The organism is Nostoc sp. FACHB-892, assembly GCF_014698795.1.
Lineage (GTDB): Bacteria > Cyanobacteriota > Cyanobacteriia > Cyanobacteriales > Nostocaceae > Nostoc.
In genome coordinates this window covers 1-57,671 of sequence record NZ_JACJTR010000011.1, presented here as the reverse complement: position 1 = coordinate 57,671, position 57,671 = coordinate 1, and the positions used below count along the sequence as shown (strand labels likewise).

At 40.3% G+C, this 57,671-nt stretch carries 42 protein-coding genes, 1 rRNA gene and 1 pseudogene (1 of these 44 running past the window's edge); 25 read left to right on the top strand and 19 right to left on the bottom strand.

The window, feature by feature from the left end; translation table 11 throughout:
* On the bottom strand, window positions 1-296 hold the start of the coding sequence (locus tag H6G96_RS16500) for a serine/threonine-protein kinase (protein WP_190912468.1). Its footprint begins 2,065 nt before the window's first position; 296 of the gene's 2,361 nt are visible here — the first part of the coding sequence; its start codon is at window positions 294-296; the stop codon falls past the left edge of the window.
* Window positions 297-526: 230 nt separating this feature from the next.
* Entirely contained in the window at window positions 527-673 is a 147-nt protein-coding gene (locus H6G96_RS16495) for a hypothetical protein (RefSeq protein ID WP_190912467.1), read from the bottom strand.
* Between the two features lie 363 nt (window positions 674-1,036).
* Here H6G96_RS16495 and H6G96_RS16490 point away from each other — a divergent pair, with 363 nt between their 5' ends.
* From H6G96_RS16490 to H6G96_RS16465, 6 genes are all read left to right on the top strand, one after another.
* Entirely contained in the window at window positions 1,037-1,558 is a 522-nt protein-coding gene (locus H6G96_RS16490; RefSeq protein WP_041565194.1) for an NYN domain-containing protein, read from the top strand.
* Between the two features lie 96 nt (window positions 1,559-1,654).
* Window positions 1,655-3,256, top strand: a complete 1,602-nt coding sequence (locus H6G96_RS16485) for a 2-isopropylmalate synthase (protein WP_190912466.1) — start codon at window positions 1,655-1,657, stop codon at window positions 3,254-3,256.
* 123 nt (window positions 3,257-3,379) lie between these two features.
* Window positions 3,380-3,859, top strand: coding sequence for a GNAT family N-acetyltransferase (locus tag H6G96_RS16480; protein ID WP_190912465.1), 480 nt, complete (start codon window positions 3,380-3,382; stop codon window positions 3,857-3,859).
* A gap of 48 nt (window positions 3,860-3,907) precedes the next feature.
* Entirely contained in the window at window positions 3,908-4,747 is an 840-nt protein-coding gene (gene dapF, locus H6G96_RS16475; protein ID WP_190912464.1) for a diaminopimelate epimerase, read from the top strand.
* 128 nt (window positions 4,748-4,875) lie between these two features.
* Window positions 4,876-5,517 carry an FMN-binding negative transcriptional regulator gene (locus H6G96_RS16470; RefSeq protein WP_190912463.1) on the top strand — a complete coding sequence of 214 codons (642 nt, stop codon included), beginning with the start codon at window positions 4,876-4,878 and terminating at the stop codon, window positions 5,515-5,517.
* A gap of 101 nt (window positions 5,518-5,618) precedes the next feature.
* Window positions 5,619-7,082 (top strand): serine hydrolase, encoded by a 1,464-nt coding sequence (locus tag H6G96_RS16465; RefSeq protein WP_190912462.1) that lies wholly within the window; start codon window positions 5,619-5,621, stop codon window positions 7,080-7,082.
* A gap of 95 nt (window positions 7,083-7,177) precedes the next feature.
* On the opposite strand, the gene H6G96_RS16460 is transcribed toward H6G96_RS16465, so the two are convergent.
* The 4 genes from H6G96_RS16460 to H6G96_RS16445 all read right to left on the bottom strand — a co-directional run bounded on the left by H6G96_RS16460 (window position 7,178) and on the right by H6G96_RS16445 (window position 14,151).
* Window positions 7,178-8,971 carry a hypothetical protein gene (locus tag H6G96_RS16460; RefSeq protein ID WP_190912461.1) on the bottom strand — a complete coding sequence of 598 codons (1,794 nt, stop codon included), beginning with the start codon at window positions 8,969-8,971 and terminating at the stop codon, window positions 7,178-7,180.
* A gap of 367 nt (window positions 8,972-9,338) precedes the next feature.
* A complete protein-coding gene (locus tag H6G96_RS16455; RefSeq protein WP_190912460.1) occupies window positions 9,339-10,208 on the bottom strand; it encodes a hypothetical protein in 870 nt (289 codons plus the stop codon).
* 652 nt (window positions 10,209-10,860) lie between these two features.
* A complete protein-coding gene (locus H6G96_RS16450) occupies window positions 10,861-13,059 on the bottom strand; it encodes a pentapeptide repeat-containing protein (RefSeq protein ID WP_190912459.1) in 2,199 nt (732 codons plus the stop codon).
* Window positions 13,060-13,143: 84 nt separating this feature from the next.
* Window positions 13,144-14,151 carry a zinc-binding dehydrogenase gene (locus H6G96_RS16445; RefSeq protein ID WP_190912458.1) on the bottom strand — a complete coding sequence of 336 codons (1,008 nt, stop codon included), beginning with the start codon at window positions 14,149-14,151 and terminating at the stop codon, window positions 13,144-13,146.
* An 867-nt stretch (window positions 14,152-15,018) separates the two neighbouring features.
* On the opposite strand from H6G96_RS16445, the gene H6G96_RS16440 reads away from it, so the two are divergent.
* On the top strand, window positions 15,019-15,246 hold the full coding sequence (locus H6G96_RS16440) for a hypothetical protein (RefSeq protein ID WP_190912457.1): 228 nt from the start codon (window positions 15,019-15,021) through the stop codon (window positions 15,244-15,246).
* Between the two features lie 256 nt (window positions 15,247-15,502).
* Entirely contained in the window at window positions 15,503-16,204 is a 702-nt protein-coding gene (locus H6G96_RS16435; protein ID WP_190912456.1) for a hypothetical protein, read from the top strand.
* Between the two features lie 170 nt (window positions 16,205-16,374).
* On the opposite strand, the gene H6G96_RS16430 is transcribed toward H6G96_RS16435, so the two are convergent.
* From H6G96_RS16430 to rplU, 4 genes are all read right to left on the bottom strand, one after another.
* Window positions 16,375-17,568 carry an NADH:flavin oxidoreductase/NADH oxidase gene (locus tag H6G96_RS16430; RefSeq protein ID WP_190912455.1) on the bottom strand — a complete coding sequence of 398 codons (1,194 nt, stop codon included), beginning with the start codon at window positions 17,566-17,568 and terminating at the stop codon, window positions 16,375-16,377.
* Window positions 17,569-17,808: 240 nt separating this feature from the next.
* Entirely contained in the window at window positions 17,809-18,525 is a 717-nt protein-coding gene (locus tag H6G96_RS16425) for a molybdopterin-dependent oxidoreductase (RefSeq protein WP_190912454.1), read from the bottom strand.
* A 230-nt stretch (window positions 18,526-18,755) separates the two neighbouring features.
* Window positions 18,756-19,052, bottom strand: a complete 297-nt coding sequence (rpmA, locus tag H6G96_RS16420; RefSeq protein ID WP_190912453.1) for a 50S ribosomal protein L27 — start codon at window positions 19,050-19,052, stop codon at window positions 18,756-18,758.
* Window positions 19,053-19,086: 34 nt separating this feature from the next.
* Complete coding sequence (rplU, locus tag H6G96_RS16415) at window positions 19,087-19,494, bottom strand: 50S ribosomal protein L21 (RefSeq protein ID WP_190912452.1); 408 nt, start codon at window positions 19,492-19,494, stop codon at window positions 19,087-19,089.
* A gap of 452 nt (window positions 19,495-19,946) precedes the next feature.
* On the opposite strand from rplU, the gene H6G96_RS16410 reads away from it, so the two are divergent.
* Together H6G96_RS16410 and H6G96_RS16405 are read left to right on the top strand one after the other, a co-directional pair.
* A complete protein-coding gene (locus tag H6G96_RS16410) occupies window positions 19,947-20,180 on the top strand; it encodes a Nif11-like leader peptide family natural product precursor (protein ID WP_190912451.1) in 234 nt (77 codons plus the stop codon).
* A 233-nt stretch (window positions 20,181-20,413) separates the two neighbouring features.
* Entirely contained in the window at window positions 20,414-21,508 is a 1,095-nt protein-coding gene (locus tag H6G96_RS16405; RefSeq protein ID WP_190912450.1) for a nucleotidyltransferase domain-containing protein, read from the top strand.
* Between the two features lie 25 nt (window positions 21,509-21,533).
* Here H6G96_RS16405 and H6G96_RS16400 read toward each other — a convergent pair whose 3' ends face one another.
* A complete protein-coding gene (locus H6G96_RS16400; RefSeq protein ID WP_190912449.1) occupies window positions 21,534-21,833 on the bottom strand; it encodes a hypothetical protein in 300 nt (99 codons plus the stop codon).
* A 183-nt stretch (window positions 21,834-22,016) separates the two neighbouring features.
* Window positions 22,017-23,141: a magnesium chelatase ATPase subunit I gene (gene bchI / locus H6G96_RS16395; protein WP_190912448.1), complete on the bottom strand. Its 1,125-nt coding sequence runs from the start codon at window positions 23,139-23,141 to the stop codon at window positions 22,017-22,019.
* A 220-nt stretch (window positions 23,142-23,361) separates the two neighbouring features.
* Here bchI and H6G96_RS16390 point away from each other — a divergent pair.
* The 4 genes and pseudogenes from H6G96_RS16390 (at window position 23,362) to H6G96_RS16375 (ending at window position 28,825) form a co-directional block, all read left to right on the top strand.
* Window positions 23,362-24,462: pseudogene (locus H6G96_RS16390) on the top strand (HindVP family restriction endonuclease).
* Between the two features lie 4 nt (window positions 24,463-24,466).
* A complete protein-coding gene (locus tag H6G96_RS16385; protein WP_190912447.1) occupies window positions 24,467-25,453 on the top strand; it encodes a DNA cytosine methyltransferase in 987 nt (328 codons plus the stop codon).
* Between the two features lie 942 nt (window positions 25,454-26,395).
* Complete coding sequence (locus H6G96_RS16380) at window positions 26,396-27,661, top strand: glycoside hydrolase family 10 protein (protein WP_190912446.1); 1,266 nt, start codon at window positions 26,396-26,398, stop codon at window positions 27,659-27,661.
* A 408-nt stretch (window positions 27,662-28,069) separates the two neighbouring features.
* Complete coding sequence (locus H6G96_RS16375; RefSeq protein WP_190912445.1) at window positions 28,070-28,825, top strand: TIGR04283 family arsenosugar biosynthesis glycosyltransferase; 756 nt, start codon at window positions 28,070-28,072, stop codon at window positions 28,823-28,825.
* Here the strand turns inward: H6G96_RS16375 and H6G96_RS16370 are convergent.
* Complete coding sequence (locus H6G96_RS16370) at window positions 28,810-29,511, bottom strand: DUF547 domain-containing protein (protein WP_190912444.1); 702 nt, start codon at window positions 29,509-29,511, stop codon at window positions 28,810-28,812. The genes H6G96_RS16375 and H6G96_RS16370 overlap by 16 nt on opposite strands.
* A 645-nt stretch (window positions 29,512-30,156) precedes the next feature.
* Here H6G96_RS16370 and H6G96_RS16365 point away from each other — a divergent pair.
* From H6G96_RS16365 to H6G96_RS16340, 6 genes are all read left to right on the top strand, one after another.
* Window positions 30,157-30,636: a DUF4383 domain-containing protein gene (locus tag H6G96_RS16365; RefSeq protein ID WP_190912443.1), complete on the top strand. Its 480-nt coding sequence runs from the start codon at window positions 30,157-30,159 to the stop codon at window positions 30,634-30,636.
* Window positions 30,637-30,851: 215 nt separating this feature from the next.
* Window positions 30,852-31,310, top strand: coding sequence for a vitamin K epoxide reductase family protein (locus tag H6G96_RS16360; RefSeq protein ID WP_347242244.1), 459 nt, complete (start codon window positions 30,852-30,854; stop codon window positions 31,308-31,310).
* A gap of 141 nt (window positions 31,311-31,451) precedes the next feature.
* A complete protein-coding gene (locus H6G96_RS41390; protein ID WP_242063296.1) occupies window positions 31,452-32,018 on the top strand; it encodes a hypothetical protein in 567 nt (188 codons plus the stop codon).
* A 267-nt stretch (window positions 32,019-32,285) separates the two neighbouring features.
* Window positions 32,286-32,525 (top strand): hypothetical protein, encoded by a 240-nt coding sequence (locus H6G96_RS16350; protein ID WP_190912442.1) that lies wholly within the window; start codon window positions 32,286-32,288, stop codon window positions 32,523-32,525.
* 134 nt (window positions 32,526-32,659) lie between these two features.
* A complete protein-coding gene (locus tag H6G96_RS16345) occupies window positions 32,660-33,517 on the top strand; it encodes an SDR family oxidoreductase (protein WP_190912441.1) in 858 nt (285 codons plus the stop codon).
* A gap of 224 nt (window positions 33,518-33,741) precedes the next feature.
* The gene (locus H6G96_RS16340) at window positions 33,742-34,428 is read left to right on the top strand and encodes an HAD family hydrolase (RefSeq protein WP_190912440.1); all 687 of its coding nucleotides are present in this window, start codon (window positions 33,742-33,744) and stop codon (window positions 34,426-34,428) included.
* Between the two features lie 4 nt (window positions 34,429-34,432).
* Here H6G96_RS16340 and H6G96_RS16335 read toward each other — a convergent pair whose 3' ends face one another.
* Both H6G96_RS16335 and glgX read right to left on the bottom strand, forming a co-directional pair.
* Complete coding sequence (locus H6G96_RS16335; protein ID WP_190912439.1) at window positions 34,433-35,392, bottom strand: M48 family peptidase; 960 nt, start codon at window positions 35,390-35,392, stop codon at window positions 34,433-34,435.
* Window positions 35,393-35,819: 427 nt separating this feature from the next.
* Window positions 35,820-37,946, bottom strand: coding sequence for a glycogen debranching protein GlgX (gene glgX, locus H6G96_RS16330; protein ID WP_190912438.1), 2,127 nt, complete (start codon window positions 37,944-37,946; stop codon window positions 35,820-35,822).
* Between the two features lie 524 nt (window positions 37,947-38,470).
* On the opposite strand from glgX, the gene H6G96_RS16325 reads away from it, so the two are divergent.
* Both H6G96_RS16325 and H6G96_RS16320 read left to right on the top strand, forming a co-directional pair.
* On the top strand, window positions 38,471-42,589 hold the full coding sequence (locus H6G96_RS16325) for a non-ribosomal peptide synthetase (RefSeq protein ID WP_190912437.1): 4,119 nt from the start codon (window positions 38,471-38,473) through the stop codon (window positions 42,587-42,589).
* 8 nt (window positions 42,590-42,597) lie between these two features.
* Entirely contained in the window at window positions 42,598-45,858 is a 3,261-nt protein-coding gene (locus tag H6G96_RS16320; protein WP_190912436.1) for a non-ribosomal peptide synthetase, read from the top strand.
* Between the two features lie 21 nt (window positions 45,859-45,879).
* Here the strand turns inward: H6G96_RS16320 and H6G96_RS16315 are convergent, their stop codons facing one another.
* Window positions 45,880-46,293: a GFA family protein gene (locus tag H6G96_RS16315; protein WP_190912435.1), complete on the bottom strand. Its 414-nt coding sequence runs from the start codon at window positions 46,291-46,293 to the stop codon at window positions 45,880-45,882.
* A 183-nt stretch (window positions 46,294-46,476) separates the two neighbouring features.
* Entirely contained in the window at window positions 46,477-47,376 is a 900-nt protein-coding gene (locus H6G96_RS16310; RefSeq protein ID WP_190912434.1) for an AraC family transcriptional regulator, read from the bottom strand.
* Window positions 47,377-47,875: 499 nt separating this feature from the next.
* On the opposite strand from H6G96_RS16310, the gene H6G96_RS16305 reads away from it, so the two are divergent.
* Window positions 47,876-49,405, top strand: coding sequence for a glycosyltransferase (locus tag H6G96_RS16305; protein WP_190912433.1), 1,530 nt, complete (start codon window positions 47,876-47,878; stop codon window positions 49,403-49,405).
* 345 nt (window positions 49,406-49,750) lie between these two features.
* Here the strand turns inward: H6G96_RS16305 and H6G96_RS16300 are convergent, their stop codons facing one another.
* Window positions 49,751-50,851: an alpha/beta hydrolase gene (locus H6G96_RS16300; protein ID WP_242063295.1), complete on the bottom strand. Its 1,101-nt coding sequence runs from the start codon at window positions 50,849-50,851 to the stop codon at window positions 49,751-49,753.
* Window positions 50,852-51,079: 228 nt separating this feature from the next.
* Here H6G96_RS16300 and H6G96_RS16295 point away from each other — a divergent pair, with 228 nt between their 5' ends.
* A complete protein-coding gene (locus H6G96_RS16295) occupies window positions 51,080-55,798 on the top strand; it encodes an amino acid adenylation domain-containing protein (RefSeq protein WP_347242243.1) in 4,719 nt (1,572 codons plus the stop codon).
* Between the two features lie 739 nt (window positions 55,799-56,537).
* Here H6G96_RS16295 and H6G96_RS16290 read toward each other — a convergent pair.
* Window positions 56,538-56,786: a hypothetical protein gene (locus H6G96_RS16290; protein ID WP_190912430.1), complete on the bottom strand. Its 249-nt coding sequence runs from the start codon at window positions 56,784-56,786 to the stop codon at window positions 56,538-56,540.
* Between the two features lie 518 nt (window positions 56,787-57,304).
* Between H6G96_RS16290 and H6G96_RS16285 the strand changes: the two genes are divergently transcribed.
* Window positions 57,305-57,671 (top strand): 16S ribosomal RNA (locus tag H6G96_RS16285); the annotation flags it as partial.

Below are 57,671 nucleotides of genomic sequence, written 5' to 3'. Positions count from 1 at the left end.
ATTGACTGATCGTCTATTGCTAAAATTACGATGTCTTCTGGAGGCAAAATCGGTCCACGCACTTGAAAAAAGCCAGAAAGCGCCTTATTTTCCATCAATTGAACCAATTCCCCACCAGAAGCACTCAGTACTCCTGCACCTATTGCCCAAGCACCAGCGAGGAGATGGCCTAAGCGAAGCATCCACCTAGACTGGCGAGCCGATGCTGTTGACGTTACTTTTGTCGGTTTACTTGACACTCTATTGGCAGTAGAGACATAGTTTTTAGTTAAGGTAGATGTAGGTTTTTCTGCCATATCGTGTTACTGATTGATTTAAGTCCAACACTTTTATTTATTCAGACCACGTTTTAGTACAAGCACATTGAAATAAGACTTAAATGACAATCTTATACATTTGTAAAGTATCTTCTATTCATCAACAAACTTTTATTGGCAAAGATAGTCTCCAAGAGATTCCTACTCAGGTACTGTCTAACTTATTATTTTTCTGTTGAGTGAGTTACAACTAGTGATCGTCTCACAGATTATAGCTGGATCTGCTTCGTCTCTGTACTTGGTTGCGGCGATATTTTAGCTTCATTTAACCAACAAGTACTCTCTTGACTAGGTGTATTACCGGAAGCTGTTCCAAGTCCGTCTTCTGTCTTTGGCGCAATATTGGTACTCTCCATAAAGCATATCCTTATAATGAAAGCTTTACCTATAGATAGGCATCAACTTATATCCTACCCTAAGCCTATGCCATACCTCTTTAGGAGTAAACTTTAGTGTTATCCAGCTATGAATCCTGTTACTGCTTCAATTTTATTGGTAGATTTTGATCACAGGGTGGCTGTTGCAGTGCCGGAGGTGAATAAGGTTTAGCACCCAGGATCTCAACTCCAATGTTGCAGGCGTTTTTATGCCTTGAAAGAGGTAGGATAAAAGCTACAGATGAAGAGTTAGTTTATAGATATTAGCAAACAAGGCATTTGAAAATTGCTATAATCTATTGTTCCATCTAAATTCATATATATTATTAGGTGTAAATTTGTATGGGTTCTCCAATGAATCGTCTGTCTATTTTTGTAGATGGAAACAATATGTTCTATGCTCAACAAAAAAATGGTTGGTTTTTTGACCCGCGGCGAGTTTTAGAATACTTCAAACATGAGCAATCAGAAACAACATTAATTAATGCATTCTGGTACACTGGCTTAAAAGACCCACAAGATCAGCGAGGTTTTAGAGATGCTCTAATTAGTCTAGGATATACAGTCAGAACTAAAATTCTTAAAGAATATTATGATGATACTTCTGGTCGTTACTCGCAAAAAGCGAATTTAGATATTGAAATTGTTGTAGATATGTTTAATACAGTAGACCAGTATGACCGAGTAGTATTATTCAGTGGTGATGGAGATTTTGAAAGAGCAATCGAACTATTACGATCAAAAAATACACATATTACAGTAGTATCGACAGAAGGAATGATAGCTAGAGAGCTACGCAATGCTACTGACAGATATATAGATTTAAATGATATCAGAGATCAAATAGAAAAAACAGAAGGTTAGTATTCTTAACAATTATTTACAAAGGCAAGAGTATAAAGAAAAACTAAGTTTGAAGATATTTTGATCCACAAGTAAAAACTAAACAAAAAACCGCAAATGACAAACAAAACAGATCGAATCATCATTTTTGATACTACACTGCGAGATGGAGAGCAGTGTCCAGGAGCGACTCTAAATATAGATGAAAAGCTAGTTATTGCCAAGCAACTGGCGCGTTTGGGTGTGGATATAATTGAGGCAGGCTTTGCCTTTGCCAGTCCCGGAGATTTTGAAGCAGTCAGCAAGATTGCCAAAATTGTAGGGACAGAAAATGGCCCGGTAATTTGCAGTTTGGCAAGAGCAATTAAAGCAGATATTGAAGCAGCCGCAGAAGCATTAAAACCCGCAGTTAACGCCAGAATTCACACGTTTATTTCGACTTCTGACATACATTTAGAGTATCAATTGCGGAAGTCACGGGCAGAAGTGCTAGCGATCGCCGAAGAAATGGTAGCTTATGCCAAGTCCTTCGTGACAGATGTGGAATTTTCGCCGATGGATGCGGCTCGTTCCGATCCAGAATTTCTTTACCAAGTGTTAGAGCGAACGATCGCAGCTGGTGCAACAACAGTTAACATTCCCGATACAGTTGGTTACACCACCCCTAGCGAGTTTGGGGCAATCATTAAGGGGATTATCGAAAATGTCCCCAACATCGACCAAGCGATTATTTCCGTTCACGGTCATAATGATTTAGGCTTGGCAGTTGCTAACTTCTTAGAAGCGGTCAAAAATGGCGCACGGCAACTAGAATGTACCATCAATGGCATTGGCGAACGTGCCGGAAATGCATCACTAGAAGAATTGGTGATGGCGCTGCATGTGCGACGGCAATATTTTAATCCCTATTTGGGAAGACCAGAAGAATCTCAAGAAGCCCTGACAAATATCGACACCCGACAAATTTACAAAACCTCACGCTTAGTTTCCAATTTGACGGGAATGTTAGTACAACCAAATAAAGCGATCGTCGGGGCGAATGCCTTTGCTCATGAGTCTGGAATTCATCAAGATGGTGTGCTAAAAAATAAGCTCACCTACGAAATTATGGATGCTCAATTGATTGGGTTAACAGACAATCAAATAGTTTTGGGCAAACATTCAGGGAGAAATGCTTTCCGCACCCGGTTGAAAGAATTGGGCTTTGAACTGTCAGATACTGAGTTAAATAAAGCATTTGTCAGATTCAAAGAGGTAGCAGATAAAAAGAAAGATATTTCTGATTGGGATTTGGAAGCGATCGTTAACGATGAAATCCAACAAGCACCCGATTTGTTCCGGGTAGAGTTGGTGCAAGTTTCCTGTGGTAGCAACGCCCGCCCCACTGCTACAGTCACCCTCCGCACCCCAGAAGGTGAAGAATTAACCGATGCTGCGATCGGCACTGGACCAGTAGATGCAGTTTACAAAGCCATCAACCGTGTGGTGAATGTGCCCAACGAGTTGATTGAGTTTTCTGTGCAGTCAGTAACAGCAGGTATTGATGCCATTGGAGAAGTGACAATTCGTTTACGTTATGAATCTAAAGTGTTTTCTGGTCATGCAGCGAACACAGATATCATCGTGGCATCTGCACAAGCTTATGTAAATGCGTTAAATAGGTTGTATGCATCTTTGCGAACTCAAGAAAAGCAAGAAGTATCTACACAGAAAGTCTGAGAATCTATCTGTTAAACTGCTCATAATAAAAGCACGGCACCTTATTTTTAGCATCAGCTAAAAAACTCCTCCCCTAATTAGGGGAGGAGTTAAGTGTGAGTTCCGAAAATTCGTTGGAAAATCATGCTAACAGAACAACATATCAATATTAGAGAAGCCACAACCACAGAAGACTTACTGATTGCAAAACACTTTTATCAAATGTGGCTAGATATTGGTGTGCATGAGAGTAATATCCATTTGGAGTGGCAGAATACTACTCTCAAATTCATAAAAGAGGCGCGTCGAGATTTGTTTTATAATGCTTTTGTTGCAGAGGTTGATAATACAGTTGTGGGTTCTGCAAGCTGTCAACTGTTTGCAGGTTTGTACCCGAATGTTTTCAAAGATGAATACCGCAAATTTGGATATATTTGGGGGGTTTACGTTGAACAATCTTACCGCAGACAAGGCATTGCTAAATGCCTAACTAATAGAGCAATTGAATATTTAAAAGTCATCGGTTGCACGCGAGTGCTTCTTAACGCTTCGCCATCGGGTAAACCAGTTTACTCCAGCATCGGTTTCTCTGAAGGGAATATAATGCAATTAGGTTTAATTTAAGTACAGCATTTTTTTTGCCTTGTAGTGGTGTGTGATCAACCTAAATTGATGAAGTTCTACAAATATCATGCTCTTGGCAACGATTATCTAGTTATTAATCCCCAGGATTTATTATTTCCACTTACTTCGGAAAAAATTAAAATAATTTGCCATCGAAATTTTGGAATTGGCTCAGATGGTATATTGTTGGGCCCATTAACATCTGAAACAGCCCAGTTTGCATTACGCATCTTCAATCCAGACGGAAGTGAGGCAGAAAAGAGTGGTAATGGACTGCGGATTTTTTCTCGCTATCTCTGGGATAGAGGCCTTGTAAGCGAAGAGTCATTCTCAATTGAAACTGTAGGCGGATTGGTTCAATCGGTTATCCAAAATGCAGGGAAAACGGTTCGGGTAGAGATGGGAAAAGTTAGCTTTTGGAGTAATGATATCCCAGTAGTTGGCGATCGCAGAGAAGTAATTGAAGAAAGAATCAATCTTAGCGATGAAACTTTTACCTTTTGTGCCGCGACTATTGGCAATCCTCACTGTGTAATTCCTTTAGCTGAAGTCAAGCCCGCCATTGCCAAACAGTATGGGCCAATATTAGAAGTTCATCCCCTTTTTCCAAATCGTACTAATGTTCAATTCATGAAAGTCTTGAACCGAAATACCATCCAAATTGAAATTTGGGAAAGGGGCGCTGGCTACACTTTAGCTTCAGGTAGTAGCAGCAGTGCAGCCGCGGCTGTTGCACATAAACTTGGTTTGTGCGATTCCTCTATTACTGTGCAAATGCCTGGTGGAGAAATTTTGATCCAAATCAACAATGATTTTACGATTTCTATGACAGGTTCTGTAACAAAGGTTGCTGAAGGTGAATTATCAGCAGAATTGTTTGTAGATTAGCGATCGCACCATAAGACTATGATTTTCTCTAAGGGCGTTTGAGCGATAAAAGTATACCTATACCTTAAAAAACTACAACATCTCTCGTTATTATGTGTCCAAAGGAATGAGAGTAAGGTTAAAGCATCATGTACATCCCAAGCGCTTTTCGAGAAGATGACATTGAAAAACTTGTCACTTTCATGCATGCTAATAGTTTTGCCACATTGGTGTCTATTTTAAATGATGTCCCTATTGCCTCACATATTCCGCTAGTTGTCACAGTGCAAAATAATGTGGTTAAGCTATCGGGTCATCTTGCTAAACCAAATCCTCAATGGCAGGTCTTTGGGGTAGGCGAGACACTGGCTGTCTTCACTGGCCCTCATGCTTATATTTCGCCATCTTTGTATGAGAAACAAGAGAGTGTACCAACGTGGAACTACATCGCTGTACACGCTTATGGTGTGCCCCAAGTTATTACCCTCAGTGATTCGCCAGAATTGATGGATAAGATGATTGAGGAGATGATTGACACCTATGGTTCTGAGTATAAATCTCAATGGCATAGTTTATCCGATAACTTTCGCGAAGGAATGATGAACGGCATCATTGGTTTTGAGATGACCGTGACACGGTTGGAAGGCAAATACAAACTTAGCCAAAATCGCAGTCATTTTGACCAGAATAATGTTGCACATTCGTTGTTACAAAGTACAGAATCAACTGTTCATGGCATAGGTGCTGCAATGAAACAGAATCTTGAAACTGGTGAAAATTTGTCGGGATAATTGCCTAGGCGGTCGATGTATTAACTTAACTTTGTAGTGCGATCGCAGAGTTAAAATTAGATAGCACTGATAAATTTAGAACGCAAAAGTGGCGTATACCAATGCTGCAATCCATTGAGCAACGCATTGAGGGTGTCATCAATAATCTTCTGCCAGCAACGGCGTTAGAAGGAAAATTTGGTCTACCGAAAACATTGAGTGAGCAATTAGCACATCACCACACCCCAGGTATCAGTATTGCAGTTATTAATGATTTTAAAATCGAATGGGCGCGTGGATTTGGGGTGTGTGAGGCCAAAACAACTCGTGAAGTTACACCAAACACATTGTTTCAAGCAGCCTCAATCAGCAAACCTGTTTTTGCTTTAGCAGTTATGCATCTTGCACAGCAAGGTCGTCTCAATCTGGATGAGGATGTCAATACCTATCTCACCTCATGGCGTGTACCTGCGATCGCAGATTGGCAACCTCGAATAACGTTACGCCAATTATTAAGCCACACTGCTGGCTTTACGGTGCATGGTTTTCCAGGCTATTCCAACTCAGATCCATTGCCAACCACACTTCAAGTTCTCAATGGCGAACCTCCAGCCAATACCGATAAAGTGGAGGTCAATATCATCCCTGGTTTGCATCATCGCTATTCGGGTGGCGGCATAACAGTTGCTCAACAGGTATTGGTTGATTTGCTCAAGCAACCTTTTTCAGAAATTATGCGCGAATTGGTACTCGATCCGTTGGGTATGACAAATAGCACTTACCAGCAGCCGCTTCCCAATGATTGGTCAGAAAAAGCAGCAACGGCTCATCCGTTTTCTGGTGTTCCACTTGAAGGCAAGTACCACATTTATCCTGAGATGGCAGCAGCCGGTTTGTGGACAACGGCATCAGATTTAGCCAAAGTTGGCGTTGAACTGTTGCGAGTATTGCATGGGTTCTCTCCTAGTGTGTGGAGTAAAGAGACGGTAGAAGAAATGTTGCGTCCCCAGCAGATCGAGCAAACCCAAGGAGCAAATGAATCATTTGTAGGTTTAGGGAATGGATTATTTGTGGGATTAGGATTCTTTGCGGGTGGTGGAATTGGTGATGGTTTCTACTTTTTTCATAGTGGTAAAAATAAAGGATTTGTAGCATTGATGCGTGTTTACGCGCATATTGGAAAAGGTGCTGTTGTCATGCTCAACTCGAATGAAGTTGAACTGATACAAGAAGTAATGCGAGCGATCGCGCTTGAGTATGACTGGCCTGACGTGTTTGAGAAAGAAAAACCAATCATCACCCTGTCGCAAACTGAGAAGTACTCAGGGTTATACTCAACAAAGTCTGGATTGCAGTTCAAAGTAGTGACCCAGAATGAAAATTTGTTTATACAATTTGACCAGCAACCACCGTTACAGTTTTTTCCTACATCAGAGTTAGAATTCTTTGCTAAAACAGTAAATACAAGTATTTGCTTTGAAAGGGATGACACAGGCAATATCACTGCAATGACTTTAAGCCAAGCAGGTGTCACCAGTTTAAGACAACAAGCGGATAAGCAGATTAGGGCAGAGAGACGGGAGTGAAAAAAGCAAGCGCAGCCCAACCTACAAATCTTCTGAAGCGAGTAGTATTAAGACTGCGTTGCGATCGCAATAAGTTTAGAAAGAGTGAATTTACGTTAACAGTGTTGTTGTTTTTTCAACAGTGACAACAGCAAACACATAAGTCCCATTACTACCAATGACACTGAAGAAGCAGGTTCTGAGACAGGCTGAGGGTTTTGCACAGGCTGATAATTGATGAAATTTTCTTGAATTGGGCTGAGTGATGCCAAAAGTTGCTCAATATCGCTAGATATATCAGTGTCATTGCCAACATTTTTAGAAGAGATGAGGCGGTTAAAGGTTTGGCTACTCGATTCATCAAAATTTCCTGTGAACCCAAGAAAATTTTGACCTATTTTACCTATAAGAGAGTCAATTAGATTGTTAACATCAGTTTTTATCCCTAGTGGGGATAACTGTAAACTGCTGATATTATTAACGTTTCCAATTTTTGTGTTATCAGTATTCGCTAACCAATTGCCATTACCAATAATTTCATTTCCACTAGTAAAAACCCAGTTACCATTACCAATAATTGTGTTATTTGTACCAAAGTCCCAATTGCCGTTTCCAATGGTTGCGTTGTCACTGCCAAAGTGCCAATTACCATTACCTAATGTTGCATTATTACTTCCGTCGTCCCAATACCAGTTGCCGTTACCAAGGGTTGTGTTACCCTTTCCAAATAGCCAGTTGCCATTACCGATGGTTGTGTTGTCATTATTAAAGTTCCAGTTACCATTCCCAATGGTTGCACTGTTACTGCCATAATCCGAGTTAAAATTACCAATAGTTGCGTTATTACTACCAAAGTTCCTGTTACCATTACCAACCGGTGCGTTGCCCTCATTAAAGCGTTGGCTACCAGGATTAGATGTATTCCCACCGTTACTAGAGGGTATATTATTACCATTACCAAGGACTTCTTTTAACGGATCGAAAGGTGATTGTTGAAGCAAACTTCCAGCACCTGCGATCGGATTAGCACCTCCTGCAAATGGATTAGCACCACCTGCGATCGGGTTACTACCTCCTGCAAATGGATTAGCGCCACCTGCAAACGGGTTACTACCATTAGCACCGCCTGCAAGGGGATTAGCGCCACCTGCGATCGGGTTACCACCTCCTGCAAACGGATTAGCGCCACCTGCAAACGGGTTACTACCATTAGCACCGCCTGCAAAGGGATTAGCCCCACCTGCGATCGGGTTACCACCTCCTGCAAACGGATTAGAGCCACCTGCAAACGGGTTACTACCATTAGCACCGCCTGCAAAGGGATTAGCCCCACCTGCGATCGGGTTACCACCTCCTGCAAACGGATTAGAGCCACCTGCAAACGGATTACCAGCGCCAGCAAAGGGGTTTCCACCACCTGCGATCGGATTACCAGCGCCAGCAAAGGGGTTAGCACCGCCTGCAACCGGGTTACCACCTCCTGCAAATGGGTTAGCACCGCCTGCAAAGGGATTAGCACCAGCTGCAACCGAATTAGAACCGCCTGCAAGCGGGTTACTACCTCCTGCAAACGGATTAGCACCGCCTGCAAACGGGTTACTACCTCCCGCCAATGTGTTGTCAATATCCTTGAAAAAGTTATCACCCAAAACTGACTTTAATCGATCAAAGATCAACTTCTGAAGTCCACTGCCACCATCGCCTGCAAACGGGTTAATAGCGCCACCTGCAATGGGATTGTTACCGTTACCTAATAACAGATTGCTACCACCCGTCAACGGCCTACCTTCAGGAGACAAACTGCCATTGGTAGCAAAGGAACTACCGCTATACGGGTTACTAGCGCCACCTGCACTTGAGGTATTAACTCCACCATTAAGGGGATTGACAGCAGACTCTTCCATTGGCATTAATTTTCCTATTTTTAGTTAAAAAATTATGGGGTCTTCAGTACTTCTTATACCAATTATGAATTTGTTAAACCCAAAATCTCTCTAAAATAAAGGCTTTAATCATTTTACTGTCAAACTAACAGAAAATATTTCTTAAATACTTACCTATAAAGAGTTCCAGAGCGTAAAATAGCAAACTAGTACAATAAGGCAGAAGGCACATCACCGATAATACACGTTTTTCAGCTTTATCGAATGCTATGTTTATTTGCGCCAAGCTGTACTAGCATACTATGTACTAAAGAACTCGTTATTGTTCTCCTCTTATCTGCTGATTTTTGCAATAATTCTATTAAGCGAACGGAATTTATCGAACACCAAATCCTTATCTGCCGCTAAATCCGCTATTAAATGGGCTACTGGCACCGCCACCGGCACTTCCAGGCAATGGGCTACTTTCATCGGCACCGCCAGCGTCACCTCCAGGAAATGGGCTACCGCCACCGCCACCGGCACCAACACCAAATGGGCTACCGCCACCGGCACTTCCAGCAAATGGGTTACCGCCACCAGCACCGCCACCCAGTTCCTTGTCAAGCCTTGAATCAATTAGCTTGTCAATAGTAAGCCTCAAATCCAACGGGTTTGGTATTTCAGTTGTGCTAATACCATAGACAGCACCACGGTCGGTGCCACTACCTTGGTTATCACCACCACTAGCGCCACCAGCGCCGCCACCAAAGCCACCAGCGCCGCCACCAAAGCCACCAGCGCCGCCACCAAAGCCACCAGCACCGCCACCAAAGCCACCAGCACCGCCACCAAAGCCACCAGCACCGCCACCACCTGCGGCTGCGGATGGGCTACCACCACCAGTCAAAAGGTCTCTGCCGCCAGCACCGCCACCAAAGCCACCAGGGCTGCCAGCACCGCTACCGTCTGCGGATGAGTTACCACCACCGCCGCCTGCGGATTGGTCTGTTGGGTTGACACCGCCTGCAAAGATATTCCAGAAGTTGTCGCCAGCGAAAGGATTATTATTATAGGGTAAATCAGGCTTCTTGCTACCAGCACCACCGGCATCGCCACCAGCACTACCACCTTCTCTATTACCAACACCACTGAATATATTTTTCTGCTCTTCCTCACTGAGAACTTCTCCCAAGCGACTGAAGCGTGATTGTCCAAGCGGATTGTTCCCACTATTAGAGGATTTACCGCTATTATTATTACTCTTACTCGTATCTTCTGCCATTAGGATTAATCCTTTTATTGTTTGGATAAAAATCTTGCTAGCATTGCAACATAAAATAGACAGAAATTTAAGTTTAGTTCATGACTTTTTTGCTGTTTTTATTGTTAGCAATACTAGTTGGTAGCTATTGAATTATTTGGTTATCTTTATTAGGTGTATGATAATCAATTTTTAATCAATGCTACTTCACACTTATAATGTATATGATTTAATTTTGAAGGACAATGAAAAATATTTTGATATATTTATCAAACTTGTAGATACTTGGAGACAATAAGTTAAAAAGTTAACCGAGATGTTTGTATAATAAAATTTAATTCGGTTTAAATACTATATTGCAATGAAGAATTTTTTGATAAGTTTGCCAATTATTTAGATATTTAATTAATCTGCATTTATCCGGAATTCTATCACTTTTATCTGGCATTAAGTAAGTCGGTGAGAATAACCTAAACTATATCAACTAATGTTAAATACATTGAAATTACTTCGTAGTAAAGGCTTCAGCCCTCACCACAAACCTTTAATTATTTACGCCACTCACTTCTACCGCGAGACTGATAATAAATAATACCCTTACTGTTACCCTGCGATAGATTGCATCATATTAGCACCACTAAGAAGTGCAATGAAAAAAGGTTAAGTGCAAGGATTACTTCAGATAAATCAGCAAATTCAATCCCGGAATTGTGCGGGAAAGTGTCCACAAAACGAGAGTGATGTAAATTGAACCCAAACTCCATTGATACCAAGCAAGTGCAGAGATGATGCCAGGTAGGTGTTCGTCTCTGAGGCGAATGTCGTTAAATCCTAATTTAACTAGGTTGTTGAGACTAAAATCATAGTAATTGAGCCAGTTCCAACGGCGATCGCACAACAGAGGCATATATCGTTCCCGAAATGTCTCATTCCTTGGTATCACCGGCAAACGTCCAATTAACAATCGTAACTGGCGAAATGTGCCGTCTTCTGTGAAGTAAGAAATGTCCATTAAGTTGTGATAACGGCCTTGTTGGTAAAGTCGAATCAATAAAGCCATTGGTATGGGGACGATAATTATTAAAAGACACCCCAATGTCAACCAAGGTTGTGGAGCATTGCGAAAGATGGCTAGTAAGCTGAAGAATTCTAAAACGCTAAAACTGACTAATATCGAAATGGTTTCGTAGGATGTGGGAATAATTGGTACAGGATGCAGCCGACGATAGCGATCTACTAGCCAAAATAGTAAGCCGAAATAAGCGATCGCAACTCCTCCCACACCAAACACTAACCAAAAATTCGTACCATAGCCACTCAATAACAACAGTACACTCAACCCCAACCAACTCCAAGATTGCAGTAACCACCCAACGATGGAAAGGGGTTCACCAACAATTAAGCGCTTACTCAGTTGTGTGTATTTTTCTAAATCAATGTCTGCTAAGGTTAGTAACTCACTGCTGCTGCGAAACAATTTTATCAGACGACGCTGGGCGATCGCTTCGGCTTGAGTTGCAGAAAAACCCAGTTTAATCAAACTTGCAACGGAGGCACTATTAATATTTGTAGCCGTCAAACGACGACTCATTTCTACTAATCGCAGTTGTTGTTTTGTATATTCCAATTCATTAGCATCGGCAACTTGTTGTTGCTGACGGAAATTTTGCCCTAAATTCCGTAAAATGTTTTGATTACCTTGCAGTGTAGGGATACAAAACATCTTACCAATTTGACCAGGATTACCTAAAATTTTTGCTTGGTTAGAGTTAAAAGTTAAACCAGGTACGCTTAGACAAGCATCTGGAGAAAATCTCGCATCGCTAAAATCTGCTTGGTTGAGAATACTTGCACCTTGCAAATTTACCGATTGATTAAACTCCACCTCTCGAAAAATGACAGCTTGCTCAAAAGTCGCTTCTGCCAAAAGGAGCAACTGATTAAAATTTGCTTTAGTAAACTGCGCTTGATTCGCAAAGCGGACATCAGAAAAATCAGCGTTCTCTTGCCACTGTACACTATTGAATTTAGCCAACTCTTTAAAACTTACTTGGTTGAAGTTGGCAGTCTTTTCAAATATACTGCCTTGAAAATCAGCGAGTTCTTGAAATTGGGTTTGTTTAAAATTAGCTTTTTCAAAAAAAATGCTGCCTTGGAAATTGCTTGGTTGCTTGAATTTAGCACCGCTAAAGCTAACGGGACGACCAAATCGGGTTTCAGTCCAATTAGTGGATTGGAGAAAAGTTGCACCTTGGGCATCCACAGACTGAAGAAAGAATGTATTAGAGAACTTCATTTCGCCATTGAAACGAGTTTGCACCAGTGTCAAGACACCACGAAAGACAGCAATTTCACTCGATGGAGTTGACTGTGTTCCCAAAAGCGATCGACAATCTTTGGAGTTCGTGAGTGACTCCAGACAAACGAAGCGCAAACGCTCTAGTTCTTTTTGTTCGGTAACGGTGAAAATCGGAGCAATGGCTTGGGCATATAAGGGTGTTCTTAAACCCAAATCGCTGCCCACAAAATCCCCTAAAATTAAGGTATAACTGAGGTCTAAACCCAGAGGTTTTGCACCTAGGTCTTTTCGTAACAGTTGGTAAAAAGCATCACGAAAGCTAGTATTTTCTGGGCGCAAATCAATTACCATCTTTTGCAAATCCACCGTTAAATTGCCTTCGCGCAGTGTGGGTGTGCGTAGACGTTCTTGTAATAATTCCAGAGTTAAAAGTGTGCGTTCTGGTTGCGTTTGTGCTGCTGAACTGGGGAGGGGGAGTAAGAGGAGAATTGATAAAACGCAAAGGAGCGCAAATGTTAAACGCAAAGGAACGCAAAGGCGTTTCTCTGCATACCTCTGCGCTTTCTTTTGCATTCCTACCCTGCGGGAAAGCGTTCGCGTAGCGTCTCGTAGAGAAGCGCCTATGCGTTTAAAAAATAAGTTATGCAAATTGTTCGATCATTCGTCGCTAATGAGTAGAACAATTTTACCTGTCACAGAACCGCTTTCAATTAGTTGGTGCGCCTTAGCCGCTTCTTTCAAAGGAAACTGGTGACTAACATGGATTTTTAACTTGCCTTCATCGATCCAGGTGGCACATTGTTCGAGAATTTCTGCATGGTGCTGGAGGCTTTCTTCTAATCCTAGCAACGCTGGTGTGAGCATTAATTCTAAACCAATGCGGAGATTGCGTTGTCTAGCAGTTTTCCAAACAGTATTAGCATCAGGTTCGAGAATCGTCACAATATCACCATATACTCGCACTGCGGGGAAGGTTTTGTGAAAGATTTCACCACCTACAGTATCAAAAGCCAAGTCTACACCTTCGCCGCCAGTCCAATCTAATGCTGCTTGCACAAAGTTTGTTTGTTTGTAAAAAATTACATGATCAGCACCTAGTTGTCTGACGAAATTAGCTTTTTCTTCAGAACTCACTGTGGTAGAAACAGTAGCGCTTTTGAGTTTCGCCAATTGAATTGCTACATGCCCGACACCACCAGCACCCGCATGAATTAAAGTCCGTTCCCCAGGTTCCAATCTTCCCCGTTCGTATAAAGCTTCCCAGGCAGTGATTAATACCAAAGGTGCTGCTGCTGCTTCGGCAAAGGAGATAGACGCGGGTTTACGTGCCACAAACCGCTCATCCACAACGGTATATTCGGCATAATTACCTTGGTGTGCGCCTAATCCGCCGTAGCAAAAATATACTTTGTCACCTGGGCGAAAACGCTGAACACTAGTACCCACTGCTTCTACTACACCTGCACCATCACATCCTAAAATTGTCGGTGTGCGATCAGGGTAGAAACTGCCTCGGCTACGAAGTTTAGTGTCAATGGGGTTAACGCCAGCCGCCAGCAAACGCACTAAAAGTTCAGTATTTCCTACGGGAACAGCAGGGTTTGGCACTTCCTGTACTTGCAGAACTTCGGGACTGCCAACTGCTGTCATCAAGACTGCTTTCACTACTCTTTTCTCCTGGCTTTAGATGCACGTTCATTTGCAACTTTAGCGCAACGGGTGAACACAAAGTTATGGACATAATAATGCTTAAGAAAGGATTGTCCCTACCTCATTCTTAAAAAGGGAAAAAGCCGCGAAACATTATGTTTCACGGCTTTCAGTGTGGTGTGAGGAGTTTAACTATATATCATTATAAATTAACTACCCAGTGACAACGCACTCGTAACAATTTTGGTAACAAACTTTTTTTGCGATGATACTCTCAAGCGTCTGACTTTTCACAGGATGTGGAAAAAACTTTGTCTATACAGATTGTAAATCCTCTTAGGCTATAGTTTTTCGGTCTTTCAACATAAAATCAACTAACGCGATTTGCGGCTGGTTTTCGCGAACCATACTCCTCTATCATTTTGTTGAGTAACTAAAATCATATATTGATTTTAGATTTTCATGCGGCTTCAAGATTGATCAAACGATGGATTCTCAGATTATTGCAAGCCAAGACACTGCTTACTTTATTGACAGAATTTGAACAAATTCACGCTGCTGTATCTATGCTCAAGGGCGATAAATTAGCCCCTATGGATGCGATCGGAGAAAAGCCCGAGTTCAAGTTCAGTTGCAGCGAATAATAACTACTTATTGTTGTACGGTAGAATCAGCATTTCAGTGGATTTGCAATACACCATCTGCCCTAATATGCGATCGCAACTTCATTGTTTGCATATCAGCATTCCAGAACTCTGGATGGCTTGCAGCCAGGATGTAAATGCTCTCTCAAGTCTCGAAAATAAGTTAATAAAGTTATATAAGCCGCTGCTGAATTAGGCGAAAGTCGTATCGCCAATTGGCAAAATAACTCCATCCGAGATGGGACTAAAGCAAAGCCTACAACAGCCAGCAAAGTTAAATACTATAATATTTGGCTTTAATCCAATCGCTGACGAAGAACAACCGACAATATACTTTTTAAGTAAAACCTTAACTGAAACCTATTACACAGTATCTTACTTGCTTGATCTTTTGAATAGATTGAATATTGTTCTTTTGTATGAGATGATAGATAATCGTATTATAAAAGACTTAACCTCATATTAACATTAGACCCTTACCAATCAAAGCTTTCAGTTTTAACGACTGAATGAAGCTATCAGTCAAGCTCAAAAGGAATTCCTGTCTAGCACAGAGGATGCCTAGATATGTGTTGTAAATATTTGAGCTTTTAAGCAAATATACATATATTTATTAGCTGTTAACTTCATATATCCAAAGTAGTAATCTGACACATAAAAATAATGCTAGTTAGCAGAAATTAAAGTTTTCTTAAAAATACATACTACAACATTTGTAGTAAATGCCTCAAGGTTTAAATGAGAAACTTATGAAAAGCGCAAATTACCGAATATCAATCCATAGTCAAATAAAACTTATTTTATTAACAGTTGTTACAACATTAGTACCGTTTTCTTTCGTTTCACTAATTTTTACACTAAAACCTAACTTATCTCCATCTATTTTAACTAAAGATACAGCCGTAATAGGAGACATCCCTTTTTATGCAGGTTTATTTTCAAATATTGGTGTATTGCTTTGGTGTACTTCTGTAGTAATTTGTCTCTTTAGTTATATTATACTCAAACAAGATGCTAAGGCTAATAAAGTAGCCTCATTTTTATTGCTGTCAGGATTATTAACATTTTTATTGCTATTGGATGACTTTTTCTTGCTTCATGAAAGCTTTTTCCCAATATACTTTGGTATTAAGAGTCATGTAACTTTTACTATTTATATTGCATTAGCATTAAGTTTATTTATTAGATATATCAAAATCATCAAGAAAACTGAGTTTTTTATTTTATTGTCTTCTATTGCGTTTTTTAGTTTATCTATTATCAGTGATGTTTTGACTGATAACAATATACTTAATATTTATCTTGTCTTAGAAGATATGTTTAAGTTATTAGGAATTACTTGTTGGTTAACTTATTTTGCCAGGATATGTTTGCAAGAAATAAGCAATATGATTTCTGGAAGCCTGGATAAAGATAAACTGTAAGCGCTTGCCAACCCAAAAGTAAAGCTGTAATAGCACCAATTTTTAGTTAAAATAAATAGATAGCTTTTCTTAAGGCGATCGCTATCATATTCATCTGCGGTTAGGCACAAATTAACTGCGATCGCACTGTGGCAATCGCAATCACATATTACAAATAATTTTTTGAATTGTTATTTCCCCCGTCTCTGTTGCTTAACTGCATAGCCGTAGGGCAAAGGCCAGTTCGGTTCTTCATCCAAATGGCAACGGGCACGAATCGACCAGTATGGATCGCGGAGCATTTCTCGACCGATGAGAACCAAATCTGCACATCCACGAGTAATTACTTGGTTGGCATACTCAGCCTCCTTTATCATCCCCACAGCCCCTGTCCTAATCCCAGCCTCTTCTCGGATTTTGGCAGCAAAAGGCACTTGATAACCTGTCTGCACGGGAATCCTGGCATGAGGGACTAAACCTCCTGTGGAAACATCGATCAAATCAACGCCTAATTCCTTTAGTTCACGGGATAATATAACTGACTGCTTGAGATCCCAACCTCCCTCCATCCAGTCGGTAGCAGAGAGGCGCACAAAAAGCGGCATCCCGCTTGGCAGAATCTCTCGGATTCGTCTTGTAACCTCCAGCAACAAACGCATTCGGTTCTCCAAGGAACCTCCGTAACGATCTGTTCGCTGATTACTTAGCGGCGAAAGAAAAGAATGCAGTAGATATCCATGAGCCGAGTGGATTTCGATAATCTCAAAGCCCGCTTCAAGGGCACGCCCGGTTGTGGCAACGAAGGCTTCAATCACCTCTTCAATCCCAGCTTCATCGAGAGGGATGGGAACGGGGCCGCCCTCTTGAAACGGAATTGGGCTTGGCCCGACTACCGGCCAACCTCCTTGTTCAGGTGTTAGCGGTGTACCACCCAGCCAGGGAACATTGCAACTCGCCTTCCGGCCAGCATGGGCTAATTGAATTCCTGCGATCGCTCCCTGTTGACGAAGGAAGCGTACAATTCGAGCTAGTGGCTCAATGTGCATATCGTCCCAAAGACCAAGATCGCCGGGAGTAATTCGTCCTTGGGCTGTCACGGCTGTAGCTTCAACTACAATCAGCCCAGTGCCTCCAGCAGCCCGACTCCCCAAATGGACAAAGTGCCAATCATTTGCGAATCCATCCTCTGCCGAGTATTGACACATTGGTGACATCGCTATGCGATCTGGCAGGGTGATATCTCGAATTTTCAGTGGACTAAATAAGTCTACTTCCGGTACATCCGAATCGTGCAGACTCGTTGATTGACAGCCAGGGGAATCTATTAATTCTAATTCTGTCTGGGCTGGAGATGATGGCAAGGTACTTAGATTCTCTGTAGTCATGCTGTTACTTTTCCGTGCTTTGTGGACTAAACCCCGTGTCCGAGTTAGCTCGGCAAAATCAATTCTAGATAAGGAGTTTCAGATATTGGGTGTCTGATTTTTTCTCACTTCCCAAACGATTTTTAACTAATTCTCATAATTCCCCATCCCTCTATAGTGTAGAGATGGAAGGAGCTTCCAAATAAAAAAACATCCCATTGCAAACAGACAAGGTAAAATTTTCCCCTGCTCCCTGCCCCCTCATAGCCCTGCAAACCATTCATAGCCCTGATCCTCCCAATAGCCTTTACGAGGCAACAAATTGCTAACGAATGTAATTTGAGTCACCCACTTGCTTTGCTTGTACCCCAGTTTAATTGGGGATGCTAGACGCATAGGCGCACCATTATCAACTGATAATGGTTGTCCATTTTTTTGATAAGCCATAAGAGTTTGGGGATGTACAGCAGAGGCAATATCCCAACTTTCATAGTAGCCATCAGCAGATTTGAAGTAGACATAACGGACGTTTGATTTAGGCTGTACCAGCGCTACCAAGTCTCGCAATCGCACACCTCCCCATTGAGCGATCGCAGCCCAGCCTTCAACACAGACATGGCGAATTACCATTGAAGTCAAGGGAAGTTTTTGAATATCCCCCATACTCAATTGCATCGCGTTACTAACCTCGCCATCAATCGTCAGGCGAAACTGCGCTGGATCAATTTGCGGGGTGAAGTCAAAGGTATTAATCAGCAATTTGTCTGGTTCTATCGCACTAACAGGAAATTCAGGTACAGGTTTCTGACTTAGTAGGAGTGCTTCAAGACTTTGGTTCAGTGGCTCAGATATTTGCCGCAGATTATCTGAGAACAAATTTGTCCCACAGCCACCTAAAAGAAAGCCTATTCCTGAAAGTCCAGATACTTGCAGTAACCGACGACGGGATAGGGTGCGTTTGGGAAGAATCAGACTCATATCACCTCTACAAGAACATAGACTTAACTAGACGGATACTTCCTATCTTCAGGGCAAATAATATTTTGTTAGTGAAGAATATCTGCGCTTTGATGCTTTTGATATTAATCTATGAGCAACAGAGGAACAAAGCGACTTTTAAGCAACTGTTGGGAATATTTAGGAAAATCTGGCCATCATGCCAGGGCTAACTAGCGATTAGGGTGGGTAACAGTACCCACCCTAACACTCTAACTTGCTACTGCCTCAACAGGGGCTTCCTGAACAGCAGTTATAGGTAAATAAACACTAACTTTTTTACGGGTTTTGCCCTTTCTCTCAAACATTACAACACCGTCGATTAAGGCAAACAGAGTGTCATCGCTACCAATACCGACGTTGTTACCAGGGTGGAATTTAGTACCACGCTGACGCACGAGAATGTTTCCTGCACGCACAACTTGACCGCCATAACGCTTGACACCCAGACGTTGGGCATTAGAATCACGACCGTTGCGTGTACTACCTGTTCCTTTCTTATGAGCCATGATTTCCTCTTGTGTATCTTCTTCTTATTTATTATTATTCAGCAGCAGTTTCAACTTCTTCGGCAGGAGTCTCGTCTAAAACGGGAGTTTCCTTCTCTGGTGCTTCTTGGGCAACAAACACTGCACCGTTAAGGGTGATGGAGTCAATCATAAGTCTGGTAATTTCCTGACGATGCCCCCGCTTTTTGCGGGTTTTCTTTTTTGGCTTCATCTTGTATACCAAGACTTTACGACCTCTGTAATGTCGCATTACAGTCCCTTCTACAGTTGCACCTGTTACTAGTGGCTGTCCAATGCTGACTTCGCCATCGTGCTGCACGAGTAATACGGAGTCTATTGTAACTTTTTCATCTGGTTCAGTTGGAAGCAGTTCGATATCGTAAAACCGCCCTGGCTCTACTCGTATTTGTTTGCCGCCAGTTTCAATAATCGCGTAAGTCATGGAATTGTCCTTGAGGTTGCCGTACAGGTAGCTGGTTTTTGTCTCGTGTAGGGACGCTTTTGCCAGCTTTTGTAATATGTCTACCTGATCCGAGCAGGAATTAGACAGACAATCTAACATACTATTTTATTAACAGGGGCTAAGTCAAGCTTTCATTTTGCCAAAAGTTCTCATGGCGATCGCCCGCGCAAAGAATATAAAGTGTATTTACAGTTCAGAATAAATACTTTTTTAGTTAAATACTGCTTCCATCTTAGGACTGAGTTTTATAAATTAATAGAAATATTTAGACTAAAACTTGTATTTTCTTATCAGAATCTACACATTTTTCTTCTTTGTTTTAAAATTAAACTTACACTCTTAATGTAAAGGTTCTTCAGAAAATTTAGTGATTCCATAGGAGTCAAATTACTAGATTGAAACCTGATATTTAAAACAGGAGATAAACTATCATGACACAGCAAAATGCTACCCGACTTTTTGAAGCCGTAAAACAAGATCAAGCACTACAGCAAAGACTCAAAGCAACAGCTAATCCAGAAGCTTTTGTCAAGATTGCTCAAGAGCGTGGCTATGATTTCAGCGTCGAAGAACTAGACAGTGAAATCAACAAACTGTCTGAAGAAGATTTAGCCGCCATTATTAATCCAGGATGGGGGAATAGACGGCACATTAATCCTAGATAATTCCTGTTTGAGGAAAGCGAAAATATAGGAACAACTAAATTGACAAGTTTTGCTCCTTAAGGGGATATCGTTGCATCATACCCTTTAGGGGCATTTTTGTTAAACTAAGCAACTCTTGGTATTAGTTATTGAGTATGGGATTGTTATTATTCTTCTGCTCCTCTGCATCCCCATTGCCCACTTTCCACCTGCTTAACTCATGAGTTAGGATGACAATATTTTAATCAGGTGATATGAAAAGAATAGAAGTTGAGCAAAGAACTATCTTAATTGGTTTGGCAGGTAGCCACAGCTATGGTTTAAATCGTCCTGATTCAGACTTTGATTATCGTGGAGTATTTATCGCATCCAAAAGGTACTATTTAGGATTTGATCACATAGAACAAAAAGATACTGGTTGGGATGAACCAGGAATATTTCCATTCGTGGATGGTAACAAAGATACAGTTATATACGAATTAAGAAAAATTCTTCAGTTATTAGCAGGTGCGAATCCCAATGTTTTAGAATTGCTCTGGTTAAGTAACTATCCTTTTTTAAACGCAGTCGGACAGCATTTAATTAATCATAAACAGCTATTTTTGAGCAAAAAGGTAAAACATACTTACACTGGTTATGCTTTTGCCCAAATTAAAAAGATGGAAACTCATCGTAAATGGTTGTTAAAGCCACCACAAAAAAAGCCTATACCATCTGACTTCGCCATAGAAGACGAAGTACCCTTAAGCAAAGATGAGCTAAATGCTTTTCTGGAATATCTTTATAACTTAATCAGAGGACGGATTGAGTTTTTAGAAGAAGCGGAACAATTATACCAATTGTTGACGGCGGATATTGATTTTAAAGGAGTGTTAAAACAATACACTTTACCCGATGAAACTTTGGAATATACCCAACAGTTAACCAATAGCCGTAAAGATTTCATCCGCCTGCTTCAGAAAAGCCAAAGTTATCAAATAGCTTTGAGAGAATGGAAGGCTTATTTATCTTGGCAAGAAAACAGAAATCCGGCTAGGGCAGAAATGGAAAGAAAGTCGGGTTTTGACCTTAAACATGGGATGCACTGCATTAGATTGTTACGCAGTGGAGTAGAAATACTGCGGCAGGGTAAAGTGATTGTAGATAGGAGAATAGCTGGTGATGTTGAGGATTTAAAAGCTATTTTAAAGGGTGAGTATTCTTATGAGCAGGTGATGGAAATAGCAGAAGACTTGGTCGCCGAAATGGAAATTGTTTACGAACAATCTGCCCTACCTAACAAACCTGATTTGGAGCAAATTAATGAGTTGTGTATGGAATTGGTAGAAATGCAAAAATGGAGTCATTAGTCATTGGCTGTGAACAAATGACTAACTAGAGAGTGTACATTAAGTCAGCAAAGCCATAGAGGCTGATGATAAGCAATAGCGATGCTGTTAATTGGGTAATTCGTGTTTCGGGTGAAGGAGCGATCGCTTCCCGCACTAAGATGGAAATAGATGCCCCAACTACTAAGCTCAAGCCTAAGACTAAATAGGGCGGTTTGTCCGGTAAAATACTGGCTATTCCCAGCATAGCGATCGCTAATAAGAGCATCAATAATTCTACAAACCTGGGTGGGTTGTATTGGCTAGATAGAATAAAGCTGTTGAACCAAAAAGACCAAATTCTCATAATAAGTGAGGAGTTAGGAGTTAGGAGTTGTATAGTCAGTGCTGAATGCTGAGTTAGGAGTTATGAGTTATGTAGTCAGTGTTGAGTGAGGAATTAAAGTTATGAGTTATGAAGCAGCTTTCCATTCAAAACCCCTAATTCTTAACTCCTAACTTTTAACTCCTAACTCCTAACTCCTAACTCCTAACTTCTAACTCCTAGCTTTTGACCTGTGCCGTTTTTTTGTGCACTATCACTTTCTGGAAGTTCAACGCCAAAGATGCGGCTAAAAACTTTGGCGACTTTGTAGCCAGAATCAATCGATTCTAAGGGGTCTTTCCGCAGCCTGTGACGCAAGCATAGTGTGATTACACGGTTAATATCATCAACCGTAACTTCAGTGCGTCCTTCGTATGCTGTTAAGGCTTTGGCGGCGCGGTTAGTAACAATGTCACCCCGCAAGCCGTCTACATCGAGTTCTGAGCAGACTTCAGAAATTTTTACCCGTAATTCATAGTCAATTTTTACTTCTGGCAAAAGCTGTTGAGCATTGACAATTTGCTCTTGGAGTGATTCTTGCTGGGATTTGTAGTTTTCGAGAAATGCTGGAGGATTTTGGTCAAAATCTGCCCGTTGTTCCACGATTTGCACCCGCAAAGCTGGTTCTTTTACGGTGTGAATTTCTGCGTGCATCCCAAAGCGATCAAGCAATTGGGGGCGTAATTCACCTTCTTCTGGATTTCCAGAACCCACAAGAACAAAACGCGCTGGGTGACGGATAGAAATACCTTCTCGTTCTACAGTGTTCCATCCACTCGCGGCGGAGTCGAGTAGCACGTCTACGAGGTGGTCGTCTAGTAAGTTGACTTCATCCACATAGAGAATGCCTCGGTTAGCCTTTGCCAGCAGTCCCGGTTCAAAGGCTTTAACACCTTCAGATAAAGCTTTCTCAATGTCGATTGTTCCACAAACTCGGTCTTCTGTAGCTCCTAGCGGCAGGTCTACCATTTGGACTTTTTTGTGAGCTATAGGAATTTCCGCCCCTTGTTCTAACATTTGGCGGACTTCATCGCTCATCAAGTCGGGGTCGCTAGGATCGCTACTGAAAGGGTCATTGGCAACCACAGAAATTTCTGGCAGCAGATCAGCCAGCGCCCGGATAGTTGTGGATTTCCCGGTGCCGCGATCGCCCATGATCATTACACCACCAATTTTGGGGTCAATCACGTTCAATAGGAGCGCCAGTTTCATTTCTTCCTGGCCCACAATTGCCGTAAAAGGAAATACCACGCGACGCGCACTTGCCGTGGATTGAGCAGTTGGACTCACTAAATTACCTTAACAATATTTTTCTTATTACAGTTCTCTATTGTGACACAGGTCGGGCGTGGAATAGTTTAGTAAATTTAAAAGTCTTCTTTAGCACATTTTTTTTACGTGTATCTACTAAAATAATAATTTAGTTGATGACAGACAGATAATATTGTGTCGCGGCAAAATTGCTTATTGTAGAAGATGCTACTTAAACAACTATGTAACTGAAAAACTAATGAATCAAAATACAGTACAACCTGGTCTTTTTGGATTAGCTAGATCCAATAGGGATTTCTCTCAGGCGAATAGTTGGGGAAAAAATCAATTCAATAATTCCTTTCCTGCTGCATTAGCTTGCTATATGCATAGTCAAGGGCTACAGCTAGTTTATCTAACTCTTGATAAAAACCTAAAAATTAAACATGAAAAAATCGATGTAACTGATATTTTTGGTATTGCACCACTATCTTCAAACTTATTTTTTGCATTTGAAAGCGATTATGTTCCTTATAGAAAACTAGTAGTAGGAAGATTACCAAGAGTAGATTTAGTTACATTAAATACTTTTAATCGTGATACTTGCTTGCGTAGTATAGAAATTAAATTAACAGCTTTACCAGATAATTCAACTTGTCGCTTACCCGATCATAAATACGGCTGTGAAATTGTTACTCGTCCAGATACCATAGTATATTTAACATTAAGTATTGCCGATAAATTTCAAGATTCTAGAGAAGAAATACTTAAATATCTTGATCCTGTTTGTAGTGAAATTAGTGATTGGATTAGTATTCGTAATATGCTTCCTTATATTTCAAAATTGACAGAAAGCCTAAATCATTTCCTTTATGACCATATAGAAATGCAATCTCCATTAGTAATGCAGCCAGTATGGAAAACTGTAGGTAAAACATCAAAATTATATGAAAACTGTTTAAATATATTCATTTGGAGTGATTTTGGTTTTACTAGGTTATTTTTTGATATTACAAAAAGATTACCAATTGGGACAGAAAGTATTCAACGTCATACACGAACTGTAATATGACTGGCAAAAATGTTATATGAATTTGCCAAAAATGGTAAAATACCATACGCATCAATAATTGATATACTGACGTATTATACCAAGAATGATAAAGCTTTTGCGTTAAGTGGATTAAATACTCACCCTTATATGATTTGTGATGAATTAATTAAACCTAGAATTAGGAAAGAAGAGATTGGGAATATTATCTCAGGTGGAGGACAAAATTACTTAAGTCTTGAGAGAATATTTGATGGTATTATCCTAAGTAATCCTGAGATATTTGATGAAAAATTAAAAGAGATATAAAGGTATGAAAGACAAGTCTAGAAATGAGATAAAAAGTTCTTCACTTAGAGTTTTAGACCTTTTTGCTGGTTGTGGAGGGTTATCTTTAGGCTTTCAAAATGCTGGCTTTGATATTATAGCAGCATTTGATAATTGGAAACAAGCTATAGATGTTTATCAAAAAAACTTTAGCCATAAAATTTTCGATTACGATCTTAGTAACTTAAATAAAAACTATCAAATTTTTAGAGAAATACGTCCTGAAATTATTATTGGTGGCCCCCCTTGTCAAGATTTTTCTAGTGCCGGAAAACGTGATGAAGATTTAGGAAGAGGGAATTTAAGTATTGTATTCTCTGAGATAGTTACAAGTGTTCTTCCTCAGTGGTTTGTGATAGAGAACGTAGACCTATTTCATAAAAGCAATAAATATAAAGAGGCTAGACAAATCTTGAAAGCTGCTGGATATGGTTTAAGTGAAATAATTTTGGATGCTAGTCTGTGCGGTGTACCTCAAAAGCGAAAAAGGTTTTTTTGCTTTGGAGAGTTACAAGGACAAGACGAAAGTCTAAAACCTTATTTGAAAAAAAGGTTAGCAGATAAACCAATGACCATTAGAGATTATCTGGGAAATAAATTGGAAATTCAATACTACTACAGACATCCAAGAAGTTACCAAAGAAGAGGAATTTTTAGTATTGATGAACCCAGCCCAACAGTAAGAGGAGTTAATCGTCCTATTCCTAAAACTTATAATAAACACCCTAAAGATCCAGTCCCCGTTACAGACAACTTGCGCCCATTGACTACCATTGAAAGAAGCTACTTGCAAACGTTTCCTGAAACATTTATTTTTGAGGGAACAAAAACAGACCTTGAACAAATGATAGGAAATGCTGTTCCAGTTAAGCTTGCAGAGTATGTTGCTCAAAGTATCCTTGAATATATTAAAGATAATTTAAATAAATCTATAAAAGCTATTGAAAAAACTTATGTTTTAGAACTCAGTTAAGATAAGCAAATTGAACAACTATATCTTTTCTAACAGATCATCAAGCTGATAGCTAATATGCTAAATTTTCTTAGCTATTGGTTAACATTATCAATGTTAGTCTACGTTATTTATGAAATCATGTTTTGCGAATTCAAATATGAACGTCAAATCTATAACTACGTCTGAGAATAATGTTTTGTTGAGTATAAAGTAAAAACGCTCATTGTATTGAGCCTACCATAAAATGTAAGCTAATAGATTCAGCTTAATTTTATGAATGGGATTATTATTATTTAAGAAAAGTTGAGTATGGAAAATTTAATGGAAGAAAGTAAATTTAAACAATGGTTAGAAAAGGAGGTAGGTCTTAAAGCTAGATCATCTCGTGATATTATATCTCGCTTAAAACGAGCAAATAGATTTATTAATGTTAGCTTATTTATAACATCTGAATCATGCAATTTCTGAACTTTCTCATCAACCTAATTTTCAAGAGCTTAGTTATCATACTAAATCACAACTTCGCCGCTCCATCAAATTTTTTTTCAAATTCCGTGCTTATAACAGTGTTAATAATATAATCAGCGAAAAAAATTAGAAATCAGTTATTACAATAAAATGGGAGATTTCATTCAATAGTTTAAATCTCCCAAAGTGTTTTTACTTTATTCATTAGTTTAACTCATATTTATCAAAGTGTACATCAAGTTCTTAGCGAAACTTTTTGCATGAATGATTATCATTCTAAAAAACTGGTAATTTTATTTTTTGGAAGTTCAAAAGGGAGATGGAGTATAAACAATGCCCTATAGACATTGGGCACAAATGCTTATTAGCTGCGTCAACTATCTTAATTTGTCTATTTTAGTTTAGTTTTTCTGGTGCAAAAGTTCCATCAGTAGGGAACAAACAACTACCAACTCATCAATTCTGTACTAAGCATAAATACTTGTAGACTATATGGTTAGTAGATTCAATCGTAAAAGCGAACAATGGCGTGTGTGGGTAGCTAATGCATCATTCAAATCTATGAAATCACCTTTTATTGTTCAGAATTGGCGGCGACTACTCAAGTCTCTTTTTCCGATTCTCGTTTTAACATCTTTTATTACCGTATTGTTGGTGGACAGTTTCACCCCTGCTGTCGCACAGTTACCCCGTCAGGAAATTCGCGGGGTTTGGATGACCAACAATGATTTTGACACCCTCAAAAATCGGGAAAAAGTGCAGGATGCGGTGAGTCAATTACGACGGCTGAACTTCAACACAATCTATCCTGTGGTGTGGAATTCTGGCTATGTAATGTATCCTAGTGCGATCGCACAACGTGCAGGTATTCAACCTTTTGTCTACAAAGGTTCAGATGGACATGATATTCTTGCAGACCTGATTAACCAAGCTCATCGCAAAGGACTGCTGGTGATTCCCTGGTTTGAGTTTGGGTTCATGGCTCCCCCAACTTCAGAATTGGCACTGAATTATCCTAATTGGTTCACACAAAAGCGGGATGGTAGCCAAACTTCCATTAGTGCGGCTGGTGAGGTTATGTGGCTCAATCCGTTCCATCCGCAAGTGCAACAGTTCATCACCAATCTAGTGTTGGAAACTGTCACCCAATATGATGCCGATGGCATTCAGTTTGACGATCACATGAGTTTGCCCCACGAATTTGGCTACGACAAATATACAGTTGCTTTGTACACCAAAGAAACGAAGAATCCTCCCCCAACTAATACCCAAGATGAGGCATGGATAAAGTGGCGGGCAGATAAAATTACAGCGTTCATGGTACAACTTAACCAAGCTGTGAAACAGAGAAAACCCCAGGCGATTTTCTCTGTTTCTCCTAATTACTATGATTTTGCTTACAAGTTTCACCTGCAAGATTGGCTGAGTTGGATACGGCAAAATATTGTTGACGAGTTAATTGTGCAAGTTTATCGTCCTGATCTGCAAAGTTTTGTAGCAAATATTTCCCGCCAAGAAATTCAAGAAGCACAACAAATAATTCCAACTGGAATTGGCATTATGACAGGGTTACGAAATAATCCAGTTCCCATGCAGCAAATTAAGTCTCAGGTGCGGGCTGCTCAAGAACGTGGTCTAGGCGTAACCTTCTTTTATTATGAGAGTCTTTGGAATGATGCTCTAGAACCTTTAAATGAGCGACAAGCTGGATTTCAAAGTCTCTTTCCATCTTCAGCACTCCGTGCCAAAGTTGAATAATTTTTTTGTTGAATTTGAGTTCACTGTAGACGATAAAATCATCTAGGTTATTTAGGTGCGCCTAAGGCTTCTCGGTTTTTTCATAACTGCAACCATTTTAGTGACAAATGCTTTGTATGAGATATTAAGAAAACATCTCAAAATTACCCGATTTATCTTTGAGCTAAAGACTATTAATACCAGGCCTATTTCATTCTCATCTAGCCCGCCTCAGAATGAATTCTGAGTCTAATAGCGAAAGTCATCTAAAAAATGACTGAAAAAAGGTTCTAGTCCGTTTTAACGGACTTTAGCTATTAGCCTAGAACTTTAGTTTTAGGTTGTTTATGTATAGAATGAAATAGGCTTACTATTAATAGCAACAAGTAAAATAAAGATCAAAGATAACGGTAGAACTACTAAATCTGTATGTCTCAAGTTTCTATTATCATTCCTACTTTAAATGAAGCAACTAACTTAGGACGTACATTGCGCCAACTGACTTTACTTAATCCTCCTCCTTCTGAGGTGATAGTGGTAGATGGTGGCAGCCAAGATCAGACGGTGAAAGTTGCAAAGCAAATTTTTGAGTCATTTAATCAAACTTTGAATGTACAATTTCTTTTATCTGAACAACCAGGGCGTTCTCTTCAGATGAACTATGGAGCATCAGCAGCAACTGGAGATATTCTTTGCTTTCTTCATGCAGATACTTGGGTTCCAGATGATTTAATTATCGTCATTAACAAGACCCTGGCAGAGCCTACGGTTGCCTGTGGGGGGTTCATTTCTCTGATGTCAGGATCTCAAACAACTCGTTGGGGTATCTCTCTACATAATTATCTAAAAACTTACTACGCACCACTGTTATTTAAGCCTCACCTATTCTTTCGAGGATTGCGTCTGTTGTTTGGAGATCAAGTAATGTTCTGCCGTCGGATTGATTTTTGGGATTGTGGCGGATTTGATGAGGGATTGCCGATTATGGAGGATGGAGATTTATGTCTGAAGTTAGTTAAAAAAGGACGTATTTATTTGGTAAATCGTATTGTTCATTCCTCAGATCGTCGCGTAGCCAAATGGGGCAGCTTCAAAGCAACCGCAATTTACCTTTATATTGGGTTTTTATGGGGGATTGGCGTTAATGCAAATTATCTTAAACAGTTTTATCAAGATATTCGCTGATTTAAGCTCCAGTCATAGTGAAGATAGGATATCCGCGTTGAAGCATTAAGGGGATAGTCTGTTTTCAAGTATGAGCGAATGTATTCGGGAACGGAGGGTGCAACTTTTAAAAAATCCTGACGATACCACTTCAAAATTTTATTACAGTAAAGTGTTTTGCTCTCGATATCATAACGGACTTTTTCAGGGTTATTTATGAAACGACGCGCATCTTCATCTAATTGCTGACTGACTTGCTCAGGAAAGTAAGCTCCCGAACGTAGTAAAGGACAACCAACTGAAGCACAAACGATCGCAAAATGAATTCGCGGCTCCCGCAATTTGTCCCGTAAAATAGAGTTCTCAATTTCAGTTAAACTATAACTTTCCCCAAAGATATAATAAGCGCGACGTTGGAAGAACCACAAAAAAGCTAACCAGTTGGGAATCCCTAAAATTCGCGGACGAATCGACTCTATCGGGTATCTCTCTAAAATTGTCGAAATGGTGAACGCATTGTAAAGATTAATCCACAATGCCAATTGTTCGAGATTGTTGCTATTAGATTTAAAAACCAGATTTCTTTCGCTCGATAACCAATCTGCAATTGCTTGGGGTTGCTCTTTTTTCCAAGCTACATAGTCTACACAACCCTCTTGATCAACATACTGACGCAACAACCTGTCCCAAGGTTCAAAATCAATCATTATCGCTGTGTTTATATATTAGCTGTTTTTTTTACTTATAACAATCAAAACCGAGAAAATAGGGGCATTAAAAGTAGGTTTTTTTAAGCTTCTCAGTAATTTTCTCTTTCACGAATGATTTAAGATTGCTATACATTATAAAGTTAATAGAAAATTAAGTCTAGATAATTTTTTTGACTTGCCTTAGTAAAAGTTTGTTTGTGCGTAACGTTATTTTATTCTGTTACTAGTATTTTTATCAAGACAGCAAGAGGAAAGTTCGTAATTTATTCATCTTCATTTCAAATACCTCTTCAATTATAAGAAAGCCTCTAAGCTAGAGGGTGTTAGAGACTAGGAACTTTGTTATCTGCTTTTATAAAAGCTACCTCTATCACCAAACCTTTGCCTCTAACTATGGAGTAGTTGAAGGCATATATGGATAATCGTACAAGTTAAGTTTATATGTAACTACTGATACAAAGCAAAAATACTACGATTATGCAATCTAAAATTCCAGCAGGGCTAATATCTTAATTTCTCACTCTAGGTGTACAAAGCTTAATTTAACGCTGAAACTTCTGATAGATTATAAAAGATTTTTTTTGGGTTACAACCTTAGATGTCTCAGTATTAACTAATGGAATTATAAAAGGATTGACTGCAATGGAAAATATCAACGCGGCAAAAATGACAGAGCGTTATACTGCTTTGGCTATTGGAATCGCTTATTTACTTTTAGGTTTAGCTGGCTTTGTACCAGCTTTAGTTTCATTGCCAGGAACAAACGAATCTTTTATTCCACTTGATGAATCTACTGGCGCTTATTCTGCGGGTTTTGGTTATATCTTTGGCTTAATTCCTACCAATTTCTTACATAACCTTATACGTTGTGCTGTAGGATTGTTTGGAATTACTTCTTACAGTAATGTTACCACTGCACGCTTGTTTAACCGTGCTTTTGCAATTTCTTATGCTTTGCTAGCTGTCATGGGATTGTTGCCTTTCGCTAAGACATCTTTTGGTTTAATGCCACTGTTTGGTTACAATGTTTTGCTCAATGCATTAGCAGCGATCGCAGCTGCTTATTACAGCCTTGTCATACCAGCTAAAGCCAAGGGCGTTAATGTAGCCGAAAATATTTAACATCTTTTTGTATCCAATAAAATTTGGTGGCAGAAATTATTTTTTCTGCTACCAAATCTTATCCCAAGCTGCTAAAATCTCCCACACATGGCAGATGTATCTATCAATAGAGATTCATTAAGCAAGAATTGAACTTTATGGATGCAAAACAACTAAGTCAAGAACTGCGTCAAGGAAAAAACCCTCACATGAGCCGGAGATGAGCAATTATTGGCTTGTCTATGCTTGGGGGTTCAATGGGACAACTTGTGACGCTCTACCAAACAGGGATTGTTAACCACCTCCCTGATCCGCCAATCCCCATATTTGATGCAGATCGAGTTGATGCATCTAACTACGCTTACAGCCGATTTAACTCACCTGATGGGTCAATCATGGTAGTTACTTATGCGCTCACTGCTTGGCTGGCTGCTGCCGGAGGACTAGATCGGGCACGGCGCAATCCATTTATACCAATTGCAATGGGCGTTAAGCTCGTGTTAGACACTGCGGTTTCTGCCAAGTTAGCTCAGGAAGAATGGAGCGAGAACAAAGCCTTTTGTGAGTACTGCCAAGTTGCAACAGTTTGTTCTATCGCGTCGTTAGTGCTTGCAGTACCCGAAATTATTGCTGCTATTCGCACCCTCCGGGGAAAACCTGACAAAAACATCGCAGCAAGCAGCAGTATGCAGTAATCAAAGGACTAAAGCAATACAACTCAAGCCAATAAACCCAGCAAAGTTTTAGAATTTTTCTCTCTGTGTTCTCTGTGCCTCTGCGGTTCGTTTTATATCCTCCGGTGTAGTGTCAGTTAGTTGCTGATTGAGGCGATCGCAATGACACAAAACAACAATCCTCCTGGCTGGACAAGACGACAACTACTCCGGTTCGGGTTAGCAGGGATGACTTTACCACTCGCTGCCTCTCAACTATCCAATTGCCAAAAGTGGAAGTTATTAGTTATGGAAAGCTCAAAGCAAGTTGATTATAGAGCTACTGAAGGACAGTTGTTATCCCGCCCAACTCGCCCCACAACAACTGCTTTGACCGGGTTACACTCACTAGGGCTGGATGGGCAGCGAGATGGTTTTGTCTATGTACCTGAAAGCTATCGGACAGATCAGCCTGCTCCACTGGTGTTGATATTGCATGGAGCCGGAGGCGATGCGGAGGGTGCGCTAAAAATCCTTTATCATCTAGCAATTCGCATTGCGACAATTCTGTTGGCAGTAGACTCACGCCAACAAACTTGGGATATTATTCGGGGTAGCTATGGTCCTGATATTGCCTTTATCGATCGGGCACTAGCACAAACTTTCAGTCATTATGCGATCGCTCCGAACCAAGTAGCGATCGCCGGTTTCTCTGATGGTGCTTCCTACGCCCTTTCGGTTGGCATTTAAAGCTGGGGCGAGATGCTTTTTATTCGGAAACTTTTGGGAATGAAATGAAATTTTCCAAACTGATGTAGTTGGGGCGCTGAACGGCCCGATTAATATGATAACCGTAGGTCAGGCGATCGCTAAACTTGGCGGTAAGCATACAACCAATCTCCGAATTCCGATAAATGAAGATGTAACAATATGAATGCAAGCCGACGCATTCACAATGCAAGCTATTGCCAAATTGAATTCGCTACGAATTAATGAAATGCTGTATTAAGGATAGACATGGAAAGAGAGATTAAAGATTCACATGGAATTACATGGACTTGTATTCAAGCATTTTCAGGTCTTTCTGACATTTCAAAAGCTCAAGATGCAGCTGAAGTCGAAGGAGAACCAGATACTTACTGGGTTGTCTGTACTCCTAGTGGCGGCGCACAGTCTATACGGCTGAAGTTAAAAGGCAAATGGGAAGAAGAATACTCTGATGAGGCGTTACTCAAGGAAATTAAAACGCAGCAATAATTGGCGTTGTTGATTAAAAAGGGAGAATAAGCCTTTCAAAATTCTCCTTTTTAAAAAGGATTTAAAGTTTTGGCTACCTCAAGTACCATTTTTAAAACAACCTCTAAGACGCACAAGAAAAAGTAATTGATTTTATGACAAATACAGTAATTATTACAGGTGCATCGCAAGGAATTGGCAAAGCTACAGCATTATTGTTTGCCCGTCATAACTATAATGTTGTGTTAGCAGCTCGTCAACTTGACCGTTTAGAAGCTGCTGCTGCACAGATACGGGAACTTGGACAAGAAGCGATCGCTATTTCTTGCGATGTCAAAGATCCTTTACAAGTAAACAACCTGATTCAGAAAGGAATAGATCATTTTGGTCACATAGACGTATTAATTAATAATGCAGGTATCTTTTGCTTAGGTCCCGTCGAGGATTTTAGCTTAGATGATTGGCATGAGATAATTGATACCAATTTGTGGGGCTACATCCATACTATTAATGCCATTCTGCCCCATTTCTTAGAACGTCGCAAAGGAACCATTGTTAATGTTAGTTCTATTGGTGGTATAGAACCGATTCCTTATCACATTCCTTACACAACCACTAAATACGCCATAACTGGGTTGACAAAATCGTTACACGCAGAGTTATCACCTAAAGGCATTCACGTTAGCGGAATTTATCCCAGTTTTATCAGTACTCAACTGATGGAACGAGCAATATTTCGCGGTAAGGACGAAGAAGCGGCTCAAGCGCGTTTTGAGTTGGTAGGTAAAGCAATTCAAGCTCCTGTACTAGAAAAGCCTGAAGATGTAGCAAAATCAATTTGGGAAGCAGTAAAAAATCAGCGTTCTGATGTCATAGTAGGCACAGCAAACTTTTGGAAAGCTGTTTATCACTTGTCTCCTAATTTGATGCAGTCAGCTGTTCGCCGCCTCTTTGGTATGGAAGAACGAACAGGCAGGGGAGCAGGGGGCAGGGAGCAAGGGGGAGAGAAATAAATAAGTGTATTCAGGGATATTCAGGTAGTAAAAATTACTAAAATTTTCTCTTTGCTCCCTCTGCTGATTTCACGATGATCTCACTTTTCGCGTTGCTCTTCTCCCCTGCCCCCTGCCCCTTTTCCTCTTCTTTGACTCTGCCATTGGAAGTAACAACCAAGGTAGAGGTTATGGCAACAACTTTTCAGTAGTGTAGAGGCTTAAAGTAACTTGGAAATTTCTCAATGGCATATCAGGGTGTAATTTTGGATGTCGATGGGACGCTTGTTATCAGTAATGATGCCCATGCTCAAGCCTGGGTAGAAGCATTTGCAGCATTTGGCTATGAGGTAGAGTTTGAGCAAGTTCGACCACTGATTGGCATGGGAGGCGACCAGATTATTCCTAAGTTTGCGCCAGGACTTTCTGATCAAGAAGGAAAAGGTAAGGAAATCGCCGACAAACGCAAAGAACTGATCATCAACAAGTTTGGGGCAAATTTGACTCCCGCTAATGGTACGCGGCAACTAATATTGAAGATGCAGGATCAGGGGTTGCGTTTAATCATCGCTACTTCAGCAACGAGTCAAGAACTGTCAGTGTTGCTCAAAGCTGCACAAGTCGATGATTTACTCAGTCAGGATGAGGCAGCAACATCTAGTGATGCCGAAGCTTCCAAACCTGCTCCAGATATTGTGGAAGCGGCTTTGAGTCAGTTGAAGATGCAGCCATCCGAGGTAGTAATGCTGGGCGATACTCCCTACGATATTGAGTCTGCAAATAAAGCTGGTATTGGCGTGATTGCGTTTCGTTGTGGTGGTTTTGATGATAGTCAGTTAAAAGATGCGATCGCAATTTACAATGATCCTGCTGATTTGTTAGCACATTATGACACCTCACCTCTAGCAAGCAAAGCAATGACGAGCAAATAATTATTTAAAAATGCCGCCGTTTACTAGTTTGGCCAGTTGCCAATTTTTCCAGCCATGTTGATGCTTCTTTGTACAGTTTGAACTGGCTTTCACTGGCACGAAACTCTTTTGTGTGAACCATTCTTCTGCCCTGAACCCAATTTGTGCCGTGGTACTTGTGCAGCAATTCATGATACAAGACAAACTCACTCACAAATTCAGGGACACTGCCATTATCAAGGGTCAAGCTGATCACTACCCGATCTCTAGCTGGCTCATAGTGCCCAAACTTCCGGTAAGTGTTAATTTGGCTCCATGCAAGACGCGGTTTGGCAAGAGTTGCAGCAAAATATTCACGGTTTAGTTTGTCAAATAAGTCATTTAGGTTATAAAACTTACCTTGTGGGTTTTCTGCAATTACTTCCGCAATTAAATCAAGCTCTAGCAGTACATTACTGTATTCTTCAGAACTGGCAAACGATCTAATTAGTCGCGTATTATCTTGATTTCTCCCAAAAAGAGCAGATTCTACTAATGCTGTCAGTACTTCTTCTGACGCATTAATGAATCCCTCATTAACAATAATGTGAGCAGCATCACCAGACCTTTTAACTTTGTATAAAAGTGCAAAGCTAGTGAATTCAATCATTAGTTTTACTGACTCTTCTCTATGTTTTATTAACATTTTTCTAGCAATCTGCTGCATACAACAAGTACTTTCCAGGTGAAGTTGCAGGTTAACTTCGTCCGTTAAAAACTTCATCCAAGAGTAGATTTGCCGCGATGAACGACTTAGGTTTGCTGGTGTTGCTTGTTTGTTAAAACATATTTCTTCAATTGCTGTTACTGTTTTTACTAAAGTCTTTGTTATTTGTTGAGTCTGTGCAGATTTTAGAGTAGAATTAGATACTAAATTAAAAATGGATTGCAAAATAATATTCTGTTGTGTTTTAATATTTTTTAATTGGATATTATTAATGTTCATTTATCATGTTATTGTTTCGGATTTTCGGATAAAAATTTATTACAAAACCAATCATTAGAAACTTTTCTTTCAATAGGTTAAATATAGCTCTATTGAAGTAAACTTCCTCCAGTATCAGAAGCGATCGCTTCATAGTCGGCTTAAACTCCAGCACAAACGTGGCCAGGCTAAAGCAGGGCGCTATATTGCACGAAACCCCCCATTCCTAGACATATTGATATAGCAGTCCTAAATCCAGGGCTATTTCATTCTCATTTAGTCCGCCTCAGAATGAATTCTAAGTCTAATAGCGAAAGTCGTCTAAAGACGACTGAGAAAAAGTTATAGTCCGTTAAAACGGACTTTAGCTAAAAGTCAAAGAACTTCAGTTCTGGGCGGTTTCTGTCTAGAACGAAGAACCGTTATAACACTTGATCTTTTTGTGCTACTAAGCAAGACGACGTAACACCATGATAGAACGGTCTGTAACTGGCACAGTTTGCTCACCCATAACTAATTTTCCTGGGCTAAGGAAGCGAGATTCGTTGGTGTCAATAACTATTTCCCATTCCCTGTCATTGAGAACATTGGGTAAGGCAAACTCAAGCGTTTCGTAGTGAGCATTAAAAAATAGCAAAAAGCTTTCATCAATAATCCGTTCACCACGGCGGCCAGGAGTAACAATGCCCTCGCCATTCAAGAAAATTTCCATAGCTTTGGCATAACTAACTAGCCACTGCTTTTCAGTCATTTCGCTACCATCGGCATTAAACCAACCAATATCATTGATCCCAAAACCGTGAATAGGACGGCCTTGAAACCACTTACGCCGTCTAAATACTGGATGCTTATGACGAAAATCAATCAGTTCGCGGCTAAAATCTAGTAGTTCGGAATTAGACTTTTGTAAACTCCAATCACGCCAAGAAATTTCATTATCTTGGCAGTAAGCATTGTTATTACCCTTCTGAGTGCAACCAATTTCATCTCCTGCTAGTAGCATGGGTACGCCTTGAGACAGCATTAGAGTTGCTAAAAAGTTGCGTCGCTGACGTTCCCGTAAACGGATGACATCTGGGTTATCGGTTTCTCCTTCTACACCGCAATTCCAAGAGCGGTTATGGCTTTCCCCATCCCGGCTATCTTCGCCGTTGGCCTGATTATGCTTTTCGTTGTAGCTGACCAAATCATTGAGCGTGAAGCCATCATGAGCAGTGATGAAATTAATACTGGCACTGGGATTACGCCCGTTTGCTTGGTAAAGGTCAGGGCTGCCAGTAAAACAGTAAGCAAATTGTCCCAGGCTATCATCCTCACCACGCCAAAAATCCCGGACAGTATCACGATATCTGCCATTCCATTCAGACCAACGTAAAGGAAAATTGCCAACTTGATAACCGCCTTCTCCCAAATCCCAAGGTTCAGCAATCAGCTTCACATCTGCCAGAACTGGATCTTGATGAATAATATCAAAAAAAGCCGCGAGATTATCTACTTCATATAGTTCTCGCGCTAATGCTGAAGCTAAGTCAAAGCGAAAGCCGTCAACATGCATTTCTGTTACCCAATAGCGCAGGCTATCCATGATTAACTTCAAAACTTGGGCATGACGCACATTTAAAGAGTTGCCGCAGCCTGTGAAGTCCATGTAGTAACGGGAATTATCTTTGACCAAGCGGTAGTACACGGCATTATCGATGCCTCGCAACGATAATGTTGGCCCTAAATGATTGCCTTCGCCAGTGTGGTTATAAACTACATCTAAAATTACTTCAATGCCTGCAGAGTGTAAGTCCTTGACCATCTGCTTAAACTCGGTCACTTGTTGTCCAAGTGAGCCACTAGCACTGTAACCAGAGTAGGGTGTCAAAAAATTAATGGAATCGTAGCCCCAATAATTTTTGAGTCCTTTATCCGCCAGAAATCCTGGAGAGGATAAAAAGTGATGCACAGGCATCAATTCCACAGATGTAATTCCTAGTTGTTGAAGATATTGAATTGCGGCTGGATGTGCTAGCCCTGCATAAGTACCACGTAATTCTTCTGGAATTCCTGGGTGTAACTTAGTAAAGCCTTTAACGTGAGTTTCATAAATAATAGTTTCGTGCCACGGTATGGAAAGTAGTTTGTCGTCTCCCCAATCAAAAGACTGATCGACAACAATACACTTCGGCATAATTTCGGCATTATCTAAATCGGAAAAAGCTAAGTCTTGTTCTGGTGCATCTAAAGAGTAGCCAAAATTAGCTGGATTATCGCTAAAGTCCCCATCAATTGCCTTAGCATAGGGATCAATTAGTAGTTTATTAGGGTTAAATCGATGACCAAGTTCTGGGGCCCAAGGGCCATGTACTCTAAACCCATAGCGTTGTCCAGGCCCTACTCCTGGTAGATAAGCGTGCCAAACAAAGTTATTTTTTTCTGTTAAAGGCAAGCGAATTTCATGATTATCAGCATCAAATAAACAAAGTTCTACACCTGTTGCATTTTCGGAAAATAAAGCAAAGTTCGTGCCTTTACCATCCCAACTAGCACCCAAAGGGTATACATTCCCAGGCCATACAGCTACATACATAAAGGAATTACCAAGAGATAATTTTACTGTTAATAACGAATCTGAAGATGTGTTTAAAAATAACTTATATAACTTAATCTCAAGATTAAAGCTTATATATTTATTTAGATTAACTATGAAAAGAAGTGTTTTGGATTTCGGACACTAATAAAATTTTTATATTATTAATTTACAATATTGAGAGCGTCCTTATTCTGTTGGACTCATAAATATGTTAACAAGTCTATTTACAAGATATTTTAAGCATCATAAATTTACGAAAAATAGCAAATAGCTACATCTACCAAAATGAATAAATTTATTTATATCAGCGTGTATATTTACTTAAAGCATCTTTTGTGAAACTCTCATATCGATTTTCTATTAGCTTATTGTTGTAGCATTTATCTGCGATCGCAGGCATGATCTACAGTATAAGATGTCAAATATGGGTTACTTTTAGCGAATGCACGATCGTTGTAGAAGAAATAACTTTACTACATCAGCCCTCTGTCTTCGTACTCTTTTTTAACAAAGATATTGTTATGAGCCAGTATATTTTCAGTAGCCTCACGGCTGATGAAGAACTGAATTTTTCTGATGAAACAGAGGTTTTTGTCTTCCCTACTTCTTTTGCCCAGCAGCGATTGTGGTTTCTCGACCAATTAGCATCGGGCAATCCATTTTACAATGTGTCAACAGCACTTTGCCTGAAAGGTTCCCTCAACTTTACCGCTTTAAAGCAGACATTCAACGAAATTGTTCGTCGCCACGAAACCTTACGCACTACGTTTGTGATCGTAGAACAGCAACCAGTGCAAGCGATCGCACCTAGCTTAACCATACCTCTTCCCTTAATAGATATACGCAATTTCGATCAAGAATGTGAGATACAAGTACGGCGCATTGCAACCGCAGAGGCTCAACATCCTTTCAATCTCACCACCGGGCCATTGCTGCGAGTGAAACTCCTACAAGTAGATGAAGCAGAATATGTGCTGTTACTAAATTTACATCACATTGTTGCCGATGGCTGGTCAATTGGGGTGCTGATTAGAGAACTGGGGATATTATATAAAGCTTTTGTAGAAGATAAGGGATGTCTGATGTCTACGCTTCTGCCAGAATTACCCATTCAGTATGCAGATTTCGCTCAATGGCAACGGGAGTGGCTGCAAGCAGTGGGGGAAAACGGCTGTTCGCCTTTACAAACGCAGTTAGCTTATTGGCGAAAGCAATTAGACGGGATTTCGGTGCTGGATCTCCCCACCGATCGAGTAAGACCAGTAGTTCCAACCTATAGGGGTGCAAAACAATTTTTAGAACTACCACACTTCTTAACTCAAGCGCTAGAGACACTTAGCTACCAAGAAGATGTAACCTTGTTCATGACAATGCTTGCAGCGTTTCAGACTTTGCTTTATCGCTATACGCAGCAAGAGGATATTGTAGTAGGTTCAGCGATCGCTAATCGCAACCGTAGCGAACTAGAAGGATTAATTGGTTTTTTTGTCAATAGTTTGGTGCTACGTAGCGATTTATCAGGGAACCCGACATTTCGAGAATTATTAAATCGAGTGCGAGAGGTAACTTTGGGAGCATACACTCATCAGGATTTGCCCTTTGAAAAGCTGGTGGAAGAACTTCACCCAGAGCGAGATTTGAGCCGCCATCCCTTATTTCAAGTCGTATTTAGTCTGCAAAATACTCCCATTGAAGCACTAGAGTTACCTGGGTTGAAGCTTTCGTTATTCGATTTCGACAGTAAAATTGCAAAGCTTGATTTAGAGTTCCATCTGTGGCGAGACTTGGAAACTCTCAAAGGGGAAGTGGTGTATAGCACCGATTTATTCGATCAAAGCACCATTACGCGAATGCTGGGGCATTTCCAAATGCTGTTAGAAAGTATTGTTGCCAATCCAAAACAGCGTATTTCAGATTTAGCTTTGCTTACTGAAGGAGAACGACAGCAGTTATTAATTGATTGGAATAACACTAAGAAAACGTACCCAGATGGTAAGTGTTTTCATCAGTTGTTTGAAGCACAAGTTGAAAAAAGTCCCGATGCGATCGCACTAGTATTTGGTAATCGACAACTCAGCTACAAAGAGTTAAATATACGTAGCAATCAACTTGCACATTATCTCAAAAAAATAGGTGTACAAACTGAATCTTTAGTTGGTATTTGTGTGGAGCGAACGCCAGAAATGATAATTGGCATATTAGGCATCTTCAAAGCTGGCGGTGCATACCTTCCTTTAGATCCCAGCTATCCTCAAGAGCGTCTTAACTTTATGTTGCAAGATGCACAAGTTTCAGTATTGCTTACACAAGAAAAATTACTTCAAAATTTTACAAAATTCTCGAATCAAATTATTTGTATAGATAAAGATTGGGCAGCTATTACACAACATAGCCAAGAAAACCCAAAGAGTTACCTAACATTTCAAAACTTAGCTTATGTCATCTATACCTCTGGCTCAACAGGGCAGGCAAAAGGTGTTTTAATTGAACACCGAGGATTGTCTAATTTGCTAGCAGATCAGATTGAGGTTTTTAAATTGCAACCGAGTAACCGCATTCTGCAATTCGCATCACTAAGTTTTGATGCCTCAATTTTTGAGATTGTCATGGCATTGGGAATAGGAGCAACCCTTTATTTAACAAATAAAGAATGCCTTATATCTGGAAAAGCTTTGCTCCAACTATTACGTGAAAAATCTATTACCCACGTTACCCTTCCGCCTGCGGTTTTAGCAGTTATACCTACAGAATCATTACCTGCATTACAAACTATTATTAGTGCGGGTGAATCATGTTCTGAGAATATAGTAAAAAGTTGGTGGAATCCTAGCCGTAAGTTTTTTAACGCTTACGGGCCTACTGAAGCAACCGTTTGGTCAACCGTTGCGGAAATTAAATCTGTGAGTGAAAAACCGCCTATTGGCCGCCCAATTGCTAACACTGAAATTTATATATTAGATAAGCATTTACAGCCTGTACCAGTTGGAATTTTAGGCGAATTATATATCGCTGGTGATGGGTTAGCACGAGGCTACCTAAACTGCCCTGAATTAACTGCTAAAAAATTTATTCCCAATCCTTTTAATGGTAAAAAGGGAGCAAGGCTTTACAAGACGGGTGATTTAGCCCAATATCGAATAGACGGTAATATCGAGTTTTTAAACCGCATTGATAATCAAGTAAAAATTCGTGGCTTCCGCATTGAGTTATCAGAAATTGAAACAGTTATAAGACAGCATAATAAAGTAGAAAAAGCAATTGTAATTGCTCAAGGTAATCTATATGATAACAAGCATTTAGTAGCTTACATTGTTTCTAAGTCATCCCAGGAGCAAACAATTATTGAACTACGTCAATTCTTAAAAGAAAAATTACCAGAATACATGATACCAAAAGCTTTTGTACTTCTGGATTCTCTGCCGTTAACGGCTAATGGCAAAGTGGATCATTATGCATTAAAAGCGATTGATAGTCAGAGCCGCTCAATAGATAAAGCTTTTGTTGCTCCTCGTACTCCAACTGAGTCAACCTTGGCAAAAATCTGGGCTGAAGTGCTTAATGTTGAGAATGCAGGTATTCATGATAACTTCTTTGATTTGGGAGGAAATTCGCTACTGGCTATACGTTTATTAGACCAGATAAACAAGCAGTTTGAGCGTGATTTACCCTTATCTAATCTATTTTTAAATCAAACAATTGAAAGTTTAGCAATTTATCTATCTTCTAAAACAGATTCTCTCGCGTGGTCTCCTTTGGTTACGATTCAACCGAATGGCTCAAATCCCCCTTTCTTTTGCGTCCATCCAATATTTGGTGTTGTCTTCCCTTATTATGAATTAGCTCATCAATTGGGGAAAAACCAACCTTTTTATGGACTACAGCCTATTGGAATTGATGGAGAAACTCCACTAAATCGCATTGAAGATATGGCTAGCCACTACATTAAAGCATTACGCTCAGTACAACCGAAAGGTCCTTATTTTATAGGAGGTTGGTCTTTTGGAGGTTGGGTTGCTTTTGAGATGGCTCAACAACTCCAAAATTCTGGGGAAGAAGTAGCTCTACTTGCTGTGCTTGACACTGTAGCACCAATTAAGAGCAATCTACCTTCTTTGAATAATGCTTTCAAGTTTATTTTTACTACAGTCGTGCCATATATGTGGCCCTTTTTCCTTGATTATTTGCGTCTAATTACTGCTCCTAGTAAGAACCGTAATTACAGTTTAACTTCTCGATTGACTAATTTTAAGAAGTTGATGCGATCGCTCAAAACAAATCTGTTCTCGCATTTCATCCAAAAAGAGGATACCACACTCAACCTGATATCTGAAGAATCCAAGCGAAGGCTTTTAAGTGAGTCAGCTATTTTTCCTATGCTTCGTGTTTTTTACGCCAATAGCCAAGCAGTTCTAAACTACGTTCCGCAAGTCTACCCTAAGGGAATTAATCTTTTTAGAACAAAAGTTCAGTTAAACATTGCCGAAGAGGAGTCGAGTATGGGTTGGAATAAGTTAGCTATGGGAGGAACTGAAATTCATCATATTCCTGGCAATCACCTAACCATGCTGAGAAAACCCCATATTCAGGTTCTCGCAGCGCAGTTAAGAGCCTGTATTGAGAAAGCACAAACTTTAAAATAAGGATCAATATGTTTTCTGAAGAAGTCTTTGTCTTTCCAGTATCTTTTGCCCAACAACGGTTATGGTTCCTTGACCAGTTGATCCCTGACAATACTATTTATAATGTGCCGACAGTAATTCGCTTAGCAGGTTCGCTTAACTTAACGGCACTAGAGCAGACTTTTAACGAAATTTTACATCGCCATGAAAGCTTACGCACTACATTTATAGTGTTAGATGGACAACCTCTACAGGCGATTGCACCCAGCTTAACAATACCTATTTTTGTATTAGACCTCCAGCTACTGCCAGATGGTGAAAGGGAGGTTGAAGTAAATAGCATTATTAACGCAGAGATAGAACATCCTTTTGATTTATCCTCTGGGCCATTACTGCGAGTGAAGTTGCTTGTCCTTTCTAAGACAGAAAATATTCTATTACTGAATATGCACCACATTATCTGCGATGATTGGTCTATTGGGGTGCTGATTCGGGAACTGGGAATACTGTACACAGCTTTTGCACAAAACCAGCCTTCTCCTCTATTAGAATTGCCTCTCCAATACGCCGACTTTGCTCACTGGCAGCGCGAATGGCTACAAGGAGAAGTACTGCAAACGCAGTTAACTTATTGGCAGCAGCAATTAAATGGTATTTCTATGCTGCATTTACCTACCGACAAAGTCAGGCCAGCTATACAAAGTTATGAAGGAGCAACACAATTTTTTGAGTTACCAAAAAAGCTAACTGATGCATTAGAAAAGCTTTCGCAGCAAGAAGGTGTAACCTTTTTTATGATGCTGTTAGCAGCATTTAAAACTTTGCTATACCGCTATACACATCAAGAAGATATTGCGGTAGGTTCGCCAATTGCTAACCGTAATCGTAGCGAAATAGAAGGTCTAATTGGTTTTTTTGTCAATAGCTTAGTATTACGCAGTAATTTAGCTGGAAACCCAAGTTTCCGAGAACTTTTAGGCAGAGTCCGAGAGGTAACACTAGAAGCTTATAGCCAGCAAGATTTGCCCTTTGATAAGCTAGTTGAAGAACTGCATCCAGAGCGAAATTTGAGCTATCATGCCTTATTCCAAGTAGTGTTTAGTTTACAGAATGCCCCAATGTCGGCACTAGAGCTACCTGGATTAGTGCCTAGCTTTATGAGTATTGATTTAAAAAAAACGCGCTTTGATTTAGAACTACACTTATGGAAGTGTTCTGATGATTTTAGGAGTTTATGGGGTGCAAACTGGGAGTACTCTGAAGGGCTTCGTGGCGTAATAGTTTACAACAAAGATATATTTGATAAAGCTACTATTAGCCGGATGTTAGAACATTTTAAAACTCTGTTGTCAAGCATTGTTGCTAATCCCGAACAACAAATTGCAAATTTACCACTATTAAGTGAAGCAGAGCTATATCAGATATTAGTGGAGTGGAATAATACTAACACCAATTATCCGCATAATAAGTGTATCTATCAGTTGTTTGAAGAACAAGTACAGTATCATCCTAATTCTATAGCAGTAATCTTTGGTAACGCTCAACTCACTTATCAAGAGTTGAATAATCGTAGCAATCAACTAGCACAATACTTACAAAAAATCGGGGTTGGTTCAGAAAAATTAGTAGGTATTTGCATTTCACAGTCTATAGAAATGATAGTTGGCTTATTAGGCATTCTGAAAGCAGGAGGAGCTTATGTGCCTTTAGATCCCAGCTATCCTCAAGAACGCCTAAAGTTTATGCTGGAAGATGCACAGGTTTCAGTATTGCTAACACAAGAAAAGTTGCTCAAGTATTTTGAATGTTTCTTGAATCCAATTCTTTGCATAGATAAAGACTGGGAGATTATTACTCAAGAAAACAAAAATAACCTTAAAAGTAGCGCTATATCTAACAATTTAGCTTATGTTATTTACACTTCTGGCTCTACAGGAAAACCCAAGGGAGTAGCCATAACTCACAAAGCTGTAAATCGGCTAGTGTGCAATACAAATTATATAAAGTTGTCACCATCAGATAAGATAGCCCAAGCCTCAAACACTTCTTTTGATGCAGCAACATTCGAGATTTGGGGGGCGTTACTTAACGGCGCTCAACTTGTAGGTGTTAGCAAAGATGTAATCCTTTCGCCTCATGAGTTTGCATTACAGCTAAAACAAAAAGAAATTAGTGTGTTATTTTTGACAACAGTTTTATTTCAACAGATTGCTAGAGATGTTCCTCAAGCTTTTTCTTCATTGCGATATTTACTGTTTGGTGGCGAGGCTGTCAATATAAGATGGGTTAAAAGAATTCTCCAACATGGTATGCCAAAGCATTTAATTCATGTATATGGGCCTACAGAAAATACAACATTTTCATCTTATTATCATATCGAAGAATTAGCAGAATCAGCTACATTTATTCCCATTGGTTGCCCGATTAGTAATACACAAGTTTATATATTAGATTCACATTTACAACCTTTGCCAATTGGCGTTATTGGAGAATTATATATTGGCGGTGATGGTCTAGCACGAGAATATCTCAATCACCCGGAATTAACTGCTGAATACTTCTTCACAAATCATTTTAGTAATAATTTAAAAACACGTCTTTATAAAACGGGTGATTTAGCTCGCTATTTACCAGATGGGAATATCGAATTTTTAGGCCGGATTGACAATCAAGTAAAAATTCGTGGCTTCCGCATTGAATTATCAGAGATTGAAGCGGTGTTAAGTGAACATCCAGCAGTGAGAGAAACAGTAGTAATTGCTGATGAGGACATACCTGATAACAAGTATTTGGTGGCTTATATTGTTCTTAATGTAGTAGAAGTATTAGATATAGCATCTACATTACGTAAATACTTGAAAGAAAAGTTACCAGAATACATGGTGCCAACAGCATATCTGGTTATGGAATCAATACCATTAACACCAAATGGCAAAGTAGACCGTCGTGCTTTACCTAGAACAGATATAGTAGCTTTCGATAGATATGATTATGTAGCACCACGATCGCAAGTTGAAGAGTTACTTGGAGAAATTTGGGCTAAAGTCCTGGGAAAAGACCAGATAGGCGTTCATGACAATTTCTTTGAATTGGGTGGTCATTCTCTACTAGCGACTCAGTTAGTTTCCCGAATCCGAGATACCTTTCAAATAGATGTAACTGTACGCAATTTGTTTGAAGCACCAACTATTGAACAACTTGCTAAGTGCGTTGATACAATGCGTTGGGCAGCAAAGGGTGTAGATAAGACTAGAACTACAGAAAAAGAACGAGAAGAAGTGGAATTTTAAGGAAATTAACGCATCCTATTGCTACTGCCTGGGTGGCATCTTAGCGAACTTGGGCAGGTCTGGGTTCATGTAATCCCACGGCTGGGCACTACCTGTGTAAATATCCATCGCAGGTTGAAACCAGCTTGGGTCATCGAGACTCCCTGCCATAATGCCCATAAGCTCAGGGATGGGAGGCTTGCTAAATAATCGGGAACCGCAGTTTGGGCAAAAGCCTCGACCAACAACACTTCCGCTATCACCAATCACGTCATAGTATTTAATATCTCCAGTGACGGTGACTGCACTTTGCGGTACAAGAAGTCCAGATGCATAGGCTGCTCCTGTGGCCCGTTGACAATCACGACAGTGGCAATTCCCCATTGCAATAGGTTCGGCTAAACATTCGTAGCGGACAGAGCCGCATAGACAACCGCCAGTAAATTTTGTTGCCATAAAAATATCTCTCCTTGGAAGCGAAAAGTCTAATTATCGGAGTTTCCTCCAAGAACAACTTTTCAAGACAGCTTTGCTAGGACGCGGGTTTATTCATTACACTTGTGGTGCATCCTGATTTATACGGTAGCGATCGCACTCTTATCTAGTCTTACAAGTTTTTGCTTTTTTTACAGGTTTCGGCTATTTTTCTCGAACAACTTTAGGCGTGACTCCAAGCAGCCGCTTAAAATGATTGGTTAAATGCCCCTGATTGGCAAAACCAACTTTATAAGTGATATCCGCAATCGACAAGTCACTTTTGAGGAGGAGTTCTCTAGCGCAATCAACCCGGCACTTAATGACAAATTGATGGGGTGAGTATCCCGTTGATTGTTTGAATAATCGCGAGAAGTGGGAAAGACTCATCTGAGCCAAGTCAGCCAATTCGGTCAAGCCAATATTACAGTCAAGGTTGGCGTGGATGTAATCAATTACCTGTTGTAATTTGTACTTAGGTAAACCATTGGTTGTGATTTGCTCCTTTTGTTTGCGAAGTGCGTAATGGTGGAAAAGATGGGTGATGAGAAACGTTGCGGCAGATTCTGCATATAAACGGCTAGAATGCCGGTTCTGTTCTAGTTCAGCTTTTAACGCTAGTCCAATTTGATAAATCAGTGGGTCAAACGTCGGAAATTGAGGATGCAGTTCCAGACAACCTAAATCAATCGATTCAGAGAGAGTGCGGGTAAGAAAGCCGGAGTCAAAACCTAAAGTAATGCCTTTGCTTTTATGGGTGTCTGATTGCCAATAAACTGTACCGCGTGGAATGATCAGACTATGACCTGTAACAAGGGAGCTTTTTTGCAACCGTCCATTAATTCGCGCTTCCACAACGTAGTCAGACGGCATATCTGTATAAATATGAATTGCATTCTCTGGAAAGACAATCTCTTCTGGCAATGCACTTGCGCTGATGCTATGAGTGAACTGGAAGCGGATACCGCTCCAACCCGAATTGTCATTGCAGAGTAAAGATTGACGATTAAAGCTTTTTAAGATTGCCTTTTCTACAGTGCAAGATTCATGGTCTGTCTTTGACATGACTTAAGATTATTTGTTATCGATTGATGATAAAAATTAAAAGACAGCAATAAAAAATCCGATTAGATACACTACACTCAATTTCCATTTTTGGAAATTGCAAACAATAGTTAATTTACCTTAAACCGTAGTGTTGTTAAGTAGATTAAGTAATTTTCCCTTGTATTTTTTAAGAGCAGTGCAACCGACGGCTTACCACTTCCTACTCACCTCCTGCCTTGTTTCTTAAAAGTTACCATGCTATTTATGTCATCGGGTATATATGCGCCAGCCGCAGTAGCGATTAACTTAAACATTAGGAAAATACACGAACTGGCTGGGTTCAAGCTAAAGGGAATCAATAAAAGCCCTTTGGCTTACTTTTTGATGGCATTTGTATATAGCCTCACTGCCTGCGTTTTTCAGCTTTGGGAGTTTTTTCCAAGCTCACTAAGCTATTATGCTGCCATTTTCAAGCAAAAATCTCTGGTAGAAATTAACCTGTATTAGGAAGTGGGCTATGCATATTGGATTTCTCAACCCTCAAGGCAATTTTGATTCAGCCAATAGTCACATAACGAAACACCCAGATTTTGGGGGTCAGCTGATCTACGTTAAGCAAGTCGCCCAAGCCATAGCTCAAATGGGTCATAAAGTTGATATTCTCACCCGTCAAATTATTGACCCAGAATGGCCAGAGTTTGCTGAAACATTTGAGACATATCCAGGGGTCGATAACGTTCGCATTATCCGCTTACCAGCTGGGCCAAAAGAATTTCTCCCTAAAGAGTTGTTATGGCCTCATCTGGTCGCTGATTGGGTACCCAACATCTTGAAATTTTATCAAGAGGAAGGTGGCTTACCCGATGCTATGACTGCTCACTACGGCGATGGAGGACTTTGTGGCGTTCTAATTGAAGAGGAGACAGGTATACCTTTTACCTTTACTGCTCATTCTCTCGGCGCTCAAAAGATGGACAAACTAGAAGTCACCTCAGAAAATCTCACGGAAATAGATGAGCAATTTAATTTTAGATATCGCATTTTAGCCGAACGCCTGAGCATGAATCGCTCGGCCATTAATATCACTAGTACACGACAAGAACGCTTTGAACAGTATTCTCATCGAGTCTATAATGGTGCAGTGGATGTAGACGACGACAATCGCTTTGCAGTAATTCCACCGGGAGCGGATTTCTCAATTTTCGGTGCAAAGGCACGTTCCGAAAATGAGGAAGCTACCCAAGAGTTGATTCAAGAGCGATTGGCACGGGACATTGCAGAAACCCGTCGAGATTTGCCCGTTATTGTAGCATCCAGTCGATTAGAGCTTAAAAAAAACATATTGGGGCTAGTGCAAGCCTTTGCAATGAGTGCAACGCTTCAGGAACGAGCTAACTTAATGCTAATTACAGGGGGACTGGACGATCCTTTGCGAGATGAGGCTAATGACGGCATAGCTGAAGAGGTATTAGCCCCTATTCGGGAAGTGGTCAAAGAAAAAGACTTGTCGGGCAAGATCAGTGCCTTTGGCTTATCAGATCAGTCTCAAGAGTCGCTGGCAGCAACCTATCGGTTTTTGGTTAAACGCCGCTCAGTATTCGCGCTGACGGCACTTTACGAACCCTTTGGGCTTGCTCCCTTAGAAGCGGCAGTTGCAGGTTTGCCAGTGGTAGCAACCAAGAACGGTGGCCCTAGCGAGAGCTTCCGACAGGGAGATAAGGAATATGGCGTACTCGTTGACCCAGAAGATCCTGCTGATATTGCACGAGGCTTAGAGCGGTTGCTATGTGATGCTCAGGAGTGGGAGTATTTTGCCCAAGCTGGTCAGCAACGGGTGCTAAAGAAGTACACTTGGGAATCTACTGCTGAAAACTATCTGACTTTGCTTGAGCAGATTCTGTCTTCACCGGAAACCCACCCTCGTGCTGAACTCCTTCCCATTCATCCCTACTTCCGTAACCCAGAATCGCAGACCGATGTTTTTTTGGAAGAATTGGGCGACCTCTACTTTGGAAGTAATCAAAAGATACTAATAAATGCAAGTTAAATGAAAGTGCAAAACTAAGGTCAAACCAGAAGTTGCTACAAAAAAAGTGGAAGTTCTTGCAAGAAAAGCGGAAGTTGCTACAGACTGCGCGAAACACCGAAACGTGAAAGCGGATGTTCTTGCAAGGAAGACGGAAGTTGCTACAGACTGCGCGAAACACCGAAACGTGAAAGCGGATGTTCTTGCAGGGAAGACGGAAGTTGCTACAGACTGCGCGAAACACCGAAACGTGAAAGCGGATGTTCTTACAGGGAAGACGGATGTTGCTACAGGCTGCGCGAAACACCGAAACGTCAACCCTGGAGCAATATTTTTTGATGGATGCTGAATGTGGGATTCAGGTAGCTATGAGCAGCCAGCGCAAAATGTGCTGACTGCTTCAGCAAACTGTTGGTTTTGTTCCATCAATGCCATGTGTCCGCCTGGTTTTAGGGTGACTCGTTCAGAATAAGGCAATTCTGCTTTCATGCGATCGCTCGCTACAGGTTTAGTTGCTATATTTGAAGCTCCACACATTACCAGTACAGGAACGTTAATAGTTGCAAGTGTGTCTGTTTCATCAAATTTCAACATTCCCAGTGTTCCACGAGCCAGAACACCAGGCGATCCCAATGCTGATAATAGACCTGCAAAACTTAGTTGACCGCGTGTTTCAGTACCCGTAAATCCAGATAGTTCGACGGTGATATACAGCGAACCATTGAAATACGAGAGCCAAGTCATCAACCAAAAAATCGGCCACAGCACGATAGTCAGGTACAACACAGGTTCGAGTAGGGGTTTCTGCAATTTACTTACCAGATTGCTAAAGATGCAAGTTTTTACCGGATTAGTGTAAGTAGTATCTACAAGAATTAAGCCAGCTACCCGACTCCTTAATTGCTCTGGAAACAGGCGACAAAATGTCAGGTTAATCATCCCACCCATGCTATGCCCCAACAAGATAACAGGTTTATCCCCTGCTATGGCAATTACAGCTTCCAAGTCACGGGCATATTTTTCTATAGAGTGATCGTTGTTTTTCGGTTTAGAGGATTTTCCTAACCCTGGTAGATCCCAAACAATTACTCGGAAGCGATCGCTCAATTGTCGCTTGGCATAATACCATATAGTACTGTTTGGCCCCCAACCATGTGACAAAATAATTGGTTGACCATCTTCAGGGCCAAAAAACTCTACTTGCAACACGCTCCCATCTGGACGTGGCAAACGTTGCACGGTTTTGCTACGCATAAACTTGGGTTCCTCCTTTCCAGGACGGCGCAGCAGTGGCAAACTGATAAAACGACCGCCAAAAGTCCACAAAACCATTACTAGTCCAGCTACTAAGTAGGATGTTCCTACAAGTTCTCCTTCGTACCACTCATAGAGAATGTAGATTCCCCCACCAAGTACCCCAACAGATAGCAGTTGAACCAGCCATACAAGTAGAAAATTATGAGGCATGAATATCATGAGCCTAAACCTTGTAATATCTTGTTAACTGCTTTTAGCTTCATACCATAGTTAGAATCATCCAACTTTCACTCGCAAGAATGATTTATACAGTGTTGGAAGTGTGATAAAAATGCTGGGTTAGTTAATAAACAGCATAAAGTGGCAAAAATAACTATTTACAAACAATATTCCTTCTGCCTCCAGCTTTTTATTAAATAACAACTGTTCCGAAGGGGTGTGATTTTGAATACAGTTGAGCTATTATCTTATCTTCGCAGCTTAGATATTCAAATTTTTATTGATGGTGAAAAATTTCGTTGTAACGCGCCTGAAGGAACTCTTACAGTAGAACTGCGTGCAGAGATTCAAGAGCGTAAAGCAGAAATTATTGAATTTTTAAAAGCAACTAATCGTACTCATAACCACAGCTTTAGACCTCTCGTACCTATTTCGCGTTCTGAAAATCTTCCCCTCTCCTTTGCTCAACAACGACTGTGGTTTCTTGATCAATTAATTCCTAATAATCCTTTTTATAACATTCCAGTAGCACTACATTTAACAGGTTCGCTAAATAAAGCCGCATTAGAACAAACTTTTAACGAAATTGTGCGACGACACGAAGCTTTACGCACCAATTTTGTCATCCAGTCAGGGCAACCAGTTCAGGTCATCAATCCGACGCTAACAATACCTTTACCAATAATAGATTTACGGCAACTGCCACAAGCCGAACGAGAAGTACAAGCACGACAATTCACTAATCAAGAAGCTCAACGCCCTTTCAATTTATCAACAGATTCGTTGCTGCAAGTAAAACTGCTGTGGTTGGATGAGACAGAATACATCCTGCTGCTAAATATGCACCACATTGTCTCCGATGGTTGGTCTATTGGAGTGCTGATTCAAGAAATAGCAGCACTCTACACAGCCTTTACTAGCAATCAGCCTTCTCCTCTGCCGAAACTTACAATTCAATATGCAGACTTTGCATACTGGCAACGCCAATGGTTACAGGGGGAAGTATTAGAAAATCAACTTGGTTACTGGCAAAAGCAATTAGACGGAATTTCTATATTAAATCTGCCAACCGATAGACCAAGACTAGCTGTTCAAAGTTATCAGGGTGCAAGGCAACCTCTGCAATTATCAAAAAGTTTGAGCGAAGCACTTTTAGCTCTTGGACAGCAAGAGGGGGTAACTTTATTTATAACCCTACTAGCAGCATTTAAAGTTTTACTTTACCGCTACACACAACAAGAAGATATTGCGATCGGTTCACCTATTGCCAATCGCAATCGTAGTGAGATAGAGGGATTAATTGGTTTTTTTGTCAATAGCTTAGTACTGCGTACCGACCTATCAGGAAATCCAACTTTTCGACAGTTATTGAGTCGAGTTAAAGACATAGCTTTAGGGGCTTATGCTCATCAAGATTTGCCTTTTGAAAAACTCGTAGAAGAACTGCATCCAGAGCGTAACTTGAATCAAAACCCGTTATTTCAAATGGTATTTGCTCTGCAAAATGCGCCTATGTCAACATTAGAGTTAACTGGTTTAACTTTAAGCCCATTACCATTTGATACAGAAACAACACGCTTTGATTTGGAGTTCCACCTGTGGGAACCAAATACTCAAAATGGTTTATGGGTAGATAACTCAGAAGGAATTAGTGGTTTTGTAATTTACAGCACTGATTTATTTGATGACGCTACTATCGCCAGAATGTTAGGACACTTCCAGACATTATTGGAAAGTATAGTTGCAAATCCAGAACAACGAATTGCCCAATTACCGCTTTTAAGTCAATCAGAGCAACATAAATTATTATTTGAATGGAATAATACTCAGTTATATTATTCTCAAGATAAGTGTATTCATCAATTATTTGAGAGCGTTGCCCAACAAAATTATGATGAAACTGCACTAGTATTTGGCGATGATACAGTCAGCTACAAAGAGTTAAATATACGTAGTAACCAGCTTGCACATTATCTAAAAAAATTAGGAGTTAAAACCGAAGTTTTAGTCGGGCTTTGTGTAGAACGCTCTTTTGATATGATCATCGGGATGTTGGCTATCCTAAAAGCAGGTGGAGCTTATCTGCCTATAGATCCAAGCTATCCATCTGAACGTTTGGATTTTATGCTCAAAGATGCTCAAGTCTCAGTTTTACTAACTCACGAGCGATGGCTTGAACGTTTAGAAAATAGTAATTCAAATATAATCTGTTTAGATAAAGATTCCAAAATTATTGCTCAAGAAATTGAAGATAATCTCCCTGCTGAAGTTACAGCGGATAACCTTGCTTATGTCATTTATACCTCTGGCTCAACAGGAAAACCTAAAGGCGTACAAATTGAACATAGAGGATTATTAAATTTAGTATTTTGGCATCAAAAAGCTTTTGGAGTTTCATGTAGCGATCGAGTAACACAGATAGCCGGGGTTGCGTTTGACGCTTGCAGTTGGGAAATTTGGCCTTACCTTAGTGCTGGAGCAAGTATCTATATTGTAGATGATGAAATCAGGCGATCGCCTGAATATCTCCGAGATTGGTTAATATCGCAAAAAATTACAATTACCTTCTTACCAACACCTATAGCAGAAAAGTTTTTATTATTAGATTTTCCTGAAGATGCCGCTTTACGAATATTGCTTACAGGTGGAGACAAACTAAATCAATATCCTTTAGCTTCTCACTCCTTCCAAGTATATAATAATTATGGCCCTACAGAGAACACAGTTGTTACAACTTCTGGTCATATTTCTGTTAAGAATAAAGATAATTTAGCACCTACAATTGGTCGTGCGATCGCCAACACCCAAGTTTACATCCTAGATAAACATTTACAACCAGTACCTATTAGTGTTTCAGGAGAATTATATATAAGTGGTGATGGATTGGCACGAGGTTATTTAAACCGTCCTGATTTAACTGCCAAATGCTTCATTTCTCATAGTTTTACTAATAAGTTAAAAGCACGACTTTATAAAACCGGTGATTTAGCCCGTTATCGAGTAGATGGCAACATTGAATTTTTAGGTCGGGTTGACGAGCAAGTAAAAATTCGTGGCTACCGCATTGAGTTGGGCGAAATTGAAGCAGTGCTGAGTCAGCATTCAGCAGTACAGCAAACTGTAGTAATAAGTCGTGAACATGAAAAGGAAAAACGCCTAGTAGCTTATCTGGTAGTAAAAGCTGAATACAGCAGTGAGCAAGAGAATGTTGAATTAATGCAATTGCAGAATGAGCAGGTTTTGCAATGGCAGATGCTCTATGACGAAACTTATAATCAGCCTGCTGCTGATTCAGATCCAACATCCAATTTTATCGGTTGGAACAGTAGTTATACAAATCAGCCTATTCCAATAGAGCAGATGCGTGAGTGGGTGAATAACCAAGTAGCACAAATTTTAGCCTTGCAACCCAAACGAGTGTTAGAAATTGGTTGTGGAACAGGTTTAATTTTGTTCAGAATTGCACCTCACTGTACTAAGTATTGTGGAACAGACTTTTCCCCAGTTTCACTTAACTACATTCAGCAGCAATTAGAAAAGCAAGAAATCCCGCAGGTAACGCTGCATCATCAAATGGCTACTGACTTCGAGAAAGTAGAAACAGCAGCTTTTGATGCAGTAATTCTGAACTCAGTTGTACAATATTTTCCTACTATTGATTATCTGATTCGTGTATTAGAAGGTGCTGTGAAGGCAACTGCTCCAGGTGGCTTTATCTTCATAGGAGATGTGCGTAGTTTGCCACTTTTGCAAGCTTTCCATGCATCAGTACAACTGGAGCAAGCTGAATCTTCCCTTACTCGTTCTGAGTTACGGCAACGGGTTCAAATGCAACTTTTTCAAGAAGCAGAGTTGGTGATTGACCCAGCTTTTTTTAGTGCAATAAAGCAATGCTTTCCCCAGATTAGCCATGTAGACATTCAACTGCTGCGGGGACGCGATCGCAATGAATTAACTCAATTTCGGTACAATGTAATTTTACATATTGATGATGAAAATATTAATAGTATTAAAAATGATTCAGAGATGAATTGGTCTGAAGATAATTTAACAGTATCAGCAGTACGTCAGTTATTAATTGATACTAAACCAGAAAGATTATGTATTAACAATGTACCTAATGCGCGGGTGATGGGAGCAGTTAAAACAGCAGAATGGCTATCAAATGTAGAAGGTTTTAAAACTGTAGGTCAAATGCGTAAAGCTTTGCAAGAAATCGACAATATAGGAATAGAACCAGAAGATTTTTATATACTAGATATAAATTACAAAGTTGATATTACCTGGTCACGTTCAAGTATTCAAGGATGCTATGATGTGGTTTTTGTACGGAAAAATAGAACAGATAAGAGAGCTATTTTTTCACATAGCACGACTCACTCTCATTCCTGGCAATCTTACGCTAATAATCCCTTACAAGCCAAAGCTGCGCGTAAATTAGTACCACAGTTGCAGGCTTACACAGCACAAAAACTGCCTGAGTACATGATTCCATCAGCTTTTGTAATATTAGAGTCTTTACCTCTAACAGGTAATGGTAAAGTCAATCGCCATGCCTTAAGAGCATTCTATTATGATGCAAAGCCCCAATTATCTGAAAATTACATCGTACCCCGGACTCCTGTGGAACAAGTGTTGATGAAAATTTTTGCTGAGGTTTTGGGACTTAAGCGCGTAGGAATTTATGACAATTTCTTTGAATTAGGCGGTCATTCATTACTAGCAACTCAGCTTGTCTCTAGAGTGCGCGATGCCTTGCGTGTCGAGTTACCTTTGCGTAGCGTATTTGAAGCACCGACAATTGCACAAATATCTAAGATAGTGGAAGGCTTTAAAGAAAGCAATCCTCAAAATCAAGCGCCAGTTTTAGCACCCTTATCACGTGAAAGCCGGCGGATTAAGTTATCTTCTTTAAACGAAGATACCAAGAGGCGTTAAGGACTTGTGAGAAAGCAAAATACCAAAAGCCTATTCAACTAATGATATTAGAATTAGCGTTGTCGGGAAATATCGGGAAATAAAAGATGACTGAGACAATGGTGGTTTGCAATTAGGGTTTTCTTAAGCAGCCATTAAGTAGAACACTACCTATGACGACTGCAATAGTGTTGAGCATAGTGTATTGACAAGAGCATTTAACAGATGTGCTGCGCTACCTGGAAGTGGAAGCATTGTTGTGAGTTAAGGCAATGTCTGTGTCTCTGTAAGCCGACAAGCATTATCTCAAAGCCCTAAAAGCTTTGCCAAGCCCGCAAACTCTGTTTACGAACTATTCCTCAAGCACAACGTGCCCTCTCCAATCAACTGCACAAAGAGTTTTTTCTTTATTTGTATTAAACCACCCTGCCTCCCTTTACCAAGGCTACGGTGTACACACAAGTCTTGCCAAGTATTGCCCGCATAGGTTTCAACGCTTCTAGTTCCATAAATACCCAAATTTTGGGGAGCATACAATCCTCGGTCAGCAGTCACAATCACATTAAAGCTGCAAGGAATGGCATTTTGAAGTTTTTCGATGAGTTTTTGCCAATGTGGTTTCCAACTTCCAGGTTCGGTCCCTTTGACAACGTACCACGATATCGGGATCCCACAGTCTGCAAGCAAAATATTCATCGATAAGACTACGAACTTGTCATAAGGCGATTTGCTTGATATTTCTTGGCAGTAAACTAATTACTCATCGTATTAATGGTGCAAAACAACTCCTGACATCAAGACTAGAACGCTTTTTTCCTCTTTTAGCTTCTGCTTCCTGATACCATTCCTTTAGTCGTTGACGTACCGTATTTGGCTTTTCTCCATTTACCTTGGCAATGAAGTTAGATACCTGAGTTAAACTACTCGATTTGGTCATCACCATGCCAAAACTCCATGTCGCTAATCCTGCTACTTCTGGTAGCGACAAATGATTCATTTGCTGTGACATTACACATGACCAATCTCTAAGATGCTTATTTTTCAGCATTTTTAGTTCTGTATCGACCCTGGTTTCATACCTATCTTTACAGCAATACTAAAGAATACTTACACCTGTGTAAAAAACCTACACCTGTCAGGATGTTGGGAGTGGGGTGTTAGCGACTTTTGCAAGAGGTCTATTGATGGAATAAAGCAATAACCGACTGAAAATTCACGCTTCCCCCTTGTTTGGTTGGCACAGTGCATAAACCATTGTTGCCTAGAAGCGGGCACAGTGGGGAGTTTCAAGGGGACACAGAAGCAGTTCCAAATAATTTTGGAAAAATAGTTGACACAATGAAGTAGGTTCGTTATATTGAATAAGTGCCTGAAGCGGAGCGCGAAAGAGCGACGCTTTGAGGGAACTGAACCTTGAAAATATTATAGTTTGAAAGCGAAAAGACAGCAAGTAGTTTGCGTCTAAGAAAATAAAGATAACTAAGCTGAAGTTAAAAAAGAGCAGCTAAATGAGCTGAAAAGCTTTCCAAAACGGAGAGTTTGATCCTGGCTCAGGATGAACGCTGGCGGTATGCTTAACACATGCAAGTCGAACGGTGTCTTCGGACACAGTGGCGGACGGGTGAGTAACGCGTGAGAATCTGGCTTTAGGTCTGGGACAACCACTGGAAACGGTGGCTAATACCGGATGTGCCGAAAGGTGAAAGGTTAACTGCCTGAAGATGAGCTCGCGTCTGATTAGCTAGTAGGTGTGGTAAAGGCGCACCTAGGCGACGATCAGTAGCTGGTCTGAGAGGACGATCAGCCACACTGGGACTGAGACACGGCCCAGACTCCTACGGGAGGCAGCAGTGGGGAATTTTCCGCAATGGGCGAAAGCCTGACGGAGCAATAC

Bases quoted from the DNA above. Each gene is read 5' to 3' on its own strand.
- H6G96_RS16495 (WP_190912467.1), bottom strand. From the start codon at position 673: ATGGAGAGTACCAATATTGCGCCAAAGACAGAAGACGGACTTGGAACA.
- H6G96_RS16490 (WP_041565194.1), top strand. From the start codon at position 1,037: ATGGGTTCTCCAATGAATCGTCTGTCTATTTTTGTAGATGGAAACAAT.
- H6G96_RS16485 (WP_190912466.1), top strand. From the start codon at position 1,655: ATGACAAACAAAACAGATCGAATCATCATTTTTGATACTACACTGCGA.
- H6G96_RS16480 (WP_190912465.1), top strand. From the start codon at position 3,380: ATGCTAACAGAACAACATATCAATATTAGAGAAGCCACAACCACAGAA.
- dapF (WP_190912464.1), top strand. From the start codon at position 3,908: ATGAAGTTCTACAAATATCATGCTCTTGGCAACGATTATCTAGTTATT.
- H6G96_RS16470 (WP_190912463.1), top strand. From the start codon at position 4,876: ATGTACATCCCAAGCGCTTTTCGAGAAGATGACATTGAAAAACTTGTC.
- H6G96_RS16465 (WP_190912462.1), top strand. From the start codon at position 5,619: ATGCTGCAATCCATTGAGCAACGCATTGAGGGTGTCATCAATAATCTT.
- H6G96_RS16460 (WP_190912461.1), bottom strand. From the start codon at position 8,971: ATGCCAATGGAAGAGTCTGCTGTCAATCCCCTTAATGGTGGAGTTAAT.
- H6G96_RS16455 (WP_190912460.1), bottom strand. From the start codon at position 10,208: ATGGCAGAAGATACGAGTAAGAGTAATAATAATAGCGGTAAATCCTCT.
- H6G96_RS16450 (WP_190912459.1), bottom strand. From the start codon at position 13,059: ATGCAAAAGAAAGCGCAGAGGTATGCAGAGAAACGCCTTTGCGTTCCT.
- H6G96_RS16440 (WP_190912457.1), top strand. From the start codon at position 15,019: ATGGGACTAAAGCAAAGCCTACAACAGCCAGCAAAGTTAAATACTATA.
- H6G96_RS16435 (WP_190912456.1), top strand. From the start codon at position 15,503: ATGCCTCAAGGTTTAAATGAGAAACTTATGAAAAGCGCAAATTACCGA.
- H6G96_RS16430 (WP_190912455.1), bottom strand. From the start codon at position 17,568: ATGACTACAGAGAATCTAAGTACCTTGCCATCATCTCCAGCCCAGACA.
- H6G96_RS16425 (WP_190912454.1), bottom strand. From the start codon at position 18,525: ATGAGTCTGATTCTTCCCAAACGCACCCTATCCCGTCGTCGGTTACTG.
- rpmA (WP_190912453.1), bottom strand. From the start codon at position 19,052: ATGGCTCATAAGAAAGGAACAGGTAGTACACGCAACGGTCGTGATTCT.
- rplU (WP_190912452.1), bottom strand. From the start codon at position 19,494: ATGACTTACGCGATTATTGAAACTGGCGGCAAACAAATACGAGTAGAG.
- H6G96_RS16410 (WP_190912451.1), top strand. From the start codon at position 19,947: ATGACACAGCAAAATGCTACCCGACTTTTTGAAGCCGTAAAACAAGAT.
- H6G96_RS16405 (WP_190912450.1), top strand. From the start codon at position 20,414: ATGAAAAGAATAGAAGTTGAGCAAAGAACTATCTTAATTGGTTTGGCA.
- H6G96_RS16400 (WP_190912449.1), bottom strand. From the start codon at position 21,833: ATGAGAATTTGGTCTTTTTGGTTCAACAGCTTTATTCTATCTAGCCAA.
- H6G96_RS16385 (WP_190912447.1), top strand. From the start codon at position 24,467: ATGAAAGACAAGTCTAGAAATGAGATAAAAAGTTCTTCACTTAGAGTT.
- H6G96_RS16380 (WP_190912446.1), top strand. From the start codon at position 26,396: ATGGTTAGTAGATTCAATCGTAAAAGCGAACAATGGCGTGTGTGGGTA.
- H6G96_RS16375 (WP_190912445.1), top strand. From the start codon at position 28,070: ATGTCTCAAGTTTCTATTATCATTCCTACTTTAAATGAAGCAACTAAC.
- H6G96_RS16370 (WP_190912444.1), bottom strand. From the start codon at position 29,511: ATGATTGATTTTGAACCTTGGGACAGGTTGTTGCGTCAGTATGTTGAT.
- H6G96_RS16365 (WP_190912443.1), top strand. From the start codon at position 30,157: ATGGAAAATATCAACGCGGCAAAAATGACAGAGCGTTATACTGCTTTG.
- H6G96_RS41390 (WP_242063296.1), top strand. From the start codon at position 31,452: ATGACACAAAACAACAATCCTCCTGGCTGGACAAGACGACAACTACTC.
- H6G96_RS16350 (WP_190912442.1), top strand. From the start codon at position 32,286: ATGGAAAGAGAGATTAAAGATTCACATGGAATTACATGGACTTGTATT.
- H6G96_RS16345 (WP_190912441.1), top strand. From the start codon at position 32,660: ATGACAAATACAGTAATTATTACAGGTGCATCGCAAGGAATTGGCAAA.
- H6G96_RS16340 (WP_190912440.1), top strand. From the start codon at position 33,742: ATGGCATATCAGGGTGTAATTTTGGATGTCGATGGGACGCTTGTTATC.
- H6G96_RS16335 (WP_190912439.1), bottom strand. From the start codon at position 35,392: ATGAACATTAATAATATCCAATTAAAAAATATTAAAACACAACAGAAT.
- glgX (WP_190912438.1), bottom strand. From the start codon at position 37,946: ATGTATGTAGCTGTATGGCCTGGGAATGTATACCCTTTGGGTGCTAGT.
- H6G96_RS16325 (WP_190912437.1), top strand. From the start codon at position 38,471: ATGAGCCAGTATATTTTCAGTAGCCTCACGGCTGATGAAGAACTGAAT.
- H6G96_RS16320 (WP_190912436.1), top strand. From the start codon at position 42,598: ATGTTTTCTGAAGAAGTCTTTGTCTTTCCAGTATCTTTTGCCCAACAA.
- H6G96_RS16315 (WP_190912435.1), bottom strand. From the start codon at position 46,293: ATGGCAACAAAATTTACTGGCGGTTGTCTATGCGGCTCTGTCCGCTAC.
- H6G96_RS16310 (WP_190912434.1), bottom strand. From the start codon at position 47,376: ATGTCAAAGACAGACCATGAATCTTGCACTGTAGAAAAGGCAATCTTA.
- H6G96_RS16305 (WP_190912433.1), top strand. From the start codon at position 47,876: ATGCATATTGGATTTCTCAACCCTCAAGGCAATTTTGATTCAGCCAAT.
- H6G96_RS16300 (WP_242063295.1), bottom strand. From the start codon at position 50,851: ATGCCTCATAATTTTCTACTTGTATGGCTGGTTCAACTGCTATCTGTT.
- H6G96_RS16290 (WP_190912430.1), bottom strand. From the start codon at position 56,786: ATGTCACAGCAAATGAATCATTTGTCGCTACCAGAAGTAGCAGGATTA.